Source organism: Streptomyces kanasensis, from assembly GCF_043077165.1.
Lineage (GTDB): Bacteria > Actinomycetota > Actinomycetes > Streptomycetales > Streptomycetaceae > Streptomyces > Streptomyces changanensis.
Map to the genome: position 1 here is coordinate 1 of NZ_JBIBSF010000006.1, position 56,802 is coordinate 56,802.

A 56,802-nucleotide genomic window follows, 5' to 3' on the forward strand; every position below is an offset into this window, starting at 1 on the left:
TCTTTCGTGTTTCCAGTCTAGCAGATCCGATTTCTCGTTCCTGCCACCCGCTGGAGCGGGCTGCCGGGCCGTTCTCCGCTTTCGCGTTTCCCTTTCCGGCGATTCCAACCCTACCAGATCCGTTTTCCGTTCCGTTTCCGGTTCGGATTTCATTTCCGGTGGCCGTTGGGGGCCTTTGCCTTTCGGCTTCCGCTACGTTAACCGATCTTCCGCGATGCTCATAATCGAGTCTCTTCGGAATCCTTTTCGGCAAAGCAAAAGGGACCCCGTCGGGGAGATGATCGTTCAGTAGTGGGTTGGCCGCGCCCGGGGTGCTGACACAGCGTGCCCGGCTCTTACGGCTTCATCGACATTAGTCGGGCCCCTGCCTCGCGTCAAGTCCTCCGCTTGCGCGGTGCGTGCGCGCGGTAGGGGCTGACCGTCGGGTCGCCGTCGATCCAGAAGCGCCACGGGTGGGCGGCCCCCTCCCCGCCGACGCCGGTGCGCGGCCCGCTGCACACCTGATCGGCGGCGACCGGACTGCCGGCCAGTACCGACAGGGGTGAGTCCGGGCCCCCGCAGGCGTCCGTGCCGTCCAGGGTGCGGTCCACGTCCAGGGCGGTGGCGAGGCGGGCCGGGCCCTTGGCCAGCTCCCGGTCGTGCCGGGCCGAGGGGCGGTGGCTGCGGGCGAGCTCCCGGCCGGTGCCGATCTCACCGGCGCGGAGCAGGACTCCGCTCGCGGTTCCCTCGGGGCAGCAGACGAGGTTCAGGCAGTGCCACATGCCGTAGGTGAAGTACACGTACGCGTGACCCGGCGGCCCGAACATCACGGCGTTCCTCTTCGTGCGGCCCCGGTAGGCGTGGGATCCCGGGTCGATCTCCCCGGCGTACGCCTCGACTTCCGTGAGGCGGAGTTCGATGGGGCCGTCGTCCGTCCGGCGCACCAGGGTCCGGCCCAGCAGGTCGCGGGCCACCTCCAGTACGGGGCGGTCGAAGAAGTCCCGGGGCAGCGGCGTACGGTCGGGGCTTTCGATCATGTTGTACGAGCGTACCGGGGTGGCGTGCGGAACCGGCTACCGTCGTCCGCGCGTGACGCGTACGTGACGGAGACCGACAAGGAGTGGGACATGGGCTTCAAGAAGATGCTCGCGAGTCTGGGCGCTGGTGGCGCGAACGTCGAGACGGTGCTGACCGAGGCGAACACCGTGCCCGGCGGCGTCGTCCAGGGCGAGGTGCGGATCGAGGGCGGTTCGGTGCCGCAGGACATCCAGGGCCTGTCCCTCGGGCTGCAGGCGCGGGTCGAGGTCGAGGGCGGCGAGCAGGAGGTGAAGCAGGACATCGAGTTCACGAAGGTGCAGCTCGGCGGGGCGTTCACCGTGCAGGCCGGGGCCGTGCACGTCGTGCCGTTCGGCCTGGAGATCCCCTGGGAGACGCCGGTGACGTGCATCTCCGGGCAGCAGCTGCACGGGATGCACATCGGCGTGACCACCGAACTGGCCATCGCGCGGGCGGTCGACTCCACGGACCTGGACCCCGTCAACGTCCACCCGTTGCCGGCCCAGCAGGCGATCCTCGACGCCTTCGTGCAGCTCGGCTTCCGGTTCAAGAGCGCCGACATGGAGCGCGGGCACATCCGGGGGACGCGGCAGCGGCTGCCCTTCTACCAGGAGATCGAGTTCCTGCCGCCGCAGCAGTACCGGGGGCTGAACCAGGTCGAGCTGACGTTCGTCGCCGACGGGCGCGAGATGGACGTCGTCCTGGAGATGGACAAGAAGGCGGGGCTGTTCAGCGAGGGCAGCGACTCGTTCCGGTCCTTCGTGGTCGGGCTCGACGACTTCCGGTCCACCGACTGGGCCGCGTACCTGAACCAGTGGCTCGCCGACGTCGGTGGGCGCCGCAACTGGCTCTAAGCTCGGTTCCGCGACCGAGGACGCATGCGAATCGGAGGTTCTGACGTGACCCAAGCGAACGTGACCGAGGCGAAGACGGCGCCGCTCCCGCACGACTTCCACCCGCCGGTGCCGTCCTTCACCGTGGTGAGCGACGACGTGGCGCCGGGGGGCGTACTGGCGGACGGGCAGGTGCACGCGAAGGGGAACACCTCGCCGCACCTGCGGTGGGAGGGCTTCCCGGCGGAGACGAAGAGCTTCGCCGTGACGTGCTTCGACCCGGACGCGCCGACCGGCAGCGGCTTCTGGCACTGGGTGCTGTTCGACATCCCGGCGTCGGTGACGGAGCTGCCCGCCGGTGCGGGGAGCCGTGATTTCGCCGGCCTGCCCGAAGGCGCGGTGCACGTCCGCAACGACTACGGGTCGAAGGACTTCGGCGGGGCGGCCCCGCCGCCCGGTGACGGTCCGCACCGGTACGTGTTCACCGTGTACGCCGTCGACACGGAGAAGCTGGGGCCGGACGACGGGGTCTCGCCCGCGGTGGTCGGGTTCAACCTGCGGTTCCACACGCTGGCGCGCGCGCAGCTGATCGGGGAGTACGAGACACCCGCGGAGGGCTGAACGTTCGCTTGCCGTTCGCCCGCTCCTGGCCCGTACGAGGCCGGGGGCGGGCATTTTCTGCTTCCGGATATTGCGTTGTCCCGTCCGGTGCGGCCCCGCCACAGTTGGTCCAGGCGCGTCAGGGGGACGGCCGGCACACGGAGGTGGGCGGACATGCGGGACACACTGGTTCTCAACGCGAGCTTCGAGCCGCTGTCGACGGTGTCGCTGCACCGGGCCGTCGTACTCGTGCTGCAGGGCAAGGCCGTCGTCGAGCACGCCCATCCCGGGCTGAGGGTGCGGGCGGCGGCGGTGGAGCTCCCGGTCCCGCGGGTGATCAGGTTGTGCCGGTACGTCCGGGTTCCGTTCCGAAGACACGCGCCGTGGTCGCGGCGGGGGGTGCTGGCGCGGGACCAGCACAGGTGCGCGTACTGCGGGCGGCGCGCGTCCACCGTGGACCACGTGGTGCCGCGGTCGCAGGGGGGTGCGGACAGCTGGCTGAACACGGTCGCGTCGTGCGCGGCGGACAACCACCGCAAGGCGGACCGGACGCCGGAGGAGGCCGGGATGCCGCTGCTGTTCCAGCCGTTCGTGCCGACTCCGGCGGACGCGATGCTGCTGGCGCTGCGGGCGGGTGAGCGCTCGGAGCTGCCGGAGTGGCTGGCCGAACGGTGGGCGCCGGCTGCGGCCTGACGCGTGGTGGTGGGCGGCGGCCCGTCCCCGGTGGGTACCGGGGGCGGGCCGTTCGTCATCCCCTCATCGGGTGAGGAGTTGGAGGATGGCCGCGCTGCCGATGACGACGATCAGGACGCGCAGCACCTGCGGGGGGAGTCTGCGGCCTATGCGCGCGCCGAGCTGGCCGCCGATGGTGGAACCGACGGCGATGAGGGCGACGGCGGTCCAGTCGAAGTGGGCGGCGAAGACGAAGAAGAGCGCGGCGACGGAGTTGACGACGGCCGCGAGGACGTTCTTCGCGGCGTTGAGGCGCTGGAGGGTGTCGTCGAGCAGGATGCCCATGAGGGAGAGGTAGACGATCCCCTGGGCGGCGGTGAAGTAACCGCCGTAGACGCTGGCGAGGAGCAGTCCGGCGAAGAGGAGGGGACCGCCGCGGTCGCCGGGGGTGGCGGTGCGGCCGTCGCGGTCGCGGCGGCGCTGTACGGCCCGGGTGATGCGGGGCTGCAGGACGACGAGCACGAGGGCCAGGGCGACGAGGACGGGGACGATCGTCTCGAACGCGGTGGGGGGCAGGACCGTCAGGAGGACGGCGCCGCACAGGCCGCCGATGGCGGCGGCGGCGGCCAGGCGCAGGACGCGGGGGCGCTGGCCGGCGAGTTCGGCCCGGTAGCCGATGGCTCCGCTGATGGAACCCGGGATGAGGCCGAGGGCGTTGGAGACGGTGGCGGTCACCGGGGGGAGCCCGGTGGCCAGCAGGACGGGGAAGGTGATGAGCGTCCCCGAGCCGACGATGGTGTTGATGGTGCCGGCGCCGATCCCCGCCGCGAAGACGGCGAGCATTTCCCAGATCGTCACTGTGCCCCCGTGCGGGATCGGTGGTGGATGAACCGATCATGCACGAGGGCGGGGGCGTGAGTCGACAGGGGGTGCCGGTCGGGGTGGGTCGGCCGGTCGCCGTCCGGGACGTGGCCCGGGTCGGCGGTCGGCGGTCCGGGTCGGCCGGTGTCCCGTCGGTCGGGGTCGGCCGGTGTCAGTCGGTCGGGCGGTCGTCCCGGCGGGTGTCCTTGCCGGTGTTGAAGCCGGGGGTGCCGTTGCCGAGGTTGCCGAAGGCGCCGGAGAGGCCCTTGAGGGCGTCACCGATCTCGCTGGGCACGATCCAGAGCTTGTTGGCGTCGCCCTCGGCGATCTTCGGGAGCATCTGGAGGTACTGGTAGGAGAGCAGCTTCTGGTCGGGATCGCCGGCGTGGATGGCCTCGAAGACCGTCCGGACGGCCTGGGCCTCGCCCTCGGCGCGCAGGGCGGCGGCCTTCGCCTCGCCCTCGGCACGGAGGATCGCGGACTGCTTCTCGCCCTCGGCGGTCAGGATCTGCGACTGGCGGATGCCCTCGGCGGTGAGGATCGCGGCGCGCTTGTCGCGGTCGGCTCGCATCTGCTTCTCCATCGAGTCCTGGATGGAGGTGGGCGGTTCGATGGCCTTGAGCTCGACGCGGTTGACGCGGATGCCCCACTTGCCGGTCGCCTCGTCCAGGACGCCGCGGAGGGCGGCGTTGATCTCCTCGCGGGAGGTGAGGGTCCGCTCCAGGTCCATGCCGCCGATGATGTTGCGCAGCGTGGTGACCGTGAGCTGCTCGATCGCCTGGATGTAGCTGGCGACCTCGTAGGTCGCGGCACGGGCGTCGGTCACCTGGTAGTAGATCACCGTGTCGATGTTGACGACGAGGTTGTCCTGGGTGATGACCGGCTGGGGCGGGAAGGGGACGACCTGTTCGCGGAGGTCGATCCGGTTGCGGATGGTGTCGATGAACGGGACGACGATGTTGAGGCCCGCGTTGAGGGTGCGGGTGTAGCGCCCGAAGCGTTCGACGATGGCGGCGCTGGCCTGTGGGATGACCTGGATCGTCTTGATCAGGGCGATGAAGACGAGCACCACCAGGATGATCAGAACGATGATGACGGATGGCATCGTGCTCCCCGTGCCCTCGGCTGCCAATGGATGTCGGTGATCGATCTTCCCAGACTGCGGGCCGTCGCGCCGGGCGTTCCGGTGGTTGAGCGGCTCGTCTCACATGACGAGGGCCGTGGCCCCGTCGATGTCGACCACGTCGACCTGCTCCCCGACATCGAAGACCTGGTCGGGCGCGTAGGAGCGGGCGGACCAGACCTCGCCGGCGAGCTTCACGCGGCCGCCGGCGCCGTCGACCCGTTCGAGCACGGTGGCTTGACGGCCTTTCAAGGCGTCGACACCGGAGGCGTGTTGCGGCCGGTCGTCGCGGTGTCGGGCCGCGATGGGCCGCACCACGGCGACCAGGGCGACGGAGACGGCGACGAAGACGACCACCTGGGCCACCACGCCGAAGCCGAGCCCCGCGGTGACGGCGCCCGCCACCGCACCGACGGAGAACATGCCGAACTCCGGCATCGCGGTGAGGACGAGCGGGATGCCGAGCCCCACCGCCGCGATCAGCCACCACACCCATGCGTCGATGTCCACGTGGTCATGGTAGGCCCGCGCGGGCGCTCGGGGACAGGGCGCGAAGGACCCGGCGCGCGAAGAGCCCTGCCGGGACCGGCCGTTGGGGCGGGGCGGGGCGAACGGGGCCCCGGGGGACGGGCGTCGGGCCGCCGCGCCGCGGCTGGGACGCCTCCGGGCGGGCGTCAGGAGAGCGGCAGGCCCTGGGCGGTGTAGCGGTCGCCGCGGTGCTCGACGACGAGCGGGAGGCCGAAGCAGTGGGAGAGGTTGCGGGAGGTGAGCTCGGTCTCGACGGGTCCCGCGGCGAGCACCTTGCCCTGGCGGATCATCAGGACGTGGGTGAAGCCGGGCGGGATCTCCTCGACGTGGTGCGTCACCATGATCATGGAGGGGGCGAGCGGGTCGCGGGCGAGGCGGCCGAGGCGGCGGACGAGGTCCTCGCGGCCGCCGAGGTCGAGGCCGGCGGCGGGCTCGTCGAGGAGGAGGAGCTCGGGGTCGGTCATGAGCGCGCGGGCGATGAGGGTGCGCTTGCGCTCGCCCTCGGAGAGCGTGCCGAACTTCCGGTCGAGGAAGTCGGACATGCCGAGGCGGTCGAGGAAGGCGCGGGCGCGGTCCTCGTCGACGGTCTCGTAGTCCTCCTGCCAGGTGGCGGTCATGCCGTACGCGGCGGTGAGGACGGTCTCGAGGACGGTCTGGCTCTTGGGGAGCTTGTCGGCCATGGCGATGCCGGCCATGCTGACGCGGGGGCGGAGGTCGAAGACGTCGACCCTGCCGAGCTGCTCGCCGAGGATGTGGGCGGTGCCACGGGTGGGGAAGAGGTAGGTGGAGGCGACGTTAAGGAGGGTGGTCTTGCCCGCGCCGTTCGGTCCGAGGATGGCCCAGCGCTCGCCCTCCTTGACCGACCAGGAGACCTCGTCCACCAGAGCCCGTCCGTCGCGGACCACGGATACGTCCACCAGCTCCAGTACATCGCTCATGAGCGCGTTGTCTCCCCTTGCGGTCGAGTCTTCGTCGTCGTCGCCCGCGCGGTCCGCCGCCGGTGCGGCGGGCACGGGTTCCCAGGGAAAACCTACGCCACTGGTGGAGGCCCCAGTACCTAGGGTGGGGGGCATGCTGTGGGAACCACGTTCAGGACGGTTGGCCGCATGGGGTAACGCCCTGCTGGCCGGTTCGGTGTCGCCGGACGAGGCGGTGGGCGCGATCGTCGGCGACGACGCGCCGCACCGTGTGGAGGGGCTGCCGGGTGAGTCGGCGCCGGTCGGGCTGACGCTGGCACTGGGTCGGCTGCGGTCGCTGGGGGTGACCGGATGGCGGGTGGCGCTGCCCGCGCCGGGGCATCCGCTCGGGCTGAGCGGCCCGCCGGAGTTCAACGCGCGGGCGCTCGACGCCGAGGAGGCGGTCGTCGGGTACGGCGCCGGTTACGGGCTCGTGCCGGAGGTGACGGAGGCGGGTCCTCCAGGGGACGTGCACGTGGAGGTGGTGTGGCACTGCCTGCCGGTGCGCGAGGCGCCGCCGGCGGACGTGCCGTCGCTGGGCGAGGCAGAGCGGGAGCTGGTGGAGGCGCTGCGGGAGGCGACCGTGGTGCTGACGCGGCTGAACGTGGCGGCGTCGGGGCCGGTGGCGGAGGCCGCGCTGGACGCGTACCGGGCGCGGGCGCACGCGGGGGCGGAGCTGCTGGCGCCGGGGTACCCGCCGCGGGCCGTGCGGGTGCTGGAGCTGGCGCGGCGCGTGGCGCTGCTGGTGTCGCTGGCGTACGGGCACGGGCCGGGCGGTGCGGTGAGCGCGTCGGAGATGGCGGCGCGGACGGAGGCCCTGCGGCCGGTGGAGCGGGTGGCCCGGCGGGCGCAGGTGGCCGCGTTCAACGCGTACGTGGAGGAGAGGGAGCGCGGGCGGCCCTGACGCCGGGCGGGTGGTCCCGACCGTCGGCGGGCGGCCCTGACGCCGGGTGGGTGGTCCTGACCGTCGGCGGGCGGCCCTGACGGTACGCGGGGGCGGCTCCGGCAGCGTCGGGGGGGCGTCTCGCGGTGGCGGGCCCTCCTCGGCCGGTCTGCCACGGGCCGCCCCGGTGCGGCGGATGGGTCCGGCCGGTGGCCGGGTGCGCCGCCCCGTGCCGGTACCGGCGCACGGGGCGGGCCCGCGGGCCGGGGCGCCGTACCGGCGTCGGGGTCAGTCCGTGAGGCCGTGGCGCACGGCCCAGAGGGCGGCCTGGGTGCGGTCCGCGAGGTCCAGCTTCATGAGGATGTTCGACACGTGCGTCTTGACCGTCTTCTCGGAGAGGACGAGCGCGCGGGCGATCTCCCGGTTGGAGCGGCCGTCGGCGATCAGACCGAGGACCTCCCGCTCCCGCTCGGTGAGGCTGCCGCTGCGGCCTCCGCCGGAGGCGCCGTTCGCCTCCTCCTGACTGAGCAGTGCGCCGGCCACCTCGGGCTGGAGCAGGACGTGTCCCGCGTGCACCGAGCGGATGGCGCCGGCGAGGGCGTCCGGGTCCACGTCCTTGTAGACGTACCCGGCCGCGCCGGCGCGCAGGGCGGGGACGACCGTGCGCTGCTCGGTGAAGCTGGTGACGATCAGGACCCTGGCCGGGTTGCCGAGCCCGCGCAGCCGGCGCAGGGCCTCGATGCCGTCCGTACCGGGCATCTTCACGTCCATGAGGACGACGTCCGGGCGCAGCTCCTCGGTGCGGGCGACGCCCTCGGCGCCGTCGGCGGCCTCGCCGACGACCTCGATGTCGTCCTGCACCTCCAGGAAGGTGCGCAGTCCGCGCCGGACGACCTGGTGGTCGTCGACGAGGAGGACGCGGATCGCGCGTCCGCGTGCCGCGTCCGCCCCCTCCGTGGGGCGGTCCGTGCCGCCGGCGTCCTGGTCAGCCACCGGGGACCTCCATCTCGATCGTGGTGCCCTCGCCGGGTGCCGAGCGCACGGTGAGTGTGCCGCCGACGCCGCCGGCCCGGTCCCGCATGGAGACCAGCCCGAGGTGGCGTCCGGCGCGGCGGACGACGCGCGGGTCGAATCCGTTGCCGTCGTCGCCGACGGTGAGGCGGGCGCCCTGCCCGTGCCGGGTGAGCCGGACGGCGACCTGCCCGGCCCCGGAGTGGCGCAGGGCGTTGTGCAGGGCCTCCTGGGCGACGCGCAGGAGTGCCTCCTCCTGGGCGGCGGGCAGGGCGCGCAGTCCCCCGCCGTCGAAGGTGACGCGGGCGGTGTGGGCCCGGTCGAGGACCTGCACGTGCGTGCGCAGGGTGTGGACGAGACCGTCCTCGTCGAGGCCGGCCGGGCGCAGCTCGACGACGGCGGCCCGCAGCTCGTCGGCGGCCTCGGCGGCGAGGGCGGCGACCTGCTGGAGCTCTCCCTTGGCGCGGGCCGGGTCGCGGTCGACGAGGCGGGCGGCGGCCTGGGCGGTGAGGCGGAGGGAGAAGAGCTTCTGGCTGACCGCGTCGTGCAGCTCGTGGGCGAGGCGGGAGCGTTCCTCGGCGATGGTGAGCTCGCGGCTGCGCTCGTAGAGCCGGGCGTTGGTCAGGGCTATGGCGGCGTGCTGGGCGAGGATGCCGAGGAGCTCCTCGTCCTGCGCGGTGAAGCCGCAGCCGCCGCCCGGGGCGGGGCAGCGCTTGTTGGCGAGGAAGAGGGCGGCGATCGTCTCGTCCCCGTCGCGCACGGGCAGGCCGAGGAAGTCGGACATCTCCGGGTGGGCGGAGGGCCAGCCCTCGAACCGGGGGTCCTCGCGGACGTCGGCGAGGCGCTGCGGCTCCTCGTCGTGGAGCATCGCGGCGAGGATGCCGTGCTGGCGGGGCAGCGGGCCGATGGCCTTCCACTGGTCGTCGCTGACGCCGTCCACCACGAACTGGGCGAAGCCGCCGTGGTCGTCGGGGACGCCCAGTGCGGCGTACTCCGCGTCGAGCAGGTCGCGGGCGGAGGCCACGATCGTCTTGAGGACGTCACGGACCTCCAGCTGCCTGCTCATCTCCAGGAGCGCCGTGCTCACCGCGGCGAGGCCGGAGCGTGGTCGATCGGTCATGCGTTCACGTTACCCACGGGGGATGACCCTCCGTATCCGCCTGTGGACGGCGGCGCGTAGGGCCACGGGCCTAGGTCCTTGTACCGGGGTGGCCGGAGTCCCGTGTCGGAGGCCGTCCGGAAGTCCGCCGCGGGCGCTGCTCGGGCCCGTTCCCCAGCGCTGCCGCAGGGCTGCTCGCCAGGGCCGCCGGCGCCCTCACCCAGTGCATTGCCCGCGCAACTGGCGGTGAGGTCGCCCCAGGCCCGATGTGAGCCCGCGCATAGGACCCAGGTCACGTACGACTGTGCCTAGTAGCCCGGATAAGGATCGGATCAGTGCTGGTCGGGAGTGTGCGTGGGGTGCGGTCACGCGTCACGCCCCAGCCGCTGATCCACTATCCGGGGTCGTACGTCACACCTTTGCCTAGCGATTTTGCGGCCGCTAAGAATTGCAGCCGTCGCCCGCCGAGCCAGGCGCAACGCCGCCCGGCGTGCGACTTCCGCGATTCGAAGAGGTACGACTGTATGTCCCCGTCCAGCACCCCTGGTCTCAGCCGTCTCAAGAAGAACCAGAAGCTCTCCCTCGCCGGCGTAGCCGTCATCGGCGCCGCAGCCGTCTCCCTCACCCTCGTGCCGGGCAACGCCACGGCCGAGGCCGAGGTCAAGGAGGTGGCCGCCGCTCCGGTCGCCGCCTGGAGCGGCTACCGGACCGCGGAGCTGCAGGCCGGCATCGCCGGTCAGAAGACGGCGTTCGAGCTGAAGGCCGCCGCCGACGCGAAGGCCGAGGCCGCCGCCAAGGCGAAGGCGGCCGCCGCGGCCAAGGCGAAGGCCGAGGCCCAGGCGAAGGCCGAGGCCCAGGCGAAGGCCAAGGCGGTCGCCGCCGCGAAGGCCAAGGCGAAGGCCCAGGCCGAGGCGGAGAGGCGCGCCGCCGTGAAGGCCGCCGCGAGCCGCGCCGCCGCCCGTACGCCGGTGTTCGCCGACAACCTCGACGGCTGGATCCGCGAGGCGCTCCACATCATGAAGAAGCACGACATCCCGGGTACCTACGAGGGCATCCACCGCAACATCATCCGTGAGTCCAGCGGCAACCCGAGCGCGATCAACAACTGGGACATCAACGCCAAGAACGGCGTCCCCTCGATCGGTCTGCTCCAGGTCATCAAGCCGACGTTCGACGCGTACCACGTCCCCGGCACCAAGAAGAGCCAGTGGGACCCGGTCGCCAACATCGTCGCCGCCTGCAACTACGCGGCCGACCGCTACGGCTCGATGGACAACGTCAACAGCGCCTACTGAGCCGCGCCGGACAGCGGAACGAAAGGGCGGCACCCCGTGCGGGGTGCCGCCCTTCACGCGCGCGGGGCGCCGGTCACTTGCGCATGACCTCGGGCTCGTGGCGCCGCAGCAGCCGCGCCACCACGAAGCCGAGGGCCACGGCCATGGCGAGCAGGACCGCGAGGTTCATGCCCCACTGGCCGGCGGTGTGGTCCCACAGCGGGTCGAGGTTGGTCGGGTCCTTGTGGTCCCACGGCGGCATCAGGTGCGCCAGGTCGAGCGTCGCACCGGCGCCGGCGATGGCCCAGCGGGACGGCATGAGCCAGGCGAACTGCTCCAGGCCGGGCGAGCCGTACACCTGGAACAGGATGCCGGTGAAGACGACCTGGACGATCGCGAACATGACCAGCAGCGGCATGGTCTTCTCGGCGGTCTTCACGAGCGACGAGATGACCAGGCCGACCATCATCGAGGTCAGGCCGAGCGCGATCACGACGACGCAGAGCTCGACGGCCGGCGGCATGATCAGGCCCTCGGCGGGAAGCTCGCGCGGGATGAAGCCGATCGCACAGATGATCACGCCCTGGAAGGCCGTGATGAGGCCCAGGACGATGACCTTGGACATCAGGTACGCCGAGCGGGACAGGCCGGTGGCGCGTTCCCGTTCGTAGATGACCCGTTCCTTGATCAGTTCTCGGACGGAGTTCGCGGCGCCCGAGAAGCACATGCCGACCGCGAGGATCAGCATGATCGTGCCCGCGTCGCCGTTGAACCGGGACGGCGGGGTGGGCGGGGCGAGGCCGAAGTCGGCGGGGATGACGACGGAGACCGCGCCGAGCACCGCCGGGAGGATCACCATCAGGCCCAGGAAGCCCTTGTCGGAGGCGATCACCGAGACGTACCGGCGGATCAGGGTCCACAGCTGGGCGCCCCAGCTCTGCGGCTTGGGCGGTCTGGCCGCGGACTGCACCGGCATCTGGACCGGCTGCGCGGCGACGGCGTCGATGTCCGCCGCGTACAGCTGGTAGTGCTGGGAGCCCTTCCAGCGGCCGGCCCAGTCGTAGTCGCGGTAGTTCTCGAACGCGGAGAAGACGTCCGCCCACGTCTCGTACCCGAAGAAGTTCAGCGCCTCCTCGGGGGGCCCGAAGTAGGCCACCGAGCCGCCGGGCGCCATCACCAGCAGCTTGTCGCACAGGCCGAGCTCGGCGACCGAGTGGGTGACGACGAGGACCGTGCGGCCGTCGTCGGCCAGGCCGCGCAGCAGCTGCATGACGTCGCGGTCCATGCCCGGGTCGAGGCCGGAGGTCGGCTCGTCCAGGAAGATCAGGGACGGCTTGGTCAGCAGCTCCAGGGCGACGGAGACGCGCTTGCGCTGGCCACCGGAGAGGGAGGTGACCTTCTTCTCCTTGTGGATGTCGAGCTTGAGCTCGCGCAGCACCTCGTCGATGCGGGCCTCGCGCTCGGCCGTCGCCGTGTCGCCGGGGAAGCGGAGCTTCGCGGCGTAGCGCAGGGCCTTCTGGACGGTCAGCTCCTTGTGGAGGATGTCGTCCTGCGGGACCAGGCCGATGCGCTGGCGCAGCTCGGCGAACTGCTTGTAGAGGCTGCGGTTGTCGTACAGGACGTCGCCCTGGTCGGCGGGGCGGTAGCCGGTCAGCGCCTTGAGGAGCGTCGACTTGCCGGAGCCCGACGGGCCGATGACGCCGATCAGCGACTTCTCCGGGACGCCGAACGAGACGTCCTTCAGGATCTGCTTGCCGCCGTCGACGGTGACCGTGAGGTGGCGGGCCGAGAAGGAGACCTCGCCGGTGTCGACGAACTCCTCGAGGCGGTCGCCGACGATCCGGAACGTCGAGTGACCGACACCCACGATGTCGTTCGGGCCGATGAGGACGGTGCCCGACTTGGTCATCGGCTGACCGTTGACGTACGTGCCGTTGTGCGAGCCGAGGTCGCGCAGCTCGAAGCGGCCGTCGGGGTGCGCGGTGAACTCGGCGTGGTGGCGCGAGACCTGGAGGTCGGAGACGACTAGTTCGTTCTCGAGCGCACGGCCGATGCGCATGACCCGGCCGAGGGCCAGCTGGTGGAACGTGGTGGGGCTGCGGTCCCCGTGCCCGGGGGTCGCGGGCCCCTGGTGGGCGGGCGCCGGCGCCTGGTGGGCGACGGGAGCCTGGTGGGCGGGCGCCTTGTGGACGGCGGGTCCCTGCTGGTGCGGGATCTGCTGCTGGGGCTGCTGCTGCCAGCCGCCCTGCTGCGGCTGCTGGTGCTGGTGCTGCGCTACCGGCGGCTGCTGGTGCTGCGCTACCGGCGGCTGCTGGTGCTGCTGCGGGGCCTGCTGACCCGGCCACGCCTGCTGCGGGGCCTGCGGCGCCTGGGCGTTGTACGCGCCGTCGGGCGCCGCCGCGGCGGACGCGGCCGCACCGGCGAAATCGAGCCGGGGGCCGTCGGTGGCGTTGCCCAGGTGCACGGTGGCACCCGGACCGATTTCCATCTGGTGGATCCGCTGCCCCTGCACGTAGGTGCCGTTCGTGGAGCCGTGGTCCTCGATGACCCAACTGCGGCCACCCCAGCTCACCGTGGCGTGCCGCCACGAGACCCTGGCGTCGTCGATCACCACGTCACCCTGCGGGTCCCGCCCGAGGGTGTACGACCTGGACGGATCGAGGGTCCAGGTCCTTCCGTTCAGTTCCAGTACGAGTTCCGGCACTCCATGCCCCACGTAGTTTTCCCCCGAGGTACCCCCGTCGCTGGGAGTCTAGGGAGGGCGAACATCGAGGGGGAACTATTTCAGGCCCGGTCCCCGATCCGAAAGTCGGGCAGTGTGAAGACCGTGCACGGGGCCGTGACGGCCACGCCGGCGCGTCCGGTCATGAGCGGAGAAACCCTCCTGGATGGCCACACACCCGCCTACACGCCCCTGATGACCCGACAACGGGACAAGCCGCCGCACAGGAGGGGCTCCTGACGGGGAAGGACCGCACGCGGGGCCCGGAAGGGCCGGTTCCAGCCATCGGGAGGGGCCGGTGTGATCCTGGACTCCCCCGGCCGGCCGGCGGGGGCCCGTGAGGCGCAGGCCCGGGGAGGGCGGGGCGGCCGAGGACCGGGGCGGCGGTGCCCGGGGGCGCGCACGGGATGTCCGCAGGGCGGGACGGGGGCGGCTCGGGCGGGGCGGGGCCGATACGGTGGAAGGACCATGAGCGCATCACAGACCCCTGACGTCCCCACCCTTCTCGTCAAGATCTTCGGGAAGGACCGCCCCGGGATCACCGCCGGGCTGTTCGACACCCTCGCCGCGTTCGCCGTCGACGTCGTCGACATCGAGCAGGTCGTCACCCGTGGCCGCATCGTCCTGTGCGCCCTCGTCACCGAGCCGACCGTGAGCACGGAGGGCGAGCTGCGGGCCACCGTGCACAGCTGGGCGGAGTCGCTGAAGCTCCAGGCGGAGATCATCTCCGGGACCGGGGACAACCGGCCGCGCGGCCACGGCCGCTCCCACGTGACCGTGCTCGGCAACCCGCTGACCGCCGAGAACACGGCGGCCATAGCGGCCGCCATCACCCGTACCGGCGGCAACATCGACCGGGTGTTCCGGCTGGCCAAGTACCCGGTGACCGCGGTGGAGTTCGCCGTGTCGGGCGTGCAGACGGAGCCGCTGCGGACGGTGCTCGCCACCGAGGCGCACTCGCTCGGCGTGGACGTGGCCGTGGTGTCGGCGGGCCTGCACCGGCGGGCGCAGCGGCTGGTGGTCATGGACGTCGACTCCACGCTCATCCAGGACGAGGTCATCGAGCTGTTCGCCGCCCACGCGGGGTGCGAGGACCAGGTCGCGGAGATCACCGCCGCGGCGATGCGCGGTGAGCTGGACTTCGAGCAGTCGCTGCACGCGCGCGTGGCGCTGCTGGAGGGGCTGGACGAGTCGGTCGTCGACAAGGTGCGGGCCGAGGTGCGGCTGACGCCGGGGGCGCGGACCCTGATCCGCACGCTGAAGCGGCTCGGCTACCAGGTGGGTGTGGTGTCGGGTGGGTTCACGCAGGTCACGGACGACCTGAAGGTGCGGCTCGGGCTCGACTTCGCCTCCGCCAACACGCTGGAGATCGTCGACGGCCGGTTGACCGGCCGGGTCACCGGGGAGATCGTGGACCGGGCGGGCAAGGCGCGGCTGCTGCGCCGGTTCGCCGCGGAGGCGGGCGTCCCCCTGGCCCAGACCGTGGCGGTCGGTGACGGGGCGAACGACCTGGACATGCTGAACGCGGCCGGTCTGGGAGTGGCCTTCAACGCCAAGCCCGTGGTGCGCGAGGCGGCCGACACGGCGGTGAACGTACCGTTCCTGGACACCGTCCTGTACCTGCTGGGCGTCACCCGGGAAGAGGTCGAGGCGGCCGACGCCCACGTGGACTGAGCCTCTCCGGCGGCCCTCCCTCCGCCCCCGTGGCGTCCCCGTCCGGCGGCCCCCGCCGGACGGGGACGGCACGGCGACGGGGCTTCGGGCGGCGGCCCCGCACGAGGACGGCGGCGGCCCGGACACCCGCGGGGGTGTCGGGGCCGCCGCCGTCCTCGTGCGCGTGGGGCGCCAGGCGTGGGGCGTCAGGCGTGGGGGGTCAGGCGTGGGGGGCCCAGAAGGCGGCCAGCCTGCCGACGCCGTGCTCGACGCTCTTCCACGAGCCGTCGAAGGTGAGGACGGCCACCGCCGAGGTGGGGAAGCCGCTGCGGTTCATCCGGGCGAGGAGATCGCCCTCCGCCTCGCCCGCGAGCGCGTCGGCGAGGGCGTGGACGCCGGGGTTGTGGCCGACGAGCAGGAGGTCGCGCACGTCGTCGTCGGTCTCGTTGAGCAGCGCGATGAGCTCCCCGAGGGACGCCTCGTAGATCCGCTCGTCGTAGACGGTCCTGGGCCGCCGGGGCAGCTCGTGGACGACCAGCTTCCACGTCTCGCGGGTGCGCACGGCGGTCGAGCAGAGGGTCAGGTCGGGGACGAGCCCGGCCCCCGCGAGCCAGCGCCCGGCCACGGGGGCGTCCTTGCGGCCGCGGTCGGCGAGCGGACGCTCGTGGTCGGACTCCTGGGCCCACTCGGCCTTGGCGTGCCGGAGCAACACGATCCTGCGGGATGTATCGACGCTCATGTCCCCCAGCTTCGCACGAAACGGCCCGCCGGGCGCTGGGTGTTGACCGGCTCCGACCTGCACGGGTGAGACGGCCCGACTGCACGGGTGACACACCGGGCGGGCCGCCCGGCGCCGCCGGTGGACGCCTCGGCCGATCGACGGCCCGACGGCTCAGCGGCTCAGCGGCTCAGCGGCTCAGCGGCTCAGGGTGTGCTGGATCCGTTCGAGGATCCGGCCGACCGCGGGCTCGCCGCCGGACGCGTGGGCCTGCCCCGGGCCGGTGACGAGGAGCAGCAGCGCGGTGAAGGCGGCGACGGGCAGGGCGACGGCCCACCAGGGCAGCCGCGCGTCGGCGCCGCCGGTGCCGGGGGTGCGGGTGGGCGTACGGGCCGACATGGCCGCCTCCGTCGTCGTCGCGGGGTCCGTGAGGGACGTGGTGGTGCGTGATGCGTGGTGCGGTGCGCACCACGCTACGGACCGCGCGGCGGGGAGCCCATCAGGTGATCCACCCACCGGACCCTGACGGCTGCCCCTAGGGGACGGGGGGGGCGGACCCCGGGGGGAGGGTGGGGCGTGCCCCACCCTCCGTCCGTCAGGGTGAGGCGATCGACGCGATCACGCCGATGACCACACCGATGGCGAGCATCGCGCCGAAGACGGCGAGGAGCTTCTTCTGGCCGTTCTGGGGGTTCGGATCGAGCACAGGCATGGTGCCAGTCTCGCACCTCATGCCTCGTCCTCGATCGTCCGGTCCCGCCCGGCGAGGATCCCCGCGGCCATCTGCGGCACGATCAGGGCCGCCATCAGGGCCAGCGGCGCGGTCCAGCCGCCGCTGTGCTGGTACAGCGCGCCGACCAGGATCGGGCCGGGGACGGAGATGAGGTAGCCGACGCACTGGGCGAAGGCGGAGAGCCGGACGACGCCGGTGCCGGTGCGCGCGCGCATGCCGATCATGGTGAGGGCGAGCGGGAAGGCGCAGTTCGAGACGCCGAGGAGGACCGCCCAGAGCCACGCGCCGGCGACGGGGGCGGTGAGCAGTCCTGCGTACCCGGCGAGGCCGGAGAGGCCGAGGACGACGACGATCGGGCCCTGGTGGCGCATCCGGCCGGCCACGCGGGGGATGACGAAGGCCAGCGGGACGCCCATGACCATGGTCACGGCGAGCAGGACGCCGGCCGTGCCGGCGGGGACTCCGGCGTCGCGGAAGATCTGCGGCAGCCAGCCCATGGTGATGTACGCGCCGGTGGCCTGGAGGCCGAAGAAGCAGGCGAGGGCCCACGCCGTGCGGCTGCGGGCGACACGGGGCCCGGTGGCGTCCGGGGCGTCCCCGGTGGGTGCGTCCGCCGTCGCGGGCGCCGCAGCGGCCTTCGCGGCGGTACGGGCGGCGGCGCGGCGGTCGCGGGCGATGGCCGTCCAGGGCAGTACGGCGAGGACGGCGAGGATCGCCCAGACGCCGAGGCCGGTGCGCCAGCTGCCGCCGAGGGCCTGGGTGAGCGGCACGGTGACGGCGGCCGCGAGGGAGGTGCCGAGGGCGAGGGCCATGGAGTACAGCCCCGTCATCGTGCCGACGCGGTCGGGGAAGTACCGCTTGACGATGACCGGCATCAGGACGTTGCTCAGGGCGATGCCGACGAGGGCGAGGGCGCTCGCCGCGAGGAAGCCGGCGGTGCCGCCCGCGAAGGGCCGGACGAGCATGCCGGCGGCGATGGCGACCATTCCGGCGCAGACGACGGCCGCGCCGCCGAAGCGGCGGGCGAGGCGCGGGGCGGCCAGGCCGAAGACGGCGAAGCAGAGGGGCGGTACGGAGGTGAGCACGCCGGCGACGCTGCCGCTCATGTGGAGGCCCGTGCGGACCTCCTCCAGGAGGGCGCCCAGGCTGGTGATGGCCGGGCGGAGGTTGAGGGCGGCCAGGACGAGTCCGACGACCAGCAGCCGGGCGAGCCAGGCCCCGCCGGTGGGGGCGGGGGCGGGGGGCGCCGGCGGGGCGGCCTCCGGGCGGATCGCGGTGGGCACGGCGCTGCGGGTCGGGGGGTACGGCTCGTCGGGCATACGACCATCATAGAATCATGGGATGATTGGTTGTCCAATCCTCAACCGCATTGGCACCGTCCCGAACGCCCCGCACAAGACGAGGAACACACCATGGCGCTCAGCTCGCCCCGGCGGTCCGCCCTCTCCGACCAGGTGATCGCGCAGCTGCGCAACCAGATCACGTCGGGCGAGTGGCCGGTCGGCTCGCGCATCCCCACCGAGCCGGAGCTCGTGGAGCAGCTGGGCGTGGCCCGCAACACCGTCCGCGAGGCGGTGCGGGCCCTGGCGCACAACGGTCTGCTGGACATCCGCCAGGGCTCGGGCACGTACGTCGTCGCGACCAGCGAACTGGCCGGGGTGATGCACCGGAGGTTCGCGGACGCCGATCCGCGGCACGTCGCCGAGGTGCGCTCCACGCTGGAGTCGTCGGCCGCCCGGCTGGCCGCCGTGCGCCGCACGGAGCGCGACCTCCAGCAGCTGGACGCGCTGCTCGCGCGGCGGGAGGAGGCTTGGGAGTCGGGGGACGCCGAGCGGTTCGTGGCGGCGGACGCGACCTTCCACCTCGCGGTGGTCGCGGCCTCGCACAACGAGGTGCTGGGCGAGCTCTACGCCGACCTCGGGCACCTGCTGCGGGCCTGGCTCCGCGACGACGTGGGCGGGGAGCTGCGCCCCGAGCACCACATGGACCACGCGCGGCTGGTGGAGGCGATCCGCGCGGGTGACGCGGAGACGGCCGGGGCGGAGGCCGCCGGCTACCCGTTCACGTGCCGGGGCCCCGGTCCGGAACGGTCGCGCGACTGATCCACGCGGACCGGACCTCCTTCCAGCATCGCTCGGTCACCTCGACGTAGGCGGTGGGCGGCACCGCGACGGAGGCGCTGTCGGCGTCCAGGTCCCACCAGCGGACGCACTCGACGTGCAGCCGGACGTGGTCGGTGCGGGGATGGGGGTTGTGGCAGTACGCGGTGACGCGGGAGCCCTCGACCGCCGTGCGGCACGTCGCGCCGTCCGGCTCTTCGGGGTCGCCGTCCGCCGCGGCGGCGGAGCCCGCCAGCAGGGCGGTGACCAGGATCGAGGCGGCGGCCAGGGCCGCCGTCCGGTGGTGTCTCGTCAGCACAGCCACACCTCCTCCCCGTACGCCGGGCGGCGGGGCCGCCCGGCTCGACCAGTCTGCCGCAGGTACGACGGGGCCGCGCGCCGATCGGGTGACGGTCACGCGGCCTCATCGAGAAGACGCCTGCTCAGGCGGGGGGTGTACGGAGCGTCAGGCACCCATGATGTGGACGCCGCCGTCGACGTGCACGATCTCGCCGGTGGTCTTCGGGAAGAAGTCCGACAGCAGGGCGACGACACCGCGGCCGGCCGGCTCCGGGTCGCTCATGTCCCACGCCAGCGGGGAACGCTCGTCCCACACCTTCGCGAGGTCGCCGAAGCCCGGGATCGACTTGGCGGCCATCGATCCCAGCGGGCCGGCCGAGATGAGGTTGCAGCGGACGTTCCGCTCGCCGAGGTCACGGGCCAGGTAGCGGCTGGTGGCCTCCAGGGCGGCCTTGGCCGGGCCCATCCAGTCGTACTGCGGCCAGGCGAACTGCGCGTCGAAGGTGAGGCCGACCACCGAGCCGCCGTCCTCCATCAGCGGGAGGCAGGCCATCGTCAGGGACTTCAGCGAGAAGGCCGAGACGTGCATCGCCGTGGAGACCGACTCGAACGGCGTGTGGAGGAAGTTGCCGCCGAGGGCGTCCTGCGGGGCGAAGCCGATGGAGTGGACGACGCCGTCGAGGCCGCCGAGCTCCTCGCGCACGACGCCCTCGAGCCGGGCCAGGTGCTCGTCGTTCGTGACGTCGAGCTCGATGACCTTGACCGGCTTCGGGAGCTTCTTGGCGATGCGCTCGGTCAGGGTGGGCCGCGGGAACGCGGTCAGGATGACCTCGGCGCCCTGCTCCTGGGCCACCTTCGCGGTGTGGAACGCGATGGAGGACTCCATCAGCACACCGGTGATGAGGACGCGCTTGCCGTCGAGAATTCCGCTCATGTGACTCAGTGACCCATGCCCAATCCGCCGTCAACGGGGATGACGGCTCCAGTGATGTACGAGGCGTCGTCGGACGCCAGGAAGCGGACCGCCGCCGCGATCTCCTCCGGCTGCGCGTAGCGGCCCAGCGGCACCTGGCCGACGATGCCCGCCCGCTGCTCGTCGGTGAGGACCTTGGTCATGTCGGTGTCGACGAAACCGGGCGCGACGACGTTGAAGGTGATGTTGCGGGAGCCGAGTTCCCGGGCGAGCGACCGGGCGAAGCCGACCAGGCCGGCCTTGGAGGCGGCGTAGTTGGCCTGGCCCGCCGAGCCGAGCAGGCCGACGACGGACGAGATGAGCACGACCCGGCCCTTCTTGGCGCGCAGCATGCCGCGGTTGGCCCGCTTCACGACGCGGAAGGTGCCCGTGAGGTTGGTGTCGAGGACCGCGGTGAAGTCGTCCTCCGACATGCGCATCAGAAGCTGGTCGCGGGTGACGCCGGCGTTGGCGACGAGCACCTCCACCGGACCGTGCTTCTCCTCGATCTCCTTGTAGGCGGTCTCCACCTGCTCGGAGTCGGTGATGTCGCAACGCACCCCCAGGCAGCCCAGCTCCACGAGCTCGGCGGGCGGCTCGCCGGACCGGTAGGTGAACGCGACCTTGTCGCCGGCGTCGGCGAAAGCGCGGGCGATGGCGAGGCCGATGCCCCGGTTGCCTCCGGTGACGAGAACCGAGCGGCTCATCGGATCACCCTTTCGATAGCGGTCTGGTACCCGTCGAAACTATCGCCACGACGCCGCATCGACCGAATCCGCCCCCCACAGCGCCTCGCCGCCCCAGCTGTCGGGTCCCTACAGTCGCAGCCACCTGCGGTCCGCCGCGGCGATGGCGTCGCACAGGGTGTGGAGGCGGGCGTCGTAGAGCACGCCGCGGTGCGACAGCACGTTCCGCGCGGTCACCAGTTCCCGCAGCAGCTCCGCCTCCTCGGGCGGCAGGGCGAGGTCGCCCCGCAGGTGCGCGGTGAGCATCGGCCCCACCTCGACGGCCTCGAACGCCCGCTCCGGGTGCGCGCGGTGGCCGGCCGGGGGCCGCTGGACGTACGTCTCCACCAGCTGCGCCAACGGCCGGGACGCCCAGGCGGGCGCGAGCCGGGCCAGGCGGCGGCGCACCTCCTCTATCCACGGCAGCAGGACGCGCTGCTGGGCGTGGCCGACGAGGGCGGTGAGCTCGTCCGGGCGGTGCCCGGAGTCATCGGCGTACCAGCCCGCCGGGTGGTGGCGCAGTCGTCCCTCCCACGCCTGGACGGCACCCCGGGACCAAGCGTCGCGCAGCGCGGATCCGGGCTTGTGGCCGGCCACCGCCTCGCCGGCGGCGGACCGGCAGGCGGCGGCGATCCGGCCGAGGTCCGGATCGAGGCCGTCGCGCAGGCAGCGGTCGAGCGTGCGGTCGGAGCCGTCCCAGTGGGAGGCCAGGTGCCGGGCGAGCGCGAGGTCCGGGCCGCTCACCTCCGCGATGATCTCCTCGCGCACGGCGCGCCTGATCCGCTCGCGCAGCGCCCCGCCGGGGCGGGGCCGAGCGACACGGTCGTCGGCGGCCTCGGCGACGACGGTCGCGGCGTCGAGGCGGCCGACGGTCCCCCACCACCAGTGGACGGCGGCGGCGCCGAGGTCCAGTTCGGACTCGTCGGGGAGGGCGGCGGGCAGGTCGGACAGGCGGGCCAGGACGAGGAGGCGCGGGCGCCGGTCCAGCGGCAGGCCGGCCTCCTTGACGGCCGCGGTGAGGGAGCGGACCAGCCGTGCGACGTCCTGGCCCCGCTCGGGGGCCCGCCCGGGCGCGGCCCGCGGCGGGGGCTCCTGCCAGGCCCGCACGCCGATCACGGGCCGCCAGTGCGCGGACGGGTCGGTGAGCCGGGCCAGGACCTCCCCCGGGGCGACGGACAGCTCCTTGGCGAGCCGGGCGACGAGGTCCGCCGGGTCCTCCCCGCGCGGGGCGGGGGTGCGGGGGCGGGGGACGACGGGCTGCCAGCCGATGTCGAACCCGTCGTCGTACCCCTCCAGGACCGGCAGGTCGGCGGGGTGCGGCCCGGTGGCCGCCCCGTCGACGGCGCTCCCGTCCGCGGCGCCGGTGGGCCCGGGCCCGAGGGAGGAACCGGGCTCAGGGGCCGGCCCGGGGGCGGGTGCGGCGGCGCCCGGGAGGTCGAGCCGGTCCGGCGAGGTCCGCAGGACCGCCCGGTACAGCTCGTCGCCCTGGCCGGACGCGACCAGGGCGTCCGGCAGCAGCCAGAGGCAGTGCAGCCCGCCCTCCAGGTCGGCGGCGATGCGCCGGATCTGGGCGCGCGCCCCCGGCAGCAGGGGCAGCGCGTCCGCCCCGTCGAGCACGTTCACCGCCCGGCGCCCCGCGCGCGCACCGCACGGAACGTGACGGCGTCCAGGGCCAGGCCCGCGGGGTTCTCGTCGATCAGGCCGAGCGCGTCCAGCCGCGTCAACCACGCCTCCGTCTCCCGCGCCGGCAGGCCGACGGCCGCCTGCACGTCGTCCACCGGGACGCCCTGCCCCTCCTCGATGTAGCCGCTCCACGTCTCCAGGAGGTCCACGTCCCGCGCGCCGAGACCCGACTGACGCAGGTGCGCCTCGACGTTGGCCGGCTTGGCGATGGCCGTGCGGACGTACTCCAGGGCGCTGTCGAGGGTGGCACCGTTCTGCGTGACGCTCTCGACGGCCACCTCCGTCCACTGCCCCCAGCCGCCGGTCGCCGCCACCAGCCGGCCGCGCTCCTCGCGGGAGACGAACGGGCACTCGGGCCAGGCCCGCAGCGCGTCCACCGTCCACCGCTCGGGGCGCAGGAACCGTACGGGCAGCTCGTCCTCCGGGGGCGAGAGGCGTACGGCGCCGACGGCGGCCGCGTCGGCGAGGACGAGGACGGAGCGGTTGTCGGAGCCCTTGCGGCCGACGGCTGGACGGTCCATCTTGTCGGCCGCGGGCCCGGCGTGGTCGACGCACTGGGTGAGGGGTGCGCGCAGCTCCTCCTCCCCCCGGCCGCGCAGGTCGAGGAGGAGGACGTAGTTCTTGCGGAGCCGGCGCGCGTCCTTCAGCACCTGCCGCAGGTCGTCCCCGGGGTCGGGCTGCAGCACCTCGACGCCGCGGGCCTCGGCGAACGCCGACGCGGCCGTGAACATCAGCTGCGGCCGGTGGAGGTCGGTCGTGCCGATCACGGTGACGCCGGGCTGCGCGGCCTCGTGCAGCTGGCCCTCGGTGAGGGGGCTGTAGCGCTGGAGGCGGTTGCGCGGGTCGCGGCCGAGGAGACGGCGGGCGGCCCGCGGGTTGTAGTCGTAGGGCAGGCCGAACTCGGTCTCGCGGAGCTCCAGTTCGAGTTCCTCGCGGGTCCCGAGCATGTTGACGACGTTGGGGCTGCGGACGGCGAAGCCGGAGCGGTCCTCCAGCTGGATGAGCAGGCCCAGGCCGACCATCTCCGTCAGGAAGATCTCCACCTGCTTCACCGCGAGCTGCTCGAACCCCTGCGGCCACGCCTCCCGCGCCCACTCCAGGAGCTGGCGGGCCGTGTAGTCGCCGCGGTAGCCGTCCTCCAGGCTGCGCAGGGCGATGACCAGCGCGAGGACGCGGTAGCGGTCCTCCAGGTTGATGGTGAACCGCAGCCGCTCGGCGAGGCGGCGCCGGACGATCTCCGAGGCGGCGACCTCCTGCACGTCCTCCTCGGTGACGAGGGTGGGGCGGCCCGGGTCGTCGTGCGGCCGGGCGTGCAGGGTGCGGACCAGTTCACTGCAGAAGATCTGCACCAGGTTCGCCTGGTAGTTGGTGATGGCGAGGATGCGCCAGACCAGCTCGGGCCGTGCGAAGACGTAGCCGAGGGCCGCCATGGGTTCGGTGACGAGCCGGACGGCGGCGTGCTGCTTGAGCGGGCCGACGAGCACGTCGGGGCCGCCGTGCGCCGTCGACACGTTGGACAGGTGGCCGAAGCGCTGCACCTGGTGCAGGCCGGCGAAGACCACCTTGAACCGGCGGTGCGTGTGCTCCATCAGCTGCTGGAACCGCTTGACGTTGGGGAAGGTCGACTCCCCGCCCGCCCGGAAGGTGCGGCGCGAGTCGGCGGTCAGGAAGGCGTCCGCCTCGTCGGCGAGGACCAGCACGCGGCGGGAGTCGTCCTCCTCCAGCCAGTCGCGGATCCGCTTGGCGACGACCTCCGGTCCCGCGCGCTCCGACAGGCGGGGCGCGAAGACGCCGCGCCGCTTCAGGTCGTCCGCGAGCAGGCTCCAGATCTGGTCGGGCGACTCGGCCTGCCCGATCTCGGCCTTGAGGAGGTCGAGGTAGACGGCGACGTTCGTCTCGGACCGGCTGGGGAACAGCTCGGCCACCCGGCGCAGCAGCGCCGACTTCCCGAGCTGCCGGCCGCCGTACAGGAAGAGGCCGCCGTTCTGGTCCATCACCTCCCGCATCTCGTCGTCCCGGCCGTAGAAGACCTCCGGCGGGACGAGCCCGGCGACGAACGGCGTGTACGGGTTGTACGCCGTCCACGGCAGCGTCACCCGCTGGAGGGCGCGGAAGGTGCCCGGGGCGCGGGCCGCCATCCAGCCGAGGACGGCGGGGTCCACGACGAGGGCCTGCTGCGCGCCGGACCGGGCCGCCTCCGCGAGGCCGCGCCTCCCCTCCGGGCCGAGGGGGTGGAGGTACAGGACGATGTTGGCGTCGACGTCGGCGTCCTCGAGGTGCGCGAGGGGGCCGTCGGCCCGCTGCTCCTCCCAGATGAGCAGGACGGTGTACGAGGTGGCGCGCGAGCCGAGCGCCGCGACGTACCCGGCCCGTTCGGCGACGGCGGCCCGCACGCGCAGGCGGCGCATGCCGTCACCGGCGCGATCGGAGTGGAGCTGCCCGACCGGTTCGAGGCCGAGGAGGCGCAGCACCCGCGGGACGTGCTGCTGCCACTCCATGTTCCGGCCGCGCTTGGTGCACAGCGCCCGCCAGGACTCCAGGCCCAGTTCGGCGGCGGGCGTGAGCGGGGTGCCGGAGCCGTAGCGGGAGACCCACCAGCCGGCGTGGACGCCGTCGCCACCGGGCGGGGGGCTGCCGCGGCCGGTCAGACCGGAGAGGAACGCGGCCAGTTCGGCGCCGTCGTCGGCGGGCCGGTCGGGGAGCTTGTCGCCGCCGCGGACGAGGGAGAGGAACTCCTGCGCGGTGACCGTGTCACCCTCGTCGACGAGGCGGGCGATGCGGTCGTGGTCGGTCTCGGACAGCGGCCGCTCCGGGTTGTACCGCAGGCCCTCCAGGTCCTCGCGGAGCCGGCGGGTCGACGCGTCGACGAGCCCGGCGAGCTCCTCCTCCAGGCTGTGCAGCCGGGCCGTGGCGTGGCGGTAGCGGCCGGAGCCGTCCCCGTCGGCGAACTCCTGGAGGCGCCCGGTGAACTCCCGCTCCTGGTCGGGCGCGAGCTGGTTGAGGGTGCGCATCTGGGCGAGCAGGACCTCCGCCTGGCGGTGCCGGTCGGAGACCTTCCTGCGCCAGGCGTCCTCGGCCTCGCGCAGGCGCCTGGCCGCGCTCTCGCACCAGTCGGGCTCGGTCTGCGCGCGGCTGTCGGCGTCCTCCTCGACCAGCCGGACCAGGGCGCGGGCGAGGTGCAGGTCACCGCGGTCGAGGTACCGGGTGAGGGCGTCCTCGGGGGTGCTGGGCGCGAGGACCGCGGCGAGCCTGCGGGCGGTCCTCGGGTCGCCGAGGTCGGGCTCGCCGGTGGCGGTCCTCGGCAGGTCGGGCAGGGTGAGGAGGCAGTCCGGCGCCGGGGTCGGGGCGCCGTCCGCCGCGAGGGCGGCGTTCCAGGTGCCGGCGCGCTGCGGCAGCCCGCCCGTGAGCCAGTCGCGGAGCAGGCCGAGGGCGGCCCCACCGACGCCGGTGTGCTCGGCGTCGCCCTTCAGCTCCCTCAGGGCGCGGGCGATGCCGGGGAGGCCCGCCTCGGCCGCCCGGGCCCTGGCCTGCGCGCCGGCGGCCACGGCGTCGGCCTTGACGAGGAGGTCCCCGACGGCGCGGGCGGCGGCGTGCAACTGGCGCAGGGCGCCCGAGTGGATGGACTCCTTGGCCTGCTTGGGGGTGCGGAAGCGGCTGTCGCCCTCCTCGATGAGGCCGTCGACGTACGCGGTGTCGCGCAGGGCGTCGGCGAGGGCGCGGAAGGCCGTGGCGTCGCCGGTGCCCTCCGCCCACTCGGACACCGCCCGCAGCGCGCCGCCGAGCTCGCCGGACGGGCCGCACAGGTACTGCAGGACGCGGGAGGCCCGCTGGTACTTGATCTTGCGGCGCGGCAGGTCCTCCAGGAGGGTCCCGGCCGCCTCGCCGATCTCCTCGGGGGTGAGCTGCCCCTGCCCGTCCCCGTCGCTCGGGAGGGCGCCCGGTTCGAAGGTGCGGCAGTCCCGGACGGCGGCGACGAGCTCGGTGAGCAGGTCCTGCCAGGGCGCGGAGAGGCCGGACGGCATGGTGAAGCCGCTCACGAGGGCGTGCGGCCAGCGCGCGGTCAGCCCGGCCCGCAGGGCGGCGACGACGGCGAGGAGGTACGCCTCCCGGTCCTCGCCCAGCTCCAGCGGGTCGATGTCGTGGGTGATCTGGACGGGCGTGGCCTCGGACTCGGCGGCGCAGGAGAACGCGGCGGCCGCGAAGGCGAGGGCACGGGCGCGCACCGGGGGCTCGGCCGAGGCCGCGGTCATCCAGTACGCCTCCGCCAGGCGTCCGCCGCGCACCAGTTCCACGACCGGGGCGCGGCGCCCGCTGTCCCAGGGGGCCCGCGGGTCCCAGTCCGCGTCGGGCACGCAGTCGGGCCAGGGTTCGTCGTCCACCACGGGCACGGCGGGGGTGGCGGTGGTGCGGACGTGGGTGGGCGCGGGCGCCGGCCGGGGCGCGGGGACGGCGGCGACGGCTCGGGGCGTCTCCGGCGCGGTGGGCGGCCCGGGCACCGGCTCACGGACGACCGGCGGCCCCGCGACGGCGACCGGCTCGGGGGCGGCGGGCCGCTCGGGAACGGCGACCGGCTCCGGGACCGTCACCGGCTCCGCCGCGGCGGACGGGACGGCGACCGGCTCCACGGCCGGCCCCGCCCCGGTCGTACCGGTCGTGGGGGCGACCGGCTCCGGCTCGGGCGCGGGCGCGGCGGGCGGCGCTTCCGGCCCGGGGCCGCCCGGTACGGCGGTGGGCGCGGCGGCGGTGGGCGCGGCGGCGGTGACCGGCCCGGGTATCGCGTCCGGGCCCGCCGCGCCGGGGTGTTCCAGCTCGGCGATCCGGGCGCGCACGCGCTCCAGCAGGACGGCCAGCGTGGCCGCCTCCTCCTCGTCCCCCGCCGTGTCGACCAGCTCCTCGTACCGCGCGGCCTTCCCGCGCAGGGCGGCGAGGGCCGTCTCGCGCTCCGCTCGGGCCCGGGAGAGCCGGTCGAGCTCCTCCTCCAGGGCGTCGTAGGCGGCGTCCTCCGGCCAGGCGCCGCCCTCGGCGGCGACGCGCGCGGCGACGTGGGCACGCAGCCGGCACCAGCGGTCCAGCTCCTCCGCCGGGGTGACCGGGTCCTGATCCGGGTGGCGGCCGGAGGCGACGGCGTCGGCCGCCGCGCGCAGCGCCTCGGCCAGGCCGACGCCCGCCGTCCGCAGGTCGGCGGCGAGGCCGCCGAGGTCTTGGGTGGTGGGTTCCACGGGTGCGTCGGTCTCCTGTCTACGGGCCGATGGGCCACGGCCCGATGGCCTGCGGGCCGGTGGTTCGCGGTCGGCGGCGGCACGGAGGGAGTCGGGGCGCAGCCGTACCAGCGCGGCGGCACTCGTCGTCTCCGGGTCGGCCGCCAGCAGGGCGTGGAACGCGCACCGGGCGATCGTGGGGTCGAGTGCCGCGAACATGGCGTGCAGCTGCTCGTCGGTGGGGGTGCGCAGCGCCTCGTCGGTGAAACCGTGGTCGTGGCGGAGCGCGTCGACCGCCCAGTGCAGTCCGCAGAACGCCATGGCGTGGAGCTGCCGCGGCGCCGCCCGGGTGATCCACACCCGGGCCTGGGCCGCCTCACGCCGCGTGACGACCGGGGGCGGGTGCTGCCGGCGGTCGTGGGCGCAGCTGCGGCGGCGCAGGCACCGGTGCCACGTCAGCAGCCTGCGCAACCGCGGCTCGTCGAGTGAGCCCAGCCACGAGCGGAACTCAACTCCCCATCCCTGCATGGCGACATGATGCCAGGATCCGTCACGCAACGTGGCTCGAAGCCGCCGGTTCGTCCGCCGCCTCCCGCGTCCGGGGCCGCCCCGTGTTTCACTTCCGCCTAGTGACGTCGACGGACCCCCGTCACCTCGGAAAGGAAGGCCGCCTGTGGCCCATGACATCGATGAGGCGTTCCTGGCTCTGCCGTTGCGGGCACTCGCCGACGCGGCGCTCGCGCGGGCCAGGGCGCTCGGCGCGGAGCACGCCGACTTCCGCTGCGAGCGGGTGCGCAGCGCCTCCTGGAGACTGCGGGACGCGCGGCCCGCCGGGTCGTCCGACACGACGGACCTCGGGTACGCGGTGCGCGTGGTGCACGGTGGGGCGTGGGGGTTCGCCTCGGGCGTCGACCTCACCATGGACGCCGCCGCCCGGGTCGCGTCGCAGGCGGTCGCGATGGCGCAGCTGTCGGCGCGGGTGATCGCGGCGGCGGGGTCGGACGAGCGCGTGGAGCTGGCGGACGAGCCGGTCCACGCGGACCGGACGTGGGTCTCCTCCTACGAGATCGACCCGTTCACCGTCCCGGACGCCGACAAGAGCGGGCTGCTGGCGGAGTGGAGCGCGGGGCTGCTGCGGGCGGACGGCGTCGCCCACGTGGACGCCTCGCTGCTCACCGTCCACGAGAACAAGTTCTACGCCGACACGGCCGGGACGGTCACCACGCAGCAGCGGGTGCGCCTGTACCCGCAGCTGACGGCGGTCGCGGTGGACGCGGCGACGGGCGAGTTCGACTCCATGCGGACGCTGGCGCCGCCGGCGGGGCGCGGCTGGGAGTACCTGACCGGCACCGGCTGGGACTGGGACGCCGAGCTGGAGCGGATCCCGGAGCTGCTCGCCGAGAAGATGCGCGCGCCGAGCGTGGAGGCGGGGACGTACGACCTGGTGGTCGACCCGTCGAACCTGTGGCTGACGATCCACGAGTCGATCGGGCACGCCACCGAGCTGGACCGGGCCCTCGGCTACGAGGCGGCGTACGCCGGCACGTCGTTCGCGACGTTCGACCGGCTGGGCTCCCTGCGGTACGGCTCCCCCGTGATGAACGTGACGGGCGACCGGACGGCGGAGCACGGTCTCGCGACCATCGGGTACGACGACGAGGGCGTCGAGGCGCAGTCGTGGGACCTGGTGCGCGACGGGACGCTGGTCGGGTACCAGCTGGACCGGCGGACCGCGCGGCTGACCGGCCTGGGCCGCTCCAACGGCTGCGCGTTCGCGGACTCGCCGGGCCACGTGCCGGTGCAGCGGATGGCGAACGTGTCACTGCGCCCGGATCCGGGCGGCCTGTCGACGGAGGACCTGATCGGCGGGGTGGAGCGCGGCATCTACGTGGTCGGCGACCGCTCGTGGTCGATCGACATGCAGCGGTACAACTTCCAGTTCACCGGCCAGCGCTTCCACCGCATCGAGAACGGGCGGCTGGTCGGACAGCTGCGGGACGTCGCGTACCAGGCGACGACGACCGACTTCTGGGGCTCGATGGAGAAGGTCGGCGGGCCCCAGACGTACGTGCTGGGCGGCGCGTTCAACTGCGGCAAGGCCCAGCCGGGGCAGATCGCGGCGGTGTCGCACGGCTGCCCGTCCGCCCTGTTCCGGGGCGTCAACATCTTGAACACCACGCAGGAGGCCGGCCGGTGAGTCGCGTCAGCAAGCCCCACGAGACCGTCGAGCGCGCCCTGGAGCTGTCCCGCGCCGACGGGTGCGTCGTCATCGCGGACGAGCACTCCTCCGCCAACCTCCGCTGGGCGGGGAACGCCCTCACGACGAACGGCGTCACCCGGGGCCGCACCCTCACGGTCGTCGCGACCGTGGACGGGGCGCGGGGCACGGCCTCGGGCGTGGTGTCCCGGTCGGCGGTGACCGCCGACGAGCTGGAGCCGCTGGTACGGGCGGCCGAGGCGGCAGCGCGCGCGGCGGGTCCCGCCGAGGACGCGCAGCCGCTGGTGACGGGCGTGCCGCGGTCGCCGGACTTCACCGGGGCGCCGGCCGAGACCTCGTCGGCGGTGTTCGGGGACTTCGCGCCCGCGCTGGGCGAGGCCTTCGCCCGGGCCCGCTCCGGCGGGCGGGAGCTGTACGGGTTCGCCAGCCACGAGCTGACCTCCACGTACCTGGGCACGTCGACGGGGCTGCGGCTGCGGCACGACCAGCCGAACGGGACGCTGGAGCTCAACGCGAAGTCCCCGGACCGGACCCGCTCGGCGTGGGCGGGCCGGGTCACGCGGGACTTCCGGGACGTGGATCCGCTCGCGCTGGACGAGGAGCTGGCGCGCCGGCTCGGCTGGGCGCGGCGGCGGGTGGAGCTGCCGGCCGGGCGGTACGAGACGCTGCTGCCGCCGACGGCCGTGGCGGACCTGCTCATCTACCAGCAGTGGTCGGCGGCGGCCCGGGACGCGGCGGAGGGCCGCACGGTGTTCGCCCGGCCGGGCGGCGGGACGCGGGTCGGGGAGCGGCTGACGCCGCTGCCCCTGACGCTGCGCAGCGACCCGGCGGAGCCGGGGCTGGAGTCGGCGCCGTTCGTGATCGCCCACTCGTCCGGGGACGACGCGTCGGTGTTCGACAACGGGCTGCCGCTGGAGCCGGTCGACTGGATCCGCGAGGGCCGGCTGGAGCGGCTCGTCACGACGCGGCACAGCGCCGGACTCACCGGTTCGCCGGTGGCCCCGGGCCCGGGGAACCTCGTCCTGGACGGCGGCGACGGGCGGTCGCTGGAGGAGATGGTGGCGGCGACCGAGCGCGGGCTGCTGCTGACCTGCCTGTGGTACATCCGCGAGGTCGACCCGGCGACGCTGCTGCTGACCGGGCTGACCCGGGACGGCGTGTACCTGGTGGAGGGCGGTGAGGTGGTCGCCGAGGTGAACAACTTCCGGTTCAACGAGTCCCCGGTGGACCTGCTGGGGCGGGCCACGGAGGCGGGCCGGACCGAGCGGACGCTGCCGCGCGAGTGGGGCGACTGGTTCACGCGGGCCGCGATGCCGCCGCTGCGGGTGCCGGACTTCCACATGAGCTCGGTGAGCCAGGGCGTGTGACGCACCGGGGGCCGGCCCGGGTCGGCGCCGGGCGAACCGGTGGGCCGGCGCCCCGATGGGGCCGTGGGCCGGGCGGGTCGGGGGGCCGGGCCACGGCCGGAGTGGGCCGGGTGGGCCCGGGCGTCGCTGGTGGGCGGCATGATCGCCGTTCCGGCGGTCCCGTCGGACACCGTTCAACCACCGGGCCCCCGTGCCCCCGCACCCCCTAGACTGGGCCGGCTGCACGACACGCATACGAGGAGGCACGAGACCCGTGACGGACATCGTCGACGAGCTCAAGTGGCGCGGGCTGTTCGCCCAGTCCACCGATGAGGACGCACTGCGCAAGGCTCTCGCGGACGGTCCGGTCACGTTCTATTGCGGCTTCGACCCGACCGCCCCGAGCCTCCACGTGGGCCACCTGGTGCAGGTGCTCACCATGCGCCGGCTCCAGCTGGCGGGCCACCGCCCGCTGGCGCTGGTCGGCGGGGCGACCGGGCAGATCGGCGACCCGAAGCCGACGGCCGAGCGCACGCTGAACTCGCCGGAGACGGTCGCGGCCTGGGTGGAGCGGGTGCGCTCGCAGATCGAGCCGTTCCTGATCTTCGAGGGCGACAACGCCGCCACCATGGTGAACAACCTCGACTGGACGGGCGGCATGTCCGCCATCGAGTTCCTGCGGGACATCGGCAAGCACTTCCGCGTCAACAAGATGCTCACGAAGGACTCCGTGGCCCGGCGCCTGGAGTCGGAGCAGGGCATCAGCTACACCGAGTTCTCGTACCAGCTGCTCCAGGGCATGGACTTCCTGGAGCTGTACCGCCGGTACGGCTGCGTCCTCCAGCAGGGCGGCAGCGACCAGTGGGGCAACCTGACGGCCGGCCTGGACCTGATCCACCGCCTGGAGCCGGACGCCGTGGGGCACGCGCTGGCGACGCCGCTGATGACGAAGGCGGACGGCACCAAGTTCGGCAAGACCGAGGGCGGCGCGGTCTGGCTGGACCCGGAGATGACCACGCCGTACGCGTTCTACCAGTTCTGGCTGAACGTGGACGACCGGGACATCTCCCGGTACATGCGCATCCTCAGCTTCCGCAGCCGTGCGGAGCTGGAGGAGCTGGAGCGGGTCACCGAGGAGCGTCCGCAGGCCCGGACGGCGCAGCGCGCGCTCGCCGAGGAGCTGACGACGCTGGTGCACGGCGCCGAGCAGTGCGCGTCCGTGATCGCTGCGTCGAAGGCGCTGTTCGGCCAGGGCGACCTGGCGGAGCTGGACGCGGCGACGCTCGCGGCGGCGCTCTCCGAGCTGCCGAGTGCGCGCGTGAGCGAGCCGGGGCTCGTGGTCGACCTCTTCACGGAGGCCGGCCTCGCGCCGAGCAAGTCCGCCGCGCGGCGCACGGTGAAGGAGGGCGGCGCCTACGTGAACAACGCGAAGGTGACCGCCGAGGACGCCGAGGTGTCCGCCGGCGACCTGCTGCACGGCCGCTGGCTGGTGCTGCGGCGCGGGAAGAAGAACCTGGCGGCGGTCGAGGTCACCGCCGGCTGAGCCCGTCACCGCCGGCTGAGCCCGTCACTGCCGGCCTGGGCCGGCCGGCGGTCGAGCCCGGTCACGCGACCGCCGGCCGGTGGTGCGGGCGCGGCGCCCGCCCCGCGCGGGCCCGGACCCACCCGCCGTGCGGCCCCCGCGCCGTACGGACCCCGCCGCCCCGCGCGGCACGGCGGCCCGGGAGGCCTTCGCGCTCCCGGGCCGCCGTGGTGTCCGGAGGGTGGTGCGGACGGGCTCTCAGGCCCGTTGGCGGTTGCCCCGCATCGACATGTAGAGCATCTCCCCGATCCCGACGACGACGACGGCCGCGACCACCTGCAGCGCGTGCCGGCCCCAGTCGATACCGGGAGTCGCCTCGATCCCGAACGCGCGGGCCAGGGCGTTGCCGGCGATGGCACCGATGATGCCGAAGATGGTGATCAGCCACAGTGGGCTGTGCTGCTTGCCCGGCAGGATGGCCTTCGCCAGCAGTCCGAGCACGAACCCCACGATAATCGCCCACAACCAGCCCATGGCTGCCTCCTCGGTACGGATCGACGTGAGCAGTCCCTGACAGTCTGGGCCAAGGGGACGTAGCGCGCATGTCGGGCGGTTTCGGGCCGGTGGGCGGCGGCTTCCGCCGGGCCCGTGGAGTGGGGCGACCGGGTGGGCCCCGGAAGCCGCCGCGGGACCGGGCGGGCGTACCGTGGAGGCAGGGACCGGCCAGGTGAGGGCCGGCGCACGGGTCGGTGGTGGAACGGGATGCGGAAGCACGGCGGCGGTGGCGGTCAGGTCTTCACGATCACGGGTGCCCGGCAGGGCCTCGCGGACGACGTCCGCGGGCGGCAGCGGCGCTACGTGATCTCGATGACGGTCCGCACGCTCGCGGTGATCGCCGCCGCGGCGCTGTGGAACGTCGAGCGGCACGTGGCGGTCGTGGCCCTGGTGCTGGGCGCGGTCCTGCCGTACGTGGCGGTGGTGATCGCGAACGCGGGGCGGGAGACCGCGCCGAAGCTGCCGTCCACGTTCGTGTCGGCGCCGCCCGTGGCCCGCCCGGTGCTGGAGGCCCCGCGCCCACAGGACGGGACCGCGACCGACACCGGCACCGGCACCGCGGACGCGGACGCGGACGGGGACGCCGCGGGGCAGGGCGACGGCGACGCCCCGGGCGCGCGGGCCGCGGGCCCGGACGAGGCCGGGGAGCGCACCGAAAAGCTCAAGAAAAGCTCAGATCAATAGTGAAGTTCCCGTGCACACGACCGGGTTGTGCGTGACATACTGCGTAGGCGCTCCGCATCCCCCGTCGGAGCGACGGACCGACGCCGGGCAGCTCCCCCCGTGGCTGCCCGGCGTCGCCTTTGTCCGTACACGGTTGTCAGGACATCTGCTGTGAGCGACGAGAACCACCCGATCTGTTCCGCCAAGGGCTGCCGCGCCGCCGCCGTGTGGGTGCTGGCCTGGAACAACCCGAAGCTGCACGCGCCCGAGCGCCGCAAGACCTGGCTGGCGTGCGAGGAGCACCGGGAGCACCTCTCGCAGTTCCTCGGGGTGCGGGGTTTCCTCAAGGACGTCGTCACGCTCGCCGCGTGGGAGTCCCGGGACCCCGCCGGCCCGGCGGACGACGGGACGACGCCCGGTACCGGGGCCGGCGGGGACGCCGCCTAGCCACGGGCGGGGGCGGTACGGTTCAGCCCCCGGTACGGTTCAGCCGCCGATGGCGGACATCGGCCGCTCGGGCTGGAGGAACGACGGATCGTCCAGACCGGAACCGGCCTTCTTGCCCCACATGGCCCGCCGCCACAGGGCGGCGACCTCCTCGTCCGGGGCGTCGGAGCGCAGCGCGCCGCGCAGGTCGGTCTCCTCGCGGGCGAACAGGCACGTGCGGACCTGACCGTCGGCGGTGAGGCGGGTGCGGTCGCAGGCCCGGCAGAAGGGGCGGGTGACGGAGGCGATGACACCGACGCGGTGCGGACCGCCGTCGACGAGCCACCGCTCGGCGGGCGCCGAGCCGCGCTCCTCGTCCTCCTCCGGCGTGAGGGTGAAGCGGGTGCGCAGCGACTCCAGGATGTCCCCGGCGGTGATCATGCCGTCCCGCTTCCAGCCGTGCTGGGCGTCGAGCGGCATCTGCTCGATGAACCGCAGTTCGTAGTCGTGGGCGACGGCCCAGGCCAGCAGGTCGGGGGCCTCGTCGGCGTTGAGCCCCGGCATGAGCACGGCGTTGACCTTGACCGGGGTGAGGCCGGCCTCGCGGGCGGCGGCCAGCCCGTCCAGCACGTCGTGGTGGCGGTCGCGCCGGGTGAGGGCCTTGAACACGTCGGGGCGCAGCGTGTCGAGGGAGACGTTGACCCGGTCCAGTCCGGCGTCCCTGAGCGCGACGGCGGTGCGCTTGAGCCCGATGCCGTTGGTGGTCAGCGACATCCGGGGCCGGGGCTCCAGGGCGGCGCACCGCTCGACGATGGAGACGAGGCCGGGGCGCAGCAGGGGCTCGCCCCCGGTGAAGCGGACCTCGGTGACGCCGAGCGACGTGACGGCGATCCGTATGAGGCGGACGATCTCGTCGTCGGTGAGGAGGTCGGGCTTGGCCAGCCACTGCAGTCCCTCCTCGGGCATGCAGTAGGTGCAGCGCAGGTTGCACCGGTCGGTGAGCGAGACCCGGAGGTCCGTGGCCACCCGGCCGTATGTGTCGATGAGCACGGTGGCGCCCTCCCCGGTTCGACCAGCTGTTCGTTCGTCGTCCTTTCCCGAGCCTACGCGACCGGCCGGGCGGCGTCGTGGGCCGTTTGGACCAGGAAGCCGCGGGGCCGTGTCGTAGGGTCCTACGACACGGCCGCCGGCGGTGACACGGGGTGGGCGTCTCAGTGCGCTCCGACACCGGTGAGGGACTTGACCTCCAGCTCGGCGTACTTGCCCTTGTCCGGCCCCTCCTTGGACAGCAGGGAGCCGAGCCAGCCGAGCAGGAAGCCCAGCGGGATGGAGATCAGGCCGGGGTTCTCCAGCGGGAACCAGGCGAAGTCGACGCCCGGGAACATCGAGCTGGCCTTGCCGGAGACGACCGGCGAGAAGAGCACGAGGAAGACGGACGCGGCGAGGCCGCCGTAGATCGACCAGAGGGCGCCCTGGGTGGTGAAGCGCTTCCAGAACAGGCTGTAGAGGATCGTCGGCAGGTTCGCGGAGGCGGCGACCGCGAAGGCGAGCGCGACGAGCCCGGCGACGTTCAGGTCGCGGGCGAGCGCGCCGAGCGCGATGGAGACGACGCCGATGAAGACGGTCGCCCAGCGGGCGGCCCGGACCTCCTCCTGGTCGGTCGCCTGGCCCTTGCGGATGACGTTGGCGTAGATGTCGTGGGCGAAGGACGACGACGAGGCGAGGGTGAGGCCGGCGACGACGGCGAGGATGGTCGCGAAGGCGACCGCCGAGATCACCGCGAGCAGGATCGCGCCGGCCGGGGAGTCCGCGCCGCCGATGTGCAGCGCGAGGAGCGGCGCCGCGGTGTTGCCCGCCTTGTTGGAGGCGGTGATCTCGGCCGGGCCGACGAGGGCGGCGGCGCCGAAGCCGAGGGCGATCGTCATCAGGTAGAAGGCGCCGATGATGCCGATGGCCCAGTTCACGGACTTCCGGGCGGCCTTGGCGGTGGGCACGGTGTAGAAGCGGATGAGGATGTGCGGCAGTCCCGCCGTGCCGAGGACGAGGGCGATGCCGAGGGAGAGGAAGTCGAGCTTCGAGGTGGCGGAGGCGCCGTACTTGAGGCCCGGCTCCAGGAACGCGGCGCCGTGGCCGCTGTTCTCGGCGGCCCGGCCGAGCAGTTCGGAGACGTTGAAGTCGAACTTCATCAGGACCAGGAAGGTGATGAGCAGGGTCCCCGCGATGAGCAGGACGGCCTTGACCATCTGCACCCAGGTGGTGCCCTTCATGCCGCCGATCGTCACGTACACGATCATCAGCAGGCCCACCAGCGCCACGATGGCGATCTTGCCGGCGTCGCTGGTGATGCCGAGGAGCAGTGAGACGAGGACGCCCGCGCCGGCCATCTGCGCCAGCAGGTAGAAGATCGACACGACGATGGTGGAGGTGCCGGCGGCGGTGCGGACCGGCCGTTGGCGCATGCGGTACGCCAGGACGTCGCCCATGGTGAAGCGGCCGGAGTTGCGCAGCGGTTCGGCGACCAGCAGCAGGGCCACCAGCCAGGCGACGAGGAAGCCGATGGAGTACAGGAAGCCGTCGTAGCCGAAGAGGGCGATGGCGCCGGCGATGCCGAGGAACGACGCGGCGGACATGTAGTCGCCGGAGATGGCCAGGCCGTTCTGGAAACCGGTGAACTGGCGGCCGCCGGCGTAGAAGTCGGCGGCGTCCTTCGTCTGGCGGCCGGCCCACACGGTGATGAAGAGCGTGGCGACGACGAAGCACGCGAAGAGCGTGATGATCAGCGTCCGGTGCTCGCTCGCGGCCGCCGCGGCGAGGGTGGTGGTGCTCATGCGTCGGCCTCCGCGCGCTGCTCGTTCTCCATGCGGGCCTTGATGGCCTCGGCCCGCGGGTCCAGCCGCCGCGCCGCGTGCCGCGCGTAGAACCAGGCGATGAGGAACGTCGTCAGGAACTGGGCGAGGCCCAGCACGAGGGCGACGTTGATGTTGCCGACGACCCGGGTGCCCATCAGGCCGCCCGCGTAGTTCGACAGCAGGACGTACAGCAGGTACCAGGCGATGAAGGCGACGGTGAGCGGGAAGGCGAAGGAGCGGTGGGCACGGCGCAGTTCGCCGAACTCCGCGCTCTCCTGGGTCAGGACGAAGGCCTCCGTCGGGGGCTGGGCGGGGCGGGTGGCCGCGCCCCCTGGGGGCGGCGGTGCTTCGGTGGCCAACGGGAACTCCTCGCGACGCGGGTGCTGGGGGCTGGGGCGGGGCACCGGGCGGGTGCCGCGGAGGCCGCCGTGGCCTCCTCCCCTGACAACGTCACGGAGGGCGTCGCGAAGCGGTTCACCCCGCTTCTTCTTTCCTCCCGATTTCTTCGCGAACTCATTGCTGCGCGGGGATGATCAGCGATAGCTTCGCTCGTCATGTACCCGCCCATAACAGCATGTGGGCGGACGTCACGGATGATGTGGAGAACCCATGGCTCATCTGGGAACCAGGCGCGGGCGCGCACTCGCTCTGCCCGTCGGTCTGGCGCTCACGGCCTCGCTCGGCTTCCTGCCGGCGGGTGCCGCCTCGGCCGCCCCCACCACCGACGTTCCGGCCGCCGTCGCCGCGGACGGCCCCAACCTCTCGTACGTGGTGAACACGAAGGGCGGTCGCCACACCGCCTCCGTGAAGAAGGCGATATCCGAGGCGGGCGGCACGGTGGTCGCGTCGTACGACGCGATCGGCGTCATCGTCGCCCACTCGAAGAACCCCGCGTTCGCGCAGACCGTCCGCACCGCCAAGGGCGTGCAGTCGGCCGGTGCCACGCGGACCGCGCCGCTGGCCCCCGTCGCGACGAAGGACGTCGACGAGGCCGCGCAGCCGCTCACCGCGGCGGAGGCCCGCGCGGCCGCCGCCGAGGCGGACGCCGACCAGGACCCGCTGGAGCCGCTGCAGTGGAGCCTGCCCGCCATCAAGGCGGACAAGGCCCACGAGCGGACGCTCGGCAGCAGCAAGGTCACGGTCGCCGTCATCGACACGGGCGTCGACGACACCCACCCCGACCTGGCCCCCAACTTCGACCGCGCCGCGTCCGCGAACTGCGTGACCGGCAAGGCCGACAGCACCGAGGGCTCGTGGCGGCCGGCGCCGGGCGAGAGCGACCACGGCACGCACGTCGCCGGGACGATCGCCGCGGCGAAGAACGGCGTCGGCGTGACCGGTGTCGCGCCGGGCGTGAAGGTCTCCGGCATCAAGGTCTCGAACCCGGACGGCTTCTTCTACACGGAGGCCGTCGTCTGCGGCTTCATGTGGGCGGCCGACCACGGTGTCGAGGTCACCAACAACAGCTACTACGTGGACCCGTGGCTGTACAACTGCACCAACGACCCGGACCAGGGCGCCCTGGTCGAGGCGCTGACGCGGGCCACGCGGTACGCGGAGCGCAAGGGGTCGGTCAACGTCGCGGCGGCCGGCAACTCCGACACGGACCTGGCGTCGGACTCGGTCACGGACACCACGAGCCCGAACGACACCGAGCCGGTGGAGCGGGTCGTCGACCCGAGCCAGTGCCCGGACATCCCGACGATGCTGCCGGGTGTCGTCACGGTCTCGTCGACCGGCGCCAAGACGCTGAAGTCGTCGTTCTCCAACTACGGCCTGGGCGTGGTGGACATCGCCGCCCCCGGCGGTGACCGGACCGAGTACCAGACGCCGCAGGCCCCGGCCGTCAACGGCCGGATCCTGTCGACGACGGTCAACGGCGGCTACAACTACAAGGCGGGCACGTCCATGGCGTCCCCGCACGTCGCGGGTGTCGTGGCGCTGATCAAGTCGAAGCACCCGCGGGCCACGCCCGCCATGGTGAAGGCGCTGCTGTACGGGCAGGCCGACGACACGGCGTGCACCAACCCGTACGACTACGACGCCGACGGGGAGGTCGACGCCGTATGTGAGGGCGGGAAGCGCTACAACGGCTTCTACGGCCACGGCATGGTCGACGCGCTGGACGCGGTCCGCTGGTGACGCTCGGCTGATCGGGGAGGGAGAGCCCGGGCGCGGTCACCGCGCCCGGGCTCTTTCATGTGCGGAAGCCCAGCCGGCACCCCCGGCCCCACCCTTGCTCGCCCCGCCTCCCACCGGCCCACCGGCCCACCTGCCCCGGACCGTCCTCCCACCTGCCTGGGATCTTCCCGCCCCCGGCACGGAGTGCCATGATGAACGGATGAACAGGGCGATGTCCTCCACCTGGGCGGCACTGGGTGCCGATCCGGAGATGCCACAGCGGGTGGCGTACCACCGCGTACCGGGCCTGCTCCCCTCCCGGCTGCCCGTGGCGGAGCTGGCGCGCACCACCGTCGCGGTGTGTGCGCTGGCCGCGGCGGAGCTCGCCGCCGCGCGCGGCGGGGGCGCGGTGCCGCGGGTCGCGGTCGACGACGCGGCGGTCGCCGCGGCCTTCCACAGCGAGCGGCACGTGGCGCTCGACGGAAGGTCGGGCGGCGGTTTCGCCCCGCTCTCCCGGTTCTGGCGCACGGCCGACGGCTGGGTGCGCACCCACGCGAACTACCCGCACCACCGCGACCGGTTGCTGACCGCGCTGGGACTGCCCGCCGGTGCGGACGGCGAGGCCGTCGCGGACGCGCTGGCCGGGCGCCGGGCGGTGGAGGTCGAGGAGGCCGTGTACGCGGCGGGGGGCCTGGCCGTGGCCGTCCGGGACGCCGACACCTGGGCCGCCGGGCAGGGCGCACCGCTCGCGGGACGACCCGTGCTGGACCTCGAACGGACCGGCGACGCACCGGGCCCCGCGGCGGGCGTGCCCTCCGCGGGCGCGGATGCGCCGTGCGCCGGGATACGGGTCCTGGACCTGACGCGGGTGCTGGCCGGGCCGGTCGCCACGCGCACCCTCTCCCTGCTGGGCGCCGACGTCCTGCGGGTGGACGCCCCGGAGCTCCCGGAGAGCCAGGAGGCGCACGACGACACGGGGAACGGCAAGCGCTCGGCGCTCCTTGACCTGCGCCGGGCCGCCGACCGGCGGACTTTCGAGGAGTTGCTGTCGACGGCCGACGTGGTCGTCACCGGCTACCGCCCCGGCGCGCTGGACCGGTTCGGGCTCGCCCCCGCCGCCCTGGCCGAGCGCCGTCCCGGCCTGGTGGTCGCCCGGCTGTCGGCGTGGGGCGGGTCCGGGCCGTGGGGCGGCCGGCGCGGTTTCGACAGCCTGGTGCAGGCGGCGACGGGCATCGCCCTGACGGAGGGCGGCGGCACGGAGCCGGGCGTCCTCCCGGCACAGGCCCTCGACCACGGCACCGGCTACCTGGTGGCCGCGGCGGTCCTCCGCGCCCTGACGGAACGTCACCGCGCCGGCGGCACCTGGCGGGTCGAGGCGACGCTGACCCGGACCGCGCACCTGCTCACCCACGGCACGGACCGGGAGGACCCGGCGCCCGGCGCCTCCCCCACCGCCGGCGGGAGCGCGGCGCCCGCCCCCGGGCTGCTGGAGCGGGACACCCCACGCGGCCGGCTGCGGTACGCCCCCTCCCCCGTCAGCTACGAGGGCGGGCCCCGCGACTGGACGCGGCCGCCGGGCCGGTGGGGAGCGGACGCCCCGCGCTGGACGACATGAGCACGCCGGTGGCCAGCAGGTACTGCGCGGCGCCGTAGGTGAGCATGATCCAGAAGTCGGGGACGGGCGCCTGCGGCCAGTCGGCGACACCGGTCGCGATGAGCGTGTCGGAGAGCAGGAACAGCGCCCCGCCCGCCCCGGCGGCCGCGCCCAGGCCGCTCGCCCGGTACGCCATGGCGGTGAGCAGCAGGGAGTACCCGGCGACCGGGATCCGCAGGGACGCGGGGAGGTCCGGCCACAGCAGCAGCACCACGGCGACGAGCGCGACGCCGTAACCGGCGCCCAGCAGCGGCGAGGTGCGGGCCCGCCCGAACAGCGACAGGTAGCAGACGTGCCCGGCGGCGAACGACCCCATGCCGACGAGGAACGCCCACTCCGCGTCGAGGAGCAGGAACACGTCGCCGCCCCAGCCGAAGAGGAGCGCGGCGACCAGCGTGCGGGGCGCGCCGCGCAGGGCCGCGTACCCCGCGAGCAGCGGCATCAGCAGTGGCTTGGCCACCGCGTGGCCGACGCCGGAGCCGGCGAGCAGCGCGAGGAGGTCGGCGGCGAGGACGGCCGCGAAGAGCGGCGGCAGGAGGCGCACGAGCCGCTCGCGCCCGCCCCGCCCCGTCCCGCCGTCCCGGCGCACCCGGGTCTCCCGCACCCCACGGGCCTCCCGAGTCGTGGAAGTCTCCTGAGCCCTTCGAGCCTCCCGAGTCACACGCCCCTCCCGGGCGGCGCGGCTCTCCCCGGTGGGTCGGCCGGCCGTCTCCGCCGCCCGGTCGGGCGCGGGCGCCGGCTGCCAGCCGGGCCCCCGCAGGACCCGCCCCGCCCGCTCCCGCCACGAGCGGGCCGCGCGCAGGTCGCGGGCGATGGCCGCGTACTCGTGGGTGGCGACGCGCAGCGGGTTGTACGTGTCGATGTTCTTGGTGAGGCCGTACACCGGGCGGACGGTCTCGGCGGTGAAGGTGCCGAAGAGGCGGTCCCAGACGATGAGGATGCCGCCGAAATTCCGGTCCAGGTAGCCGCCCTGGGAGGCGTGGTGCACCCGGTGGTGCGAGGGGGTGTTGAAGAGGTACTCGACGGGGCCCGGCAGCCTGCCGATCCGCTCGGTGTGCACCCAGAACTGGTAGACGAGGTTCGCCGACGAGCAGAAGGCGAGGGCCGCCGGGTGCACTCCGCACGCGATGAGCGGCAGGTAGAACGGCCACACGGTCCACGAGGTCCACGGCTGCCGCAACGCGGTGCTGAAGTTGAACTTGCGGCTGGAGTGGTGGACGACGTGGCAGGCCCACAGGATCCGCACGACGTGGTGGCCGCGGTGGGACCAGTAGTAGAAGAAGTCCTGGGCCAGCAGCATCAGCGGCACGGTCCACCACAGGACCGGGACGCGCAGCGGCGTCAGCTCGTACACCGCCAGGTAGACGGCGACGATGGGGATCTTCCACAGGAAGTCGAAGACGAGGCTGCCCAGCCCCATGCCGATGCTCGTGGCGGCGTCCTTCGCCTCGTACCCGGCGGCGTCCTCGTCGGGATGCAGCCGGTAGCTGACGATCTCCAGGACGGTGAGCAGGACGAAGGCGGGTATCGACCACAGCACGACATCGGGCAGGTTCGGCGACATGCGAGCACCGTAGGGCCGGGTGTCGGGCCGGGGCTAGAGGTGGTTACCGACAAGTATGCGAGACGACTTGTCAACGAGCTTTGGTGACATCCACCAACGGCCGCCCGGTCAGACCCCGACGGCGCCCAGCAGCGACCCCGCCGCGTACGTCACCGCCATCGCCAGCGCGCCGCCGCCCACCACGCGCGCCACCGCCGGGCGGACGGGGGCGGAGCCGAGGCGGGCGCTGCACCAGCCGGTGAGCGTGAGCGCCGCGAGGACCGACGCGACGGTCACCCACAGCCGCGCCGGTGCGGGCGGCCACACGATCGCCAGCAGCGGCAGCAGGGCGCCGACCGTGAAGGCGAGGAAGCTGGCCCCGGCGGCGTGCCACGGGTTGGTCAGCTCGTCCGGGTCGATGCCCAGCTCGACCCGCGCGTGGGCCCGCAGGGCGTCACGTTCCGTCAACTGCACGGCGGCCTCGCGGGCCACCTCCCGGGTCAGGCCGCGCTCCGCCAACAGGTCCGTCAGCTCCTCCAGTTCGGCCTCCGGCTGCTCCCTCAGCTCCCGCCGCTCCTGCGCCAGGGCCGCCCTCTCGGAGTCGCGCTGGGTGGAGACGGAGACGTACTCGCCGACCGCCATCGACATGGACCCGGCGAGCAGTCCGGCCAGTCCCGCCGTCAGGAGCGCGGCCCGCTCGGTGGTGGCGCCCGCGACGCCCACCACCAGGCCGGCGGTGGAGACGATGCCGTCGTTCGCGCCGAGCACGGCGGCCCGCAGCCAGTTGAGGCGGGAGCCGAGCGCCCCGCCGTGCGGCTCGTGCGTGGTCGTGTCCGTCACGACGCCGAGGGTCTCATCCGGGCCCGGTCCGACGCGGAAACGGCACGCGCGCCGACGGCGCGACCGGCCGCGGGAGGCCCCTCCCACGGCGCCCGGCGGGGGCCCACTGACGCGTCAACACCGCGCCGTGGGGCAAACCCGGCGGCGGCGCTGTCGGTGGCGGCCTCTATTCTCAGTGACCATGCTCGACGACCGTATGACAGCAGCAGCCTGGCCGGCCGCCTACCCGCAGGGGTACGCGGTCGTCGACGTGGAGACCACCGGCCTCTCCGCCCACGACCGCATAGTGTCGGCTGCCGTCTACCGGCTCGACGCGCGCGGCCGGGTGGAGGACCACTGGTACACGCTGGTCAACCCGGAGCGCGACCCGGGACCCGTGTGGATCCACGGCCTGACGAGCGACGTGCTGGAGGGGGCGCCCCTCTTCGCCGACGTGGCCGCGGAGTTCTCCGAGCGGCTCGACGGCCGCGTCCTCGTCGCGCACAACGCCTACTTCGACTGGACGATGATCGCCCGGGAGTACGCCCGGGCGGAGCGCACCGCCCCGGTGCGGCAGCGGCTGTGCACCATGGCGCTGGCCAAGGAACTGGCGCTGCCGCTGCCCAACATGAAGCTGGAGTCGCTGGCGGCCCACTTCGGCGTGGAGCAGCGCCAGGCGCACCACGCCCTCGACGACGCGCGGGTGCTGGCGGAGGCCTTCCGGCCGAGCCTGCGCGCGGCGGCCGAGCGCGGGGTGCGGCTGCCGCTGCTGGAGTGCCTGCCCCTCGTGGAGTGGTCGGCGGCGCCCGCCGCGGCGGCGCCCCGCATCGGCCGTCAGGCCACGTACGGGTCGGGCGGCTGGCGGCCGTCACGGAAGCGACCGGCGTGCCCGTACCCGAACCCCGGGCGGTACACGTCGGACAAGCCGCTCAAGCAGGGCATGCGGGTCGCGTTCTCGGGTGACACCTCGGTCGAGCGCGAGCTGCTGGAGGACCGCGCCGTCGAGGCCGGGCTGCACATCGCGACGAGCGTCTCCCGGCTGACGAGCCTGCTCGTCACCAACGACCCGGGAGCCGGCACCTCCAAGCTCGTGAAGGCCAAGGCGTTCGGGACCCCGATCGTCGACGAGGCCGCCTTCACCCACCTGCTGCGGGACGTGGCCCCGGCCGACGAGTGACCCCGGGCCCGGGAGCGGTGCGCGCGGGCCCGGGTGGGTGCGGCAGTCCGTGCGCGCGGGCCACGGGGCGGGCGCGGCAGTCCGTGCGCGCGGGCCCGGGAGCGGTGCGCGTGGGCCCGGTGGGTGCGGCAGTCCGTGCGCGCGGGCCACGGGGCGGGCGCCGGAGGCCACGCGCGGCCCCGAGAGCACGGGCGGACGGGCGCCGGAGGGACGAACGGGTGACCGCCGGGCGCGCCGTCCTCCGATCCGGCCACCGTTCCGCGCACCCTGTGGCGCATGGCACGTTGCGAGGTCTGCGGAAACGACTACGGCATGTCCTTCGAGGTGCACGCGCAGGGCGCCGTGCACGTCTTCGACTGCTTCTCCTGCGCCATCCACCGCATGGCGCCCATCTGTGAACACTGCCGGGTCCAGATCATCGGCCAGGGCGTGGAGGCCGACGGCCGCTGGTACTGCGGCGCGCACTGCGCCCGCGCGGAGGGCCGGGCGGGCATCGTCGACAAGGCCTGACCCGGGGCCGGGTGCGGCAGGGGCGGGATGTACGGTCTTGGGGTGTACCGCTTCCTGTTGTCCCGGCAGTGGGTGATCCTCACCCTCGTCGTGCTCGTCCTGATCCCGGTGATGGTCGAGCTGGGCTTCTGGCAGTTCCACCGGCACGAGCGCCGCGTCGCCCAGAACGCGCTGATCGCGGACAACCTCACGGCCGCACCCGTCCCCGTGACCGAGCTCACGTCACCGGGTCACACCGTCCCGCGCTCCGACTTCTGGCGCCGGGCGACGGCGACGGGCACGTTCGACACCGCCCGCGAGGTCGTCGTGCGGCGCCGCACCAACGCGGACGACCGGGTCGGCATGCACGTGCTGACCCCGCTGGTCCTCACCGACGGCCGGGTCGTCCTGGTCAACCGCGGCTGGGTGCCAGCCGCGCCGGACCAGAAGTCCTACCCGGACGTGCCGCCCGCCCCCAAGGGCCGGGTGACCGTGGTCGGCCGGCTCATGGCCGACCAGACCACCGACAGCAGCGGCATCAAGGACCTGCGCGGTCTCCCGCCGCGCCAGGTCATGCTCATCAACAGCGAGCAGCAGGCGGAGCGGCTGGGCCGCGAGGTCCTCGGCGGCTACCTGGAGCTGACGGAGCCCGCGCCGCCCGGCGGCGGCCCCGAGCCGATCCCGGACCCCGACCACGAGTCGATCGGCTCCCACATGGCGTACGCCGTCCAGTGGTGGCTGTTCGCGGCGGGCGTGCCGGTGGGGTGGGTCGTGCTGGTCCGCCGGGAACGGCGCGACCAGGCGGCGGCCGCGGACGGGAGCGGGTCCGCCGGGCCCGCCGGACCGGGTGGCGGTGACGACGGCGCCGGGAGCGGCGGTGACGGCGGCGGTGCCGGTGTGGAGACCCCGTGGGAGCCCGCCGACCGGTGACCCGCGGGCGTCCGGCGCGCAGGCTGACGGATTGGCGCTGTTCCGGGGTGGGAACACGCCAGAACGTGACGCAACGTATCGAGGACTACGCCCTCATCGGCGATCTGCAGACCGCCGCCCTGGTGGGCCGGGACGGCTCCGTCGACTGGCTCTGCCTGCCGCGCTTCGACTCCGGCGCCTGCTTCGCCGCGCTCCTGGGCGACGAGGACAACGGCCACTGGCGACTCGCGCCCCGGGGTGCGCGCACCTGCACCCGGCGCGCCTACCTGGGCGACTCCCTGGTGCTGGAGTCCGTGTGGGAGACCCGCACCGGCACGGTCCGCGTCCTCGACTTCATGCCGCAGCGCGACCGCTCCCCCGACCTGATGCGGATCGTGGAGGGCGTGTCCGGCCGGGTCGAGATGTCGTCCGTGCTGCGACTGCGGTTCGACTACGGGTCGGCCGTGCCGTGGGTGCGGCGCACCGACGGCCACCGGGTCGCCGTCGCGGGCCCCGACTCGGTGTGGCTGCGCAGCGAGCCGGAGGTGAAGACCTGGGGCCAGCAGTACAGCACCTGCTCCTCCTTCACGGTCGGCCCCGGCGAGAAGGTCGCCTTCTGCCTCACCTGGCACCCCTCCCACGAGCCGCGCCCCGGCCTGGTCGACCCGTACGAGGCGCTGGAGCACACGCTGGAGGACTGGAAGTCCTGGGCGGCCCAGTGCACCTACGAGGGGCCGTACCGGGACGCGGTGATGCGCTCGCTCATCACGCTCAAGGCGCTCACGTACGCCCCGACGGGCGGGATCGTCGCCGCGCCGACGACGTCGCTGCCCGAGGAGATGGGCGGCGTCCGCAACTGGGACTACCGCTTCTGCTGGCTGCGCGACTCGACACTGACCCTCTACGCGCTGCTGTCGGCGGGCTACCTGGAGGAGGCCGGCGCGTGGCGCGACTGGCTGCTGCGGGCGGTCGCCGGCGACCCGGCGGACCTCCAGATCATGTACGGCCTCGCGGGTGAGCGGCGGCTGCCGGAGGCCGAGGTGCCGTGGCTGCGCGGGTACGGCGGCTCGCGCCCGGTGCGGATCGGCAACGCCGCCGTCAACCAGCGCCAGCTCGACGTGTACGGCCAGGTCATGGACTCCCTGTACCTGGCGCGGGAGGTGGGGATGCCGCCGCAGCGGCACGCCTGGGCGCTCCAGCTGAGTCTGCTGGGGTACCTGGAGTCGACGTGGCGTCAGCCGGACGAGGGCCTGTGGGAGGTGCGCGGGCAGCGGCGCCACTTCGTGCACTCGAAGGTCATGGCGTGGGTGGCCGCCGACCGGGCGGTGCGGACGCTGGAGCGGCACCCCGACCTGCCGGGGGACGTGGAGCGGTGGCGGACGATGCGCGACGAGGTGCACCGGGAGGTGTGCGCACGGGGGTACGACCCGGTGCGCAACACCTTCACCCAGTCGTACGGCTCCGCCGAGCTGGACGCGGCGACGCTGCTGATCCCGCGCGTGGGCTTCCTGCCGCCGGACGACCCGCGCGTGGTCGGCACGGTGGAGGCGGTGGCGGCCGAGCTGGGGCACGACGGGTTCGTCCACCGGTACAGCACGGACGGGATCGCGGTGGACGGACTGCCCGGCGGGGAGGGGACGTTCCTCGCCTGCTCGTTCTGGATGGCCGACGCGCTGAACTTGATGGGCCGCAAGGACGAGGCGCGCGAGCTGTTCGAGCGGCTGCTGGGGGTGTGCAACGACGTGGGGCTGCTGGCGGAGGAGTACGACCCGGTGGCCGGGCGGCAGCTGGGCAACTTCCCGCAGGCGTTCAGCCACGTCGGGCTGGTCACGACCGCCCTCGCGCTGACGGCGGACGACGCGGCAGGATAGGTCCATGGATCTTGGACTGAAGGACCGTGTGTACGTCGTGACCGGCGCCTCCCGGGGTCTCGGGCACGCGACGGCGAAGGCACTGGTGGCCGAGGGGGCGAAGGTCCTCCTGTCGTCCCGCGACGGGGACGCCGTGCGGCGGGCGGCGGACGCGCTGGGCGGCGGCGCCGTCGCGGTCGCCGCCGACAACGCCGACCCGGCCACGCCCGAACGGCTCGTCGCGGCGGCGCGGGAGCACCTCGGCGGGTTCGACGGCGTGCTGGTCAGCGTCGGCGGCCCGGCGCCCGGGTGGGCGGCGGACAACACCGACGAGCAGTGGCGGGCCGCGTTCGACTCCGTCTTCCTCGGCGCCGTCCGCATGGCCCGCACGGCGGCGGACGCGCTCGGCGAGGGCGGGGTGATCGGCTTCGTCCTGTCCGGTTCGGTGCACGAGCCGATCCCCGGGCTGACGATCTCCAACGGCCTGCGCCCCGGCCTCGCCGGCTTCGCGAAGTCCCTGGCGAACGAGGTCGGGCCGCGCGGCGTGCGCGTCGTGGGCCTGCTCCCCTCGCGCATCGACACGGACCGGGTGCGCGAGCTGGACGCCCTGTCCGGTGACGCGGCCGCCGCACGCGCCGAGAACGAGGCGCGCATCCCGCTGCGCCGCTACGGCACGCCGGAGGAGTTCGGCGCGACGGCGGCGTTCCTGCTCTCCCCCGCCGCCTCGTACCTGACCGGGGTCATGCTGCCGGTCGACGGCGGCGCGCGCCACGGCTTCTGACGGCCGTCCCGCCCGGGGCGCCCACCAGCCGCCCCGCCGCACCGGCACCCGTACCGCCCCTCGTGCCGGCACCCGCACCCGGGCCGTGCGCGGGCCCGGGTGCGGCGGGGCAGGGGGTGGTGCGGCGGCGCGGACCGTGCGTGCGGCGGCAGCGCGGACGGCGTGCCGCCGCCGGGTGTCAGTCGGCGAGGCCCGCGAGGTCGCGGAGCCGACGGGCCTGGCCGGCCCGCTCGGCGACGCGCTGCTCCTCGTACGGGCGCCCGGCCGCGCCGCGCAGCAGGGCCTTCGTCTCCACGACGGCGTCACGCGGGGCGGCGAGCAGGGCGGCGGCCAGGTCGCGGACGGCGGCGTCGAGCTCCTCGACGGGCACCACGAGGTTGGCCAGGCCGACGCGCTCGGCCTCGTCGGCGTGGACGAACCGGCCCGTGGCGCAGATCTCCAGCGCGCGGGCGTAGCCGACGGCGGCGACGAGCGGGTGCGTACCGGTCAGGTCGGGAACGAGGCCGAGGCTCGTCTCGCGCATGGCGAACTGCACGTCCTGCGCGACGACGCGCAGGTCACAGGCGAGGGCGAGCTGGAAGCCCGCGCCGATGGCGTGGCCCTGGACGGCCGCGATCGACACGACGTCGTTGCGGCGCCACCAGGTGAACGCCTCCTGGTACTCGGCGATGACGGCGTCCAGCTCCTCGTCGGAACCGCGCGCCAGGTCGAGGAAGGACGGCTCGCCGTCGAACCCCTCCGGCGTGAACGCCTGCCGGTCGAGGCCGGCCGAGAACGACTTGCCCTCTCCGCGCAGGACGACGACCCGCACGCTCCCGGGCAGGGCGCGGCCCGCCTCGGTGAGCGCCCGCCACAGGGCGGGCGACTGGGCGTTGCGCTTCGCCGGGTTGGTGAGGGTCACCGTGGCGACGGCGTCCTCGACGGTGAGGCGTACACCGTCCTTGTCGAGCACGACGAGGGCAGGGTCGAGCGAGGTCATACGGCGCCTCCGGATCCGGTGCAGCGGTTGTCGTCGTCCGGCGCACCCGACCAGCGGCTGCGCCGAACGACAAATTACTGCACGGTAACCACCCGGTCGACCCTCGGACCGCACCGGGCCGGCGGCTTGGGCTCCGGAGCCGCACGGCGGTCGTGACCGCCGGTCGGCCCGGTGCCCGGACCTCCGGTCCACCGCGGCCGCGGACGGCCGGGGGATACTGCCGGAACCGTGGGGCGGCGTGACGGACCGCGCCCGGGGATCAGGCCGGCGTGGCCTTCTTGCCCCGGGTCGCTCCGCCGCGTCCGCGCAACACGACTCCGGACTCGGTGAGCATCCGGTGGACGAATCCGTAGGACCGGCCGGTCTCCTCGGCCAGGGCCCGGATGCTCACGCCGGCGTCGTACTTCTTCTTCAGGTCTGCCGCGAGCTTCTCGCGCGCGGCGCCGGTCACCCGGCTGCCCTTCTTCAGAGTCTCGGCCACCCGTGCCTCCTCAAGGGAAGTGCGCTCTGGTCTTCTCATGATCACCCCTCCGGGCCCACATGGCCAGCCATTCGACAAGGTCGGTGGACGCGGGTTTCCGCGCGGGGCGGCCCCACGGGACGCCGGAAACCCGGGAGCGGCCGTAAGCGGAACGAGAAGTACCAGGTCAGGGGGGCCCGCACGGGGACCTGCGGCGTGGCGCGGGCGGGGAAAACCCCGCCGGGTGCCACGCCGCGGTATGAGATCCGCTCACTCAGATGAAGGATCACGGCTGAGCCGAATGATCCAGGCGGAGATGATCAGGCCAGGGAGACCAGGTCCGCGTAGTCCGCTCCCCACAGGTCCTCGACGCCGTCCGGGAGCAGGATGATGCGCTCCGGCTGGAGGGCGTCGACGGCGCCCTCGTCGTGCGTGACCAGGACGACCGCGCCCTTGTACGTGCGCAGTGCGCCGAGGATCTCCTCGCGGCTCGCGGGGTCGAGGTTGTTCGTCGGCTCGTCGAGCAGCAGCACGTTCGCCGAGGAGACCACCAGCGTGGCCAGGGCGAGCCGGGTCTTCTCGCCGCCGGACAGGACCCCGGCCGGCTTGTCGACGTCGTCGCCGGAGAAGAGGAACGAGCCGAGGACCTTGCGGACCTCGACCATGTCCAGGTCCGGCGCGGCCGACCGCATGTTCTCCAGGACCGTGCGGTCGGGGTCGAGGGTCTCGTGCTCCTGCGCGTAGTACCCGAGCTTCAGCCCGTGGCCCGGGACGACCTCGCCGGTGTCGGGCCGCTCGGCGCCGGCGAGGAGCCGCAGCAGGGTCGTCTTGCCGGCGCCGTTGAGGCCGAGGATGACGACACGCGAGCCCTTGTCGATGGCGAGGCTGACGTCGGTGAAGATCTCCAGCGAGCCGTACGACTTCGACAGGCCCTCCGCCGTCAGCGGGGTGCGGCCGCAGGGCGCCGGGTCCGGGAAGCGCAGCTTGGCGACCTTGTCGGACTGCCGCACCTCGTCCAGGCCGGACAGCAGCTTCTCGGCGCGGCGCGCCATGTTCTGCGCGGCGACCGTCTTGGTGGCCTTGGCGCGCATCTTGTCGGCCTGGGCGTTGAGCGCGGCGGCCTTCTTCTCGGCGTTCTGCCGCTCGCGGCGGCGGCGCTTCTCGTCGTCCTCGCGCTGGCGCTGGTACAGCTTCCAGCCCATGTTGTAGATGTCGATCGTGGAGCGGTTGGCGTCCAGGTAGAAGACCTTGTTGACGACCGTCTCGACGAGGTCGACGTCGTGGGAGATCACCACGAAACCGCCGCGGTACGACTTCAGGTAGTCGCGCAGCCAGGTGATCGAGTCGGCGTCGAGGTGGTTGGTCGGCTCGTCGAGCAGGAGCGTGTCGGCGTCCGAGAAGAGGATGCGCGCCAGCTCGATGCGGCGGCGCTGACCGCCCGAGAGGGTGTGCAGCGGCTGGCCGAGCACCCGGTCGGGCAGACCCAGGGCGGCGGCGATGGTGGACGCCTCGGCCTCCGCGGAGTACCCGCCCTTGGTGAGGAACTCGGTCTCCTGGCGCTCGTACTGCTTGAGGGCCTTCTCGCGGGTGGAGCCCTTGCCGGTGGCGATGCGCTCCTCGTTGATCCGCATCTTGCTGATCAGCACGTCCAGGCCGCGGGCGGAGAGGATGCGGTCGCGGGCCAGCACGTCGAGGTCGCCCGTGCGGGGGTCCTGCGGGAGGTAGCCGACCTGGCCGGAGCGGGTGATGGTGCCGGCGGCGGGGATGCCCTCGCCCGCCAGGCACTTGGTGAGCGTCGTCTTGCCGGCGCCGTTGCGGCCGACGAGGCCGATGCGGTCACCCTTGGCGATGCGGAACGAGGCGGACTCGATGAGGACGCGTGCGCCGGCGCGCAGCTCGAGACCGGTGGCGGTGATCATGGACAGACTCTCCAGGGCGGGTCGGACGGCGGAAGAACGGCGGCTGCGGTGACTTCGACACCGTCTAATGCACGGGGAGAAAGGCCATACGGGTCAGTCTAACGGGCGCATGCAACTGCTTTGCCGGTGCGCGCAAGCCGCCGGGCGCGCGATCGGCGCCGGCGCCCGGGACACTCGTCGGACGCGCAAAACGGGGCACCAGGGAACCACCGCGCCGATACTCGGCGCAGGAGCGACGGAGGGTGGTGCCCGCGCCATGCGGTTCGACGACGACGCCGATCTGGACACCTCGGAGGTACGGGACGCGCGCGGTGGCGGCGGCCTCCCCGGCGGCAGGGTGACGGTCGGCGGCGGTCTGGCCGGGGTGGTCGCGCTCGTGCTGGCGCTGGTCTTCGGCGTGGGGCCGGACCAGCTCGGGCTGACGGACGGCGGCGACCCGGACCGCCGGGCGGGCTCCCCGGCGGGCGACCTCGACGCGGCGTGCCGCACGGGTGCGGCCGCGAACACCCGGGAGGACTGCCGGATCGTCGCGATCGTCAACAGCGTGCAGGACTACTGGCGCGGCGCCCACGCGCGGGCGGGCGAGCGGTACACGGACGCGCGGACGGTCCTGTTCGCCGACCGGGTGGGCACGGCGTGCGGGGCGGCGACCTCGGCGGTCGGGCCGTTCTACTGCCCCGCCGACCGGCAGGTCTACCTGGACCTGGACTTCTTCGGGGAGCTGCGCACCCGGTTCGGCGCCTCGGGCGGGCCGTTCGCCGAGGCGTACGTGGTCGCCCACGAGTACGGCCACCACGTGCAGAACCTCGCGGGGACGCTCGGCCGGGCGCAGGACGGGCGGCAGGGCACCGGCAGCGGCGCCGTGCGGGTGGAGCTCCAGGCCGACTGCCTGGCCGGCGTGTGGACCCGGCACGCCACGACGACGCCGGACGAGCGGACCGGCCGTCCGGTGCTGGCGGAGGTGACCGACCAGGACGTGCGGGACGCGCTGGACGCCGCCGCCGCGGTGGGCGACGACCGGATCCAGGAGCGGTTCCAGGGGCGGGTCGACCCGGAGTCCTGGACGCACGGCTCCGCCGAGCAGCGCCAGCGGTGGTTCTCGGTGGGCTACCGCACGGGTGACGCGGCGCGCTGCGACACCTTCGCCTGAGGCGCCGGCCGGTCCCCGCCGCCGGGCCGCGGGGCGCCGGCCGACGGTCGCCGGCCCGGGGCGCGGGTCGCGTTCGCGGGCCGCCTGCCGCGGGCCGACGCCGGGCCGGCCGGTGGTCAGGCGCCTCCGGTGTGGACCTGGAACGCGGCGCGGCGGACCGCCTTGGCGAGGGCCGGGTCGGGGTGCGCGGCGGCCAGCGCGACCAGCACCTGGACCGTGCGCGGATGCCTGACCGCCCGGACCTCGTCGAGCAGGGCCGGGACGGTGCCCTGCACGGCGGACTCCAGGTGCCGCACCAGCAGGTCGCTCTCGCCGTGGTCGACGACGGCGGCGGCGGTGTCCACCCACAGCCAGGTCGCCTCCTCGCGGGTGAGGACGTCGGCGGCCTCGTCCGGGTCGGCGCCCTCGTGCTCCGCCAGCCACAGCAGGGCGTACGGGCGCAGCGGCGGCTCGTCGGCGGCCGTGCGCACCTCCGCCTCGGCGGCCCCGCCGACCACGCGGAGGGCCTCGAAGGCGAGCCCGCGCAGGAGGGCGTCGTCGCCACGGGCGACGGCGAGCAGTTCGGCGACGGCGCTGCCGACGGGACGGGCGGCGAGCCACGCGCGGTACTCGGCCCGGGCCGGGCCGGGGGTGAGCCGGACGCAGCCGCGCAGCATGTCCTCGGCGGACTGCTCCATGTGGCCCGCGGGGCTCTGGGCGGCGACGCAGATCTGCTCCAGCTTGACCCACACCGCCCAGTTCCCCAGGGGGGTGAGGGTCGCCTGGCCGTCGCCGAGGGTCAGGGCGCCGACGGAGGCGAGTCCCTCCAGCGCCCAGTCGAGCAGGCCCGGCAGGGCGTCCGGGCCGGCGTCCCGGGCAGCGGAGCCCTCCTGCCGGGCGTGGGCCCGGGCGCGCTCCTCCTCGCCCGCCTCCCCGTCGGCGGCGAACGGGACCTCGCAGCGCTGCTCCCGCAGCTCGGCGACGCGCTGCCGGAGCAGGTCGAGCAGGGCCGGTACGTGCACCGGTCCGGCGGAGAGCTGGAGGAGCGACAGCACCTGCGGGACGGCCTCCACGACCTCGGCCACCGCCGTGGGCTCGGCGTCGCGGGGGGCGGGGTGGGCGAGCGACCAGGCGTCGAGGAGCGCGACCCAGCCGCGCAGGGCGGCGGAGTCGTCCCGGTCCCAGGCCCGCAGCCGCCAGCCGGGGCGGACGGTGTCGCCGTGGATCTCGACGAGGCCGGCGAGCCGGGCGCGGTCCCAGGCGGTGCGCACCCGGGCGGGGGTCAGGGCGAGGGCCGCGGCGGCCCGCTCCCGCGCGGAGGCCGGGGCCTCGACGGTGACGGGGCCGCGGTTGACGGCGGCCCAGCGGGCGACCCGTACGGCGTCGGCCAGGACCTGGCGGGCCTGGCGGGCCAGCTCCGCCCGGGGTGGCGTGCCCTCCGGCGGCCGCGGGGCCGGCCGCGTCCGGCGGTCGGCCACCGCCCGCCGGGCGGTCGTCGCCAGCGACCGGGGACGGACGAGTCGGAGTCTGGAGTTGCGCGCCAGTTGCTCATCGGGCTTTCGAGACGTCACGGGGGCAGTCTTCCCGCTGACGGCCCGAAAGCCCAAACGGAATGGGACGGTCGGCCTCAGATGAGCGGGACGAGGAAGCGGCGCAGGGCCTCCTCGTAGCGGTCGGGGTCGGCGTTCCACATCGCGGCGTGCGGGGCCTGCCGGACGGTGTGGAGGGTGACGAGGCCGGGGCGGCTCTCGGCGAGCCGCCGGCTCGGGCCCCAGGGGGCGAGGGTGTCGTCGGGGCCGTGGATGACGAGGGTCGGCACGGGCAGGGCGGCCGGGTCGGCGGCCTCGCGCAGGGCGTCACCGTGCGGGCCGGTCCTGCCCTGGGCGGCGCGGACCGTGAGCGGCAGCAGGGCCGTGGGGACGCGGTGGGCGGTGGCGAGGGCGCGGACGGTGGCGTCCCAGTCGAGGACCGGGGAGTCGAGGACCAGGCCGGCGATCCGGTCGCGCAGGCCGCTGCGGGCAACGGTGTGGAGGGCCATGGCGGCGCCGGTCGACCAGCCGTGCAGGATGACCCGCCGGGCGCCGTGGCGCAGGGCGTACCGGACGGCGGCGTCGACGTCGTGCCACTCCGAGCCGCCGAGGTGGCCCACGCCGTCGGCGGGGCGGGGGGCGCCGGGGTCGCCGCGGTAGGAGACGTCGAGCACGGGCAGCTGGGCGGCGTGCAGGAAGCCGAGCACGTTCAGTGGGTGCTCGCGGGTGGTGCCGAGGCCGTGGACGGTGACGACCCAGGTGGAGCGGTCGGCGGGGACGTACCAGGCGGGCAGGGGGCCGAGCTCGCCGGGGACCTCGACGTCCTCGTGGGCGATGCCGAGGGCGGAGGCCGGGGTGCCGGCGTGGAGCTGCGGGGTGAGGCTGACGCGGGCGCCGGTGTCGAGGGTGCCGCGGTGGACCCGTTCGAGGCGGCGGACGACGGTGTCGGGGGCGTGCGGCACGTCGGGGAGGACGGGGCCGACGACGGCGTGGACGCCGGGGCCCTGGAGGCCGTACACGCCGGGGCGCAGGGAGGCGAGGCCGCGGGTGAGCACGACCCGGCCGGGGCCCGTGGCGTGCACGGTGAGCCGTGGCTCCCCGGGCAGCGGGCGGCCGGGACGCGGGCCGAGCGCCACGCCGCTGGCGTACCGGCCGGCCGCGACGGCGGCGGTGCCGGCTCCGATCACTGTGGCGGCGGCGACGGCCGCACCTGTCCTCGGGCGCACTGCTCCAGTGTCGGTACGGCGGCGGATCGGTGCCAGTGGGCGGACCGCCACCGAGGGACCGGGCGGGCACCGGGAGCGGGTGCCGGGGCCGAGCGGCCGCCGACGGGATCGACGGGACGGGGCGGTGCGGGAGCGGGGGCACGGGGACGGACCGCCGGACGGAGCGTGCGGACCGAGCGGACCGTACGCGGCCGAGCGGTGCGGACCGGGGCGCCGGGGCGGCCGTACGCGGCCGAGCGGTGCGGGACCGGGGCGCCGGGCGCGGTCGGCACTGCGGGACGGGCCGTGCGGGAGCGGGGCGCCGGGGCGGGGCGTGCGGGACGAGGGGGCGCCGGGGTCAGTGGGGGTGGTGGCCGTAGCCGCGGAGCTTCTCGGTGGCCTCGGCGAGCTGGTCCGGGGTCAGAAGGCTCGGCGCGCGGCCCGGGTGGGCGGTGGCGGTCAGCCAGACCCGGCACATCCACTCCAGCTGGGCCGTACGGTCGTACGCCTGCTCCAGCGTCGCGCCGTACGCGACGGTGCCGTGGTTGCGCAGGAGGCAGGCGGTGCGGTCGGTGAGCGCGGCCAGGACGTGGTCGGCGAGCTCCCGGGTCCCGTAGAGGGCGTAGGGGGCGACGCGGACGGTGCCGCCCAGGGTGCCGGTCACGTAGTGGACGGGCGGGAGCTCGTCGACGAGCGTGGAGACGGCGGTGGCGTGCACGGCGTGGGTGTGGACGACGGCACGGGCGCCGGTCGACCGGTACAGCGCGAGGTGCATCGGCAGCTCGCTGGTGGGCGGCAGGACCCCGCGGACCTGCCGGCCGTCCAGGTCGACGGCGACGACGTCGGCAGCGGTCAGCCGCGCGTAGGGCACGCCGCTCGGGGTGACGAGGACGAGGTCGCCGACCCGGGCCGACACGTTGCCCGACGTGCCGACGACCAGGCCGTCGGCCACGGTCCTGCGGGCGGTGGCGACCAGCTCGTCCCACGTCCGCGCCACGGCG

49 protein-coding genes and 1 pseudogene (1 of these 50 only partly in view) are annotated in these 56,802 nt (G+C 74.1%); 20 read left to right on the forward strand and 30 right to left on the reverse strand.

Annotated features, from left to right (window positions below; translation table 11 throughout):
* Positions 1–374: 374 nt before the first annotated feature.
* On the reverse strand, positions 375–1,016 hold the full coding sequence (locus ACF053_RS16320; RefSeq protein ID WP_391954522.1) for a DNA-3-methyladenine glycosylase: 642 nt from the start codon (positions 1,014–1,016) through the stop codon (positions 375–377).
* A 90-nt stretch (positions 1,017–1,106) separates the two neighbouring features.
* On the opposite strand from ACF053_RS16320, the gene ACF053_RS16325 reads away from it, so the two are divergent.
* The 3 genes from ACF053_RS16325 to ACF053_RS16335 all read left to right on the forward strand — a co-directional run bounded on the left by ACF053_RS16325 (position 1,107) and on the right by ACF053_RS16335 (position 3,161).
* Entirely contained in the window at positions 1,107–1,889 is a 783-nt protein-coding gene (locus tag ACF053_RS16325; protein WP_391954824.1) for a sporulation protein, read from the forward strand.
* A 60-nt stretch (positions 1,890–1,949) separates the two neighbouring features.
* Entirely contained in the window at positions 1,950–2,489 is a 540-nt protein-coding gene (locus ACF053_RS16330; RefSeq protein ID WP_391954825.1) for a YbhB/YbcL family Raf kinase inhibitor-like protein, read from the forward strand.
* 153 nt (positions 2,490–2,642) lie between these two features.
* Positions 2,643–3,161, forward strand: a complete 519-nt coding sequence (locus ACF053_RS16335; protein ID WP_391954523.1) for an HNH endonuclease — start codon at positions 2,643–2,645, stop codon at positions 3,159–3,161.
* 63 nt (positions 3,162–3,224) lie between these two features.
* Here the strand turns inward: ACF053_RS16335 and ACF053_RS16340 are convergent, their stop codons facing one another.
* The 4 genes from ACF053_RS16340 to ACF053_RS16355 form a co-directional block, all read right to left on the reverse strand.
* On the reverse strand, positions 3,225–3,998 hold the full coding sequence (locus ACF053_RS16340; RefSeq protein WP_391954524.1) for a sulfite exporter TauE/SafE family protein: 774 nt from the start codon (positions 3,996–3,998) through the stop codon (positions 3,225–3,227).
* A 175-nt stretch (positions 3,999–4,173) separates the two neighbouring features.
* Positions 4,174–5,106 carry an SPFH domain-containing protein gene (locus ACF053_RS16345; RefSeq protein WP_391954525.1) on the reverse strand — a complete coding sequence of 311 codons (933 nt, stop codon included), beginning with the start codon at positions 5,104–5,106 and terminating at the stop codon, positions 4,174–4,176.
* Positions 5,107–5,205: 99 nt separating this feature from the next.
* Positions 5,206–5,634 carry an NfeD family protein gene (locus ACF053_RS16350; RefSeq protein ID WP_391954526.1) on the reverse strand — a complete coding sequence of 143 codons (429 nt, stop codon included), beginning with the start codon at positions 5,632–5,634 and terminating at the stop codon, positions 5,206–5,208.
* 164 nt (positions 5,635–5,798) lie between these two features.
* Positions 5,799–6,590, reverse strand: a complete 792-nt coding sequence (locus ACF053_RS16355) for an ABC transporter ATP-binding protein (RefSeq protein WP_391954527.1) — start codon at positions 6,588–6,590, stop codon at positions 5,799–5,801.
* A gap of 133 nt (positions 6,591–6,723) precedes the next feature.
* Here ACF053_RS16355 and ACF053_RS16360 point away from each other — a divergent pair, with 133 nt between their 5' ends.
* The gene (locus tag ACF053_RS16360) at positions 6,724–7,512 is read left to right on the forward strand and encodes a hypothetical protein (RefSeq protein ID WP_391954528.1); all 789 of its coding nucleotides are present in this window, start codon (positions 6,724–6,726) and stop codon (positions 7,510–7,512) included.
* Positions 7,513–7,779: 267 nt separating this feature from the next.
* Here the strand turns inward: ACF053_RS16360 and ACF053_RS16365 are convergent, their stop codons facing one another.
* Positions 7,780–8,484: a response regulator gene (locus ACF053_RS16365; RefSeq protein ID WP_391954529.1), complete on the reverse strand. Its 705-nt coding sequence runs from the start codon at positions 8,482–8,484 to the stop codon at positions 7,780–7,782.
* Positions 8,477–9,622: a GAF domain-containing sensor histidine kinase gene (locus tag ACF053_RS16370; protein ID WP_391954530.1), complete on the reverse strand. Its 1,146-nt coding sequence runs from the start codon at positions 9,620–9,622 to the stop codon at positions 8,477–8,479. Before ACF053_RS16370 ends, ACF053_RS16365 begins: the two co-directional genes overlap by 8 nt.
* 503 nt (positions 9,623–10,125) lie before the next feature.
* Between ACF053_RS16370 and ACF053_RS16375 the strand changes: the two genes are divergently transcribed.
* Positions 10,126–10,896 (forward strand): transglycosylase SLT domain-containing protein, encoded by a 771-nt coding sequence (locus tag ACF053_RS16375; protein WP_391954531.1) that lies wholly within the window; start codon positions 10,126–10,128, stop codon positions 10,894–10,896.
* Positions 10,897–10,969: 73 nt separating this feature from the next.
* Here the strand turns inward: ACF053_RS16375 and ACF053_RS16380 are convergent, their stop codons facing one another.
* Positions 10,970–13,579, reverse strand: a complete 2,610-nt coding sequence (locus ACF053_RS16380; protein WP_391954532.1) for an ABC transporter ATP-binding protein/permease — start codon at positions 13,577–13,579, stop codon at positions 10,970–10,972.
* Positions 13,580–14,065: 486 nt separating this feature from the next.
* On the opposite strand from ACF053_RS16380, the gene serB reads away from it, so the two are divergent.
* Complete coding sequence (gene serB, locus ACF053_RS16385; protein ID WP_391954533.1) at positions 14,066–15,271, forward strand: phosphoserine phosphatase SerB; 1,206 nt, start codon at positions 14,066–14,068, stop codon at positions 15,269–15,271.
* Positions 15,272–15,470: 199 nt separating this feature from the next.
* On the opposite strand, the gene ACF053_RS16390 is transcribed toward serB, so the two are convergent.
* The 4 genes from ACF053_RS16390 to ACF053_RS16405 all read right to left on the reverse strand — a co-directional run bounded on the left by ACF053_RS16390 (position 15,471) and on the right by ACF053_RS16405 (position 18,020).
* Positions 15,471–15,989 (reverse strand): SixA phosphatase family protein, encoded by a 519-nt coding sequence (locus ACF053_RS16390; protein ID WP_391954534.1) that lies wholly within the window; start codon positions 15,987–15,989, stop codon positions 15,471–15,473.
* Between the two features lie 177 nt (positions 15,990–16,166).
* Entirely contained in the window at positions 16,167–16,367 is a 201-nt protein-coding gene (locus tag ACF053_RS16395) for a hypothetical protein (RefSeq protein WP_391954535.1), read from the reverse strand.
* 196 nt (positions 16,368–16,563) lie between these two features.
* Positions 16,564–16,680, reverse strand: coding sequence for an SGM_5486 family transporter-associated protein (locus ACF053_RS16400; RefSeq protein WP_257375343.1), 117 nt, complete (start codon positions 16,678–16,680; stop codon positions 16,564–16,566).
* A 17-nt stretch (positions 16,681–16,697) separates the two neighbouring features.
* The gene (locus tag ACF053_RS16405) at positions 16,698–18,020 is read right to left on the reverse strand and encodes a CynX/NimT family MFS transporter (RefSeq protein WP_391954536.1); all 1,323 of its coding nucleotides are present in this window, start codon (positions 18,018–18,020) and stop codon (positions 16,698–16,700) included.
* Positions 18,021–18,113: 93 nt separating this feature from the next.
* On the opposite strand from ACF053_RS16405, the gene ACF053_RS16410 reads away from it, so the two are divergent.
* Positions 18,114–18,803, forward strand: coding sequence for a FadR/GntR family transcriptional regulator (locus ACF053_RS16410; RefSeq protein WP_058943546.1), 690 nt, complete (start codon positions 18,114–18,116; stop codon positions 18,801–18,803).
* Here ACF053_RS16410 and ACF053_RS16415 read toward each other — a convergent pair.
* The 5 genes from ACF053_RS16415 to ACF053_RS16435 form a co-directional block, all read right to left on the reverse strand.
* Positions 18,763–19,119 carry a hypothetical protein gene (locus ACF053_RS16415; protein WP_391954537.1) on the reverse strand — a complete coding sequence of 119 codons (357 nt, stop codon included), beginning with the start codon at positions 19,117–19,119 and terminating at the stop codon, positions 18,763–18,765. The genes ACF053_RS16410 and ACF053_RS16415 overlap by 41 nt on opposite strands.
* Positions 19,120–19,266: 147 nt before the next feature.
* A complete protein-coding gene (gene fabI / locus ACF053_RS16420) occupies positions 19,267–20,034 on the reverse strand; it encodes an enoyl-ACP reductase FabI (RefSeq protein WP_391954538.1) in 768 nt (255 codons plus the stop codon).
* 5 nt (positions 20,035–20,039) lie between these two features.
* Complete coding sequence (gene fabG, locus ACF053_RS16425; RefSeq protein ID WP_058943549.1) at positions 20,040–20,759, reverse strand: 3-oxoacyl-[acyl-carrier-protein] reductase; 720 nt, start codon at positions 20,757–20,759, stop codon at positions 20,040–20,042.
* Between the two features lie 108 nt (positions 20,760–20,867).
* Complete coding sequence (locus ACF053_RS16430) at positions 20,868–22,400, reverse strand: hypothetical protein (RefSeq protein WP_391954539.1); 1,533 nt, start codon at positions 22,398–22,400, stop codon at positions 20,868–20,870.
* Entirely contained in the window at positions 22,397–28,186 is a 5,790-nt protein-coding gene (locus ACF053_RS16435; protein WP_391954540.1) for an AAA family ATPase, read from the reverse strand. The genes ACF053_RS16430 and ACF053_RS16435 overlap by 4 nt, the downstream gene beginning before the upstream one ends.
* A gap of 145 nt (positions 28,187–28,331) precedes the next feature.
* On the opposite strand from ACF053_RS16435, the gene ACF053_RS16440 reads away from it, so the two are divergent.
* The 3 genes from ACF053_RS16440 to tyrS all read left to right on the forward strand — a co-directional run bounded on the left by ACF053_RS16440 (position 28,332) and on the right by tyrS (position 32,765).
* Complete coding sequence (locus ACF053_RS16440; RefSeq protein ID WP_391954541.1) at positions 28,332–29,855, forward strand: TldD/PmbA family protein; 1,524 nt, start codon at positions 28,332–28,334, stop codon at positions 29,853–29,855.
* On the forward strand, positions 29,852–31,243 hold the full coding sequence (locus ACF053_RS16445) for a metallopeptidase TldD-related protein (protein ID WP_391954542.1): 1,392 nt from the start codon (positions 29,852–29,854) through the stop codon (positions 31,241–31,243). Before ACF053_RS16440 ends, ACF053_RS16445 begins: the two co-directional genes overlap by 4 nt.
* 253 nt (positions 31,244–31,496) lie before the next feature.
* Entirely contained in the window at positions 31,497–32,765 is a 1,269-nt protein-coding gene (gene tyrS, locus ACF053_RS16450; protein ID WP_391954543.1) for a tyrosine--tRNA ligase, read from the forward strand.
* A gap of 237 nt (positions 32,766–33,002) precedes the next feature.
* On the opposite strand, the gene ACF053_RS16455 is transcribed toward tyrS, so the two are convergent.
* Entirely contained in the window at positions 33,003–33,278 is a 276-nt protein-coding gene (locus ACF053_RS16455) for a GlsB/YeaQ/YmgE family stress response membrane protein (protein WP_058943553.1), read from the reverse strand.
* A 228-nt stretch (positions 33,279–33,506) separates the two neighbouring features.
* Between ACF053_RS16455 and ACF053_RS16460 the strand changes: the two genes are divergently transcribed.
* Both ACF053_RS16460 and ACF053_RS16465 read left to right on the forward strand, forming a co-directional pair.
* Complete coding sequence (locus tag ACF053_RS16460) at positions 33,507–33,983, forward strand: DUF3099 domain-containing protein (protein WP_391954544.1); 477 nt, start codon at positions 33,507–33,509, stop codon at positions 33,981–33,983.
* A gap of 150 nt (positions 33,984–34,133) precedes the next feature.
* Positions 34,134–34,409 (forward strand): hypothetical protein, encoded by a 276-nt coding sequence (locus tag ACF053_RS16465; protein WP_391954545.1) that lies wholly within the window; start codon positions 34,134–34,136, stop codon positions 34,407–34,409.
* Positions 34,410–34,448: 39 nt separating this feature from the next.
* Here the strand turns inward: ACF053_RS16465 and moaA are convergent, their stop codons facing one another.
* The 3 genes from moaA to ACF053_RS16480 all read right to left on the reverse strand — a co-directional run bounded on the left by moaA (position 34,449) and on the right by ACF053_RS16480 (position 37,596).
* Complete coding sequence (moaA, locus tag ACF053_RS16470) at positions 34,449–35,438, reverse strand: GTP 3',8-cyclase MoaA (protein ID WP_391954546.1); 990 nt, start codon at positions 35,436–35,438, stop codon at positions 34,449–34,451.
* Between the two features lie 161 nt (positions 35,439–35,599).
* Positions 35,600–37,216 carry a solute symporter family protein gene (locus tag ACF053_RS16475; RefSeq protein ID WP_391954547.1) on the reverse strand — a complete coding sequence of 539 codons (1,617 nt, stop codon included), beginning with the start codon at positions 37,214–37,216 and terminating at the stop codon, positions 35,600–35,602.
* Positions 37,213–37,596 carry a DUF485 domain-containing protein gene (locus ACF053_RS16480; protein WP_391954548.1) on the reverse strand — a complete coding sequence of 128 codons (384 nt, stop codon included), beginning with the start codon at positions 37,594–37,596 and terminating at the stop codon, positions 37,213–37,215. Before ACF053_RS16480 ends, ACF053_RS16475 begins: the two co-directional genes overlap by 4 nt.
* A gap of 250 nt (positions 37,597–37,846) precedes the next feature.
* Here ACF053_RS16480 and ACF053_RS16485 point away from each other — a divergent pair, with 250 nt between their 5' ends.
* Entirely contained in the window at positions 37,847–39,379 is a 1,533-nt protein-coding gene (locus ACF053_RS16485) for a S8 family serine peptidase (RefSeq protein ID WP_391954549.1), read from the forward strand.
* Positions 39,380–39,578: 199 nt separating this feature from the next.
* Positions 39,579–40,973: a CoA transferase gene (locus tag ACF053_RS16490; protein ID WP_391954550.1), complete on the forward strand. Its 1,395-nt coding sequence runs from the start codon at positions 39,579–39,581 to the stop codon at positions 40,971–40,973.
* Here ACF053_RS16490 and ACF053_RS16495 read toward each other — a convergent pair.
* The 3 genes and pseudogenes from ACF053_RS16495 to ACF053_RS16505 form a co-directional block, all read right to left on the reverse strand.
* Positions 40,894–41,673 (reverse strand): lysoplasmalogenase, encoded by a 780-nt coding sequence (locus tag ACF053_RS16495; RefSeq protein ID WP_391954826.1) that lies wholly within the window; start codon positions 41,671–41,673, stop codon positions 40,894–40,896. The two genes, ACF053_RS16490 and ACF053_RS16495, sit on opposite strands and share 80 nt — an antisense overlap.
* 15 nt (positions 41,674–41,688) lie before the next feature.
* A pseudogene (locus tag ACF053_RS16500) lies at positions 41,689–42,576 on the reverse strand (sterol desaturase family protein); the annotation flags it as partial.
* A gap of 108 nt (positions 42,577–42,684) precedes the next feature.
* Entirely contained in the window at positions 42,685–43,395 is a 711-nt protein-coding gene (locus tag ACF053_RS16505) for a VIT1/CCC1 transporter family protein (RefSeq protein WP_058943563.1), read from the reverse strand.
* A gap of 175 nt (positions 43,396–43,570) precedes the next feature.
* On the opposite strand from ACF053_RS16505, the gene ACF053_RS16510 reads away from it, so the two are divergent.
* From ACF053_RS16510 to ACF053_RS16530, 5 genes are all read left to right on the forward strand, one after another.
* Positions 43,571–44,551: a DEDDh family exonuclease gene (locus tag ACF053_RS16510; protein WP_391954551.1), complete on the forward strand. Its 981-nt coding sequence runs from the start codon at positions 43,571–43,573 to the stop codon at positions 44,549–44,551.
* 276 nt (positions 44,552–44,827) lie between these two features.
* Entirely contained in the window at positions 44,828–45,061 is a 234-nt protein-coding gene (locus ACF053_RS16515; protein WP_058943565.1) for a hypothetical protein, read from the forward strand.
* A 42-nt stretch (positions 45,062–45,103) separates the two neighbouring features.
* A complete protein-coding gene (locus ACF053_RS16520; protein WP_391954552.1) occupies positions 45,104–45,970 on the forward strand; it encodes an SURF1 family cytochrome oxidase biogenesis protein in 867 nt (288 codons plus the stop codon).
* Between the two features lie 65 nt (positions 45,971–46,035).
* Positions 46,036–47,820 (forward strand): glycoside hydrolase family 15 protein, encoded by a 1,785-nt coding sequence (locus ACF053_RS16525; RefSeq protein ID WP_391954553.1) that lies wholly within the window; start codon positions 46,036–46,038, stop codon positions 47,818–47,820.
* Between the two features lie 4 nt (positions 47,821–47,824).
* Positions 47,825–48,580: an SDR family oxidoreductase gene (locus ACF053_RS16530; RefSeq protein WP_391954554.1), complete on the forward strand. Its 756-nt coding sequence runs from the start codon at positions 47,825–47,827 to the stop codon at positions 48,578–48,580.
* A 178-nt stretch (positions 48,581–48,758) separates the two neighbouring features.
* On the opposite strand, the gene ACF053_RS16535 is transcribed toward ACF053_RS16530, so the two are convergent.
* From ACF053_RS16535 to ACF053_RS16545, 3 genes are all read right to left on the reverse strand, one after another.
* On the reverse strand, positions 48,759–49,559 hold the full coding sequence (locus tag ACF053_RS16535; RefSeq protein WP_391954555.1) for an enoyl-CoA hydratase/isomerase family protein: 801 nt from the start codon (positions 49,557–49,559) through the stop codon (positions 48,759–48,761).
* Positions 49,560–49,818: 259 nt separating this feature from the next.
* A complete protein-coding gene (locus ACF053_RS16540) occupies positions 49,819–50,040 on the reverse strand; it encodes a helix-turn-helix domain-containing protein (RefSeq protein WP_058943570.1) in 222 nt (73 codons plus the stop codon).
* A gap of 299 nt (positions 50,041–50,339) precedes the next feature.
* Positions 50,340–51,938, reverse strand: coding sequence for an ABC-F family ATP-binding cassette domain-containing protein (locus ACF053_RS16545; RefSeq protein WP_391954556.1), 1,599 nt, complete (start codon positions 51,936–51,938; stop codon positions 50,340–50,342).
* A 256-nt stretch (positions 51,939–52,194) separates the two neighbouring features.
* Between ACF053_RS16545 and ypfJ the strand changes: the two genes are divergently transcribed.
* Positions 52,195–53,088 carry a KPN_02809 family neutral zinc metallopeptidase gene (gene ypfJ, locus ACF053_RS16550; protein ID WP_391954557.1) on the forward strand — a complete coding sequence of 298 codons (894 nt, stop codon included), beginning with the start codon at positions 52,195–52,197 and terminating at the stop codon, positions 53,086–53,088.
* A gap of 116 nt (positions 53,089–53,204) precedes the next feature.
* On the opposite strand, the gene ACF053_RS16555 is transcribed toward ypfJ, so the two are convergent.
* From ACF053_RS16555 to ACF053_RS16565, 3 genes are all read right to left on the reverse strand, one after another.
* Positions 53,205–54,545 carry a hypothetical protein gene (locus ACF053_RS16555; RefSeq protein ID WP_391954827.1) on the reverse strand — a complete coding sequence of 447 codons (1,341 nt, stop codon included), beginning with the start codon at positions 54,543–54,545 and terminating at the stop codon, positions 53,205–53,207.
* Between the two features lie 149 nt (positions 54,546–54,694).
* Positions 54,695–55,822: an alpha/beta hydrolase gene (locus ACF053_RS16560; RefSeq protein WP_391954558.1), complete on the reverse strand. Its 1,128-nt coding sequence runs from the start codon at positions 55,820–55,822 to the stop codon at positions 54,695–54,697.
* A gap of 337 nt (positions 55,823–56,159) precedes the next feature.
* A protein-coding gene (locus ACF053_RS16565; protein ID WP_391954559.1) for a class II aldolase/adducin family protein crosses the window boundary here: on the reverse strand, positions 56,160–56,802 show its 3' portion. 29 nt of this gene lie beyond the right edge of the window; the window shows 643 of its 672 coding nt (coding positions 30–672); the start codon falls outside the window, past its right edge — the gene reads right to left on this strand; it ends in the stop codon at positions 56,160–56,162.

Bases quoted from the DNA above. Each gene is read 5' to 3' on its own strand.
- ACF053_RS16320 (WP_391954522.1), bottom strand. From the start codon at position 1,016: ATGATCGAAAGCCCCGACCGTACGCCGCTGCCCCGGGACTTCTTCGAC.
- ACF053_RS16325 (WP_391954824.1), top strand. From the start codon at position 1,107: ATGGGCTTCAAGAAGATGCTCGCGAGTCTGGGCGCTGGTGGCGCGAAC.
- ACF053_RS16335 (WP_391954523.1), top strand. From the start codon at position 2,643: ATGCGGGACACACTGGTTCTCAACGCGAGCTTCGAGCCGCTGTCGACG.
- ACF053_RS16345 (WP_391954525.1), bottom strand. From the start codon at position 5,106: ATGCCATCCGTCATCATCGTTCTGATCATCCTGGTGGTGCTCGTCTTC.
- ACF053_RS16355 (WP_391954527.1), bottom strand. From the start codon at position 6,590: ATGAGCGATGTACTGGAGCTGGTGGACGTATCCGTGGTCCGCGACGGA.
- ACF053_RS16360 (WP_391954528.1), top strand. From the start codon at position 6,724: ATGCTGTGGGAACCACGTTCAGGACGGTTGGCCGCATGGGGTAACGCC.
- ACF053_RS16370 (WP_391954530.1), bottom strand. From the start codon at position 9,622: ATGACCGATCGACCACGCTCCGGCCTCGCCGCGGTGAGCACGGCGCTC.
- ACF053_RS16375 (WP_391954531.1), top strand. From the start codon at position 10,126: ATGTCCCCGTCCAGCACCCCTGGTCTCAGCCGTCTCAAGAAGAACCAG.
- serB (WP_391954533.1), top strand. From the start codon at position 14,066: ATGAGCGCATCACAGACCCCTGACGTCCCCACCCTTCTCGTCAAGATC.
- ACF053_RS16390 (WP_391954534.1), bottom strand. From the start codon at position 15,989: ATGAGCGTCGATACATCCCGCAGGATCGTGTTGCTCCGGCACGCCAAG.
- ACF053_RS16395 (WP_391954535.1), bottom strand. From the start codon at position 16,367: ATGTCGGCCCGTACGCCCACCCGCACCCCCGGCACCGGCGGCGCCGAC.
- ACF053_RS16400 (WP_257375343.1), bottom strand. From the start codon at position 16,680: ATGCCTGTGCTCGATCCGAACCCCCAGAACGGCCAGAAGAAGCTCCTC.
- ACF053_RS16405 (WP_391954536.1), bottom strand. From the start codon at position 18,020: ATGCCCGACGAGCCGTACCCCCCGACCCGCAGCGCCGTGCCCACCGCG.
- ACF053_RS16410 (WP_058943546.1), top strand. From the start codon at position 18,114: ATGGCGCTCAGCTCGCCCCGGCGGTCCGCCCTCTCCGACCAGGTGATC.
- fabI (WP_391954538.1), bottom strand. From the start codon at position 20,034: ATGAGCGGAATTCTCGACGGCAAGCGCGTCCTCATCACCGGTGTGCTG.
- fabG (WP_058943549.1), bottom strand. From the start codon at position 20,759: ATGAGCCGCTCGGTTCTCGTCACCGGAGGCAACCGGGGCATCGGCCTC.
- ACF053_RS16435 (WP_391954540.1), bottom strand. From the start codon at position 28,186: ATGCAGGGATGGGGAGTTGAGTTCCGCTCGTGGCTGGGCTCACTCGAC.
- ACF053_RS16455 (WP_058943553.1), bottom strand. From the start codon at position 33,278: ATGGGCTGGTTGTGGGCGATTATCGTGGGGTTCGTGCTCGGACTGCTG.
- ACF053_RS16460 (WP_391954544.1), top strand. From the start codon at position 33,507: ATGCGGAAGCACGGCGGCGGTGGCGGTCAGGTCTTCACGATCACGGGT.
- ACF053_RS16475 (WP_391954547.1), bottom strand. From the start codon at position 37,216: ATGAGCACCACCACCCTCGCCGCGGCGGCCGCGAGCGAGCACCGGACG.
- ACF053_RS16485 (WP_391954549.1), top strand. From the start codon at position 37,847: ATGGCTCATCTGGGAACCAGGCGCGGGCGCGCACTCGCTCTGCCCGTC.
- ACF053_RS16490 (WP_391954550.1), top strand. From the start codon at position 39,579: ATGAACAGGGCGATGTCCTCCACCTGGGCGGCACTGGGTGCCGATCCG.
- ACF053_RS16515 (WP_058943565.1), top strand. From the start codon at position 44,828: ATGGCACGTTGCGAGGTCTGCGGAAACGACTACGGCATGTCCTTCGAG.
- ACF053_RS16530 (WP_391954554.1), top strand. From the start codon at position 47,825: ATGGATCTTGGACTGAAGGACCGTGTGTACGTCGTGACCGGCGCCTCC.
- ACF053_RS16535 (WP_391954555.1), bottom strand. From the start codon at position 49,559: ATGACCTCGCTCGACCCTGCCCTCGTCGTGCTCGACAAGGACGGTGTA.
- ACF053_RS16545 (WP_391954556.1), bottom strand. From the start codon at position 51,938: ATGATCACCGCCACCGGTCTCGAGCTGCGCGCCGGCGCACGCGTCCTC.
- ypfJ (WP_391954557.1), top strand. From the start codon at position 52,195: ATGCGGTTCGACGACGACGCCGATCTGGACACCTCGGAGGTACGGGAC.